Here is a 53,328-nt window from a genome sequence, read left to right as displayed (position 1 = left end):
AATACGGAACGCTTGTACTGCTTTGTCTGTTTGTCATTCTTTCAAAGATCGATGCGCTCCCTTGCGGAAAGCGGGTACAAAGGTAGAACAACTTTAAATAACACGCAAATCTTTTTATGCTTTTTTTTAACTTATTTCCATCCCTTTATAACAATACGCTGATTCTCAATATGCTAGAGACGAAAAAGATTTCGGGAACGTGCCCGGAGAAGCGGGAGAAAATACGCGAAATGACGATCACGGCATTGAAAAGACACGCAAAGGAAGGATAAAAGCGATGAACAGGGAGGCGCAAACTCATACGCATGAACCGAGCAACTCATGCGGATGACTTGAGCAACTCATGCGGATGACTTGAGCAACTCATGCGGATGAATCGAACAACTCATACGGATCAGTTTTCATCTTCATACGCGTCACTTTGAACACTCAAACTGATCGAGTTTGAATACGATGAAGAACAACGGATTGATTGATCTATATATATAATAAGGTATAATATGACCTTAATTTGCCATTTCGGATATAAACTTGATTCGAACCAAACGAATCTCATCCTCAGAATAATCCTCACCTAACTCAGACATCGCGTCCTCGATACTATCGGTAGTCGATTCTTTAAAATAGTCGTATATATCTTCTACCTGATCTTCTTCCATCACCTCATTCAAATAATAATCTATATTCAACTTCGTTCCGGAATAGACAATAGCGTCAATTTCATTAAGCAACTCATCAGGATCAAGTCCTTGGAGTTCTGCGATATCCTCAAAGTCAACTTTTCTATCAATAGCCTGAATAATAGCGACTTTCATCTTTGATTTATTCGCTACCGTACGAACTCTCAAATCTTCAGGACGCTCAATCTCATTCTCCTCACAATGTTTACGAATCAGTTCACAAAACTCTTTTCCATAGCGTTTTGCTTTTCCGGCTCCAACCCCCGGAATATTCTGCAATTCTTCGACGGTGACAGGGTAAATAGTAGCCATTGACTCCAAAGAAGGATCTTGGAAAATAACATAAGGCGGGACATCCAATTTCTTAGACATCTTCTTACGCAAGTCTTTCAGCATAGAATACAAAGTCGGATCAACTGCACAAGAGGCACCGCCATGAACAGGAGTCTCCTCTTCTTCCTCCTCAAAATCATTATCCTCGACAATCTTAAAAGAGACCGGATTCTCAAGAAACTTTTTCCCTTCGGGTGAAACTTTCAGTAATCCATAGCTTTCTACATCCTTAATTAAATAACCGGCTATCAATGCCTGACGGATAACAGCACTCCACAACTTCTCATCATCGCCCATTCCTGTTCCAAATTCTTCCAATTCCTCATGGCCATGAGCAATAATTTCAGAATTTTCCTTACCCATCAATATATTAATGATATAATCGTCCTTGAAATTCTCTTTCACTGCCAAAACCGTTTCCAGAACGGAACACAATTGTTCTTTTGCCTCTACCTTCTTTTTTGGATTCAAACAATTGTCGCAATTACCACAATTATCTTCCAAATAATCTTCTCCAAAATAATGCAACAACGTCTTTCTACGGCATATAGAAGATTCCGCATAAGCAGATGTTTCCCTTAAAAGCTGACGACCGATTTCCTGTTCAGCAATAGGTTTATTCTGCATAAACTTCTCCAGCTTCTGCAAATCCTTGCTCGAATAGAAAGTAATACAAACACCTTCACCTCCGTCACGACCCGCACGACCTGTCTCTTGGTAGTATCCTTCAAGACTCTTAGGAATATCATAATGGATAACAAAACGCACATCCGGCTTGTCAATACCCATTCCAAATGCAATAGTGGCAACAATGACATCAATATCCTCCTTCAGGAAAGCATCTTGATTCGCCGTTCGTGTAGCAGAATCCATACCTGCGTGATATGGCAGAGCCTTGATATCATTAGCCTGCAAAACAGCAGCCAGTCCTTCTACCTTTTTACGACTTAAGCAATAGATAATACCCGATTTTCCGGAATTATCCTTAATAAATTTAATGATATCCTTATCAACATCCGCCGTCTTAGAACGAACCTCGTAATACAAGTTTGGACGGTTGAAAGAAGAAACAAACTCCCGAGCATCAAGAATGTCCAAACTCTTCTTTATATCTGAACGAACTTTTGGTGTAGCAGTTGCGGTGAGAGCAATAACCGGCACAGACTTATCGCTTATTTTATTGATGGTAGGACGAATATTGCGATATTCCGGGCGGAAATCATGTCCCCACTCTGATATACAATGCGCTTCATCAATAGCATAAAAAGAAATCTTCACCGTTTTGAGGAATTCTATATTTTCATCTTTGGTAAGCGATTCCGGAGCAACGTAAAGCAGCTTTGTCTTACCATCAACAATATCTTTCTTAACTTGATCAATGGCGGTTTTGTTTAAAGAAGAATTAATGAAATGCGCGACACCATCCTCGTCACTAAAGTCGCGCATGGCATCCACCTGATTTTTCATCAGCGCAATCAACGGGGAGATAACAATAGCTATCCCCTCCATCAGAAGAGAAGGCAATTGATAGCAGAGCGATTTTCCTCCACCGGTAGGCATCAGTACAAATGTATTCTTTCCTGCTAAAAGATTGCGAATAATAGCTTCTTGATTTCCCTTAAATGTATCAAATCCAAAATATTTCTTCAGCGCTTTCGTTAGTTCACTTTTTTCTGCCATTGTACGTAAAAACATAATTAATGTGAGTCAATGTCTTCCTCCGTTCATTGAATACTAACAAAGTTATAAACAAGTTCCCAAATAAAACAATTTATTTGGGAACTTTTTTACAAAACAACCTTTTATTCTTAATAAATAAGATATAAATATCAATTTGTGGAGTTCTCCAGACGCGACAGGTTAGCTTTTGCCATTTGTTTCTCAGAATAATCGACTGTTACTTCAAAAGAGGTAACTTTCTCGGAAGGTAAGGAAAACATAGCATCCATCATGATAGTTTCTACAATGGATCGAAGCCCTCGAGCACCGAGTTTAAACTGAACAGCCTCATCCACAATATATTCAAACACTTCTGGCTGGAACGTCAATTTAATGCCATCCATATCAAATAGTTTAACATACTGATTGATAATAGAATCTTTCGGCTCTGTGAGAATACGACGCAAAACAGTCCGATCCAACGGATTCAAATAAGTGAGAATAGGCAAACGACCAATAATTTCAGGTATCAGCCCAAATGATTTCAAATCCTGAGGAGAGATATACTGCATCAGATTAGAACGGTCGACCCGATCAGCATTCTCCACCGAAGAGTATCCAATGACATGTGTATTCAGACGTTGAGCTATCTTACGCTCTATACCATCAAATGCTCCACCGCAAATAAAGAGAATGTTCTTTGTATTGACCGGAATATACTTTTGATCAGGATGTTTTCTGCCACCCTGAGGCGGAACATTGACTATAGATCCTTCAAGGAGCTTCAACAACCCCTGCTGAACTCCTTCACCGCTTACATCACGAGTGATAGACGGATTATCGCCTTTTCGTGCAATCTTATCTATCTCATCAATAAACACAATTCCACGCTCGGCAGCAGGCACATCATAATCAGCAACCTGTAGTAAACGAGTCAGTATACTTTCTATATCTTCACCAACATAACCGGCCTCTGTCAAAACTGTCGCGTCAACAATGGTAAATGGTACTTTCAACAATTTAGCAATGGTACGAGCCAACAATGTTTTACCAGTTCCGGTATTACCAACCATAATAATATTCGACTTCTCAATCTCCACATCATCATGCGAATCTTTCTGCATCAACCGTTTATAATGATTATATACCGCAACAGACAAATAGCGTTTAGCATCATCTTGCCCGACGACATACTGATCAAGGAATGCCTTAATTTCCATTGGTTTAGGGACTTCATCTAAATGGAACTGATTAGCAGCTTTATTTTTAGCTTCCGTAGCTTCGGCAACTATGGTATGAGCCTGTTCAGCACACTGATCACAGATACATCCGTTAAGTCCCGTAATCAAAAACCCAACTTCATCCTCTGTTCTCCCGCAGAAACTGCAGATACGTTTATTTCTTTTCTTCTTATCTTCCAATTTTACTATGTATATATAATTAAGTATTCTATTACTTTGATCCTTTTGCCTCCGGTTTACGCATCATTACCTGATCAATCATACCATAAGCTTTCGCTTCATCGGCTGTCATCCAATAATCGCGATCTGAATCAGCCCACACTTTATCATACGAATTATGTGAGTGGTCAGCAATAATCGTATACAACTCTTTCTTCAACTTCTGAATTTCACGAGCAGTAATCTCAATGTCAGAAGCCTGCCCCTGAGCTCCTCCCATCGGCTGATGTATCATCACACGAGAATGCTGCAAAGCAGAACGCTTACCCTCTTTCCCGGCAACCAATAACACCGCTGCCATAGAAGCTGCCATGCCGGTACAAATAGTCGCCACATCGCTGTTAATAAACTGCATTGTATCATAGATGCCTAATCCGGCATAAACCGAACCGCCCGGAGAGTTTAGATAAATAGAAATATCTTTATCGGTATCAACAGAATCCAAATACAGCAGTTGAGCCTGTAATGTGTTTGCTGTATAATCGTTTATCTCAGTACCCAGAAATATGATTCTATCCATCATCAAACGAGAGAATACATCTAACTGTGTTACATTTAACTGGCGCTCTTCCAAGATATATGGATTCAAATATCCGTTTTGTGCTTTAACAACATCATCGAGTACCATACCGCTCATACCATATTTCTGAGTGGCAAATTTTCTAAAATCGTCAATCATTGTAAAATCCTTCATTGTTAGTGATAAAAAGAGGAGGTTTATTTCTTCTTCGCTAAATAAAAATACGTGAAACTAACCACAACTTTTATACCTGAAACGAAGTATAAGAAAGAAACTTCCTCTTTTTAGCAAGTTTTAGCAGTTGGATACTGCCAAAACAGCTAATTATTGGAACAGTTTATTGAACTCGTCCAATGTAACTGTCTTCTTATCCAAAGTGACCTTTTCAATCAACTCAGCACCTAACTTATTCTCGATAACACGATTAACTAAGTTATCCACTGATTCCGGTTTCTGCATCATCTGTTTAACATAATTGTCAAGTAAATCCTCCGGAATATTTGACATACCATACTGAGCAAACTGAGCTAAAGTAGCCTGACGAGCCATTTCTTTAATCTCCCCATTTTCAACTTTAATACCAAAAGCCTCAACCAACTGGCTCTTAATCAAATGCCAAGTAAGTTCTTTGATACTCCCTTCGTAATTAGACTCAACATATTCCTCAGCTTTATCCTTATTATTCTCCAGCATAATACGTTTCAATAAAGCATCGGGGAAAGTCAGTTTACCAACCTTATTCATAGCATACTCACGGGAATCAATCATGAACTTATAATTACTATCGCCTTTCAACTGAGCCTCGATACCATCTTTAACTTTCTGACGGAAATCCTCTTCGCTCTTAACAACGTCCTTACCATAAACCTGATCAAAAAACTCCTGACTAAATTCTGCAGGAACCAGATGCTGAATCTCTTCTACCTGATAGGTGAAGTTTCCGTTATGACCGGCAACTTCTTCTTTCTTAATCTTTAATAAAGAAGAAAGTTCTGTATCGTTATTTTCGTATGCAATTGCAGGATTGAATGTCAATACATCGTTAACCTTAGCATTCTTAAAGATTGCTTTCTGCTCCTCGTTCTTAATAAACGAAGGCATCAGCATAGCACTTTCTATATTGATACCGTCTTCCTTTGCATTGCCATTCTCATCAAGTTCAACAAGCAGCCCTTTCATCATATCATTGTCGCTGTATTCGTTAACTTTCTCATATTTACCGGCACGGTCACGGAATGAGTCAACCTGTTGATTAACCATTTCGTCAGTCACTTCTATAATATAATAAGGAATCTTATCGTCCTTACCCAACTCAATTTTGAATTCCGGAGCCAAAGCAATGTCAAAAGCGAATTCAAAATTATCTGTATTCAGATCCACCGGCTTACTCTTCTCCTTATTTGGCAATGGCATGCCAAGCATTTGAATCTTATTATCTTTAATATAGGCATTCACTTTCTCCTCCATCAACTTATCAATCTCTTCAGCTAAAACCGATTTTTCAAACTGACGTTTGATTAAGCTCATAGGAACCATGCCACGACGAAAACCCGGAATATTAGCTTTCTGACGATATACCTTCAATGCCTTATCTACTTTTTCCTGACAATCTGCCTTGTCGATATTGACGGTGAGCAATGCGTCTACATCGTCAATCTTCTCAAATGAAATATTCATCCCTTTACTATTTATATTATTTTCTTATTCAAAACTATTTGGGTTGCAAAATTAGTGTTTAATCTCTCAACTACCAAATACTCAATAAAAAAATATGTTTATAATTCGCTAATCTATTTTATGTTGGCTATGATTTAGTTTAAAAAAGAAAAAATAAATTCATTTTTCACTTGCGAATCAAAAATTTATGTGTTCCTTTGTTCCGGTTAAGATGACAAAAATGTCCTTATCCACAAACAACTTTATTATTTATTTTTATTTTTATTTTTTATGAACATGTATTTAGGAAACCTTAACTACAGAGTTAAGGAAGACGATTTGGAAGAGTTATTAAGTGCTTATGGCTCAGTTACTTCTGCCAAGGTTGTCAAAGATCGTGAGACTGGCCGTTCAAAAGGATTTGGTTTCGTTGAAATGGAAGATGCTGAAGCTGCAGCTAAAGCGATAGCTGAACTTAACGGCACAGAATTCAAAGGTCGTCAGTTGGTTATTAAAGAAGCCTTACCAAAGAAAGCATAATTATTACTACTGATAAACTTACTAAAGCTCCGAAGAAATTCGGGGCTTTTTATTTTTATTATTGTGACAAAAAACGCTATAACATATAATTTCTTCCTTTAATTAAACAAATGTTGTAGATTCTTTTTTAAAACAGCGAAACGATACGTAGGAACATGGAAAGTGATACGCAGAAACAAAGAAAGAGAACCTCATAAGTTACCGTATTCATCAGAAGATTTTTTCGTTTCACTCCTGTGAGACAAGCGTTTCACTATTGTGAGACAAGTGTTTCACTCCTGTGAAACAAATGAATCATCCGTATGGTTGTATGATTCATACGATTCACTCCCATGATTCATCAGTATGGTTTTAGAAAGAGAACTTTCTGATTAAGATTCTTACAAGTCAAATAGGAGTTTGACGTTTTTTGAGAACTTTAAAGCGTCATTTTAGCAAATGAAAAATAAGAATAAAACTATCTTTGCTCAACTGCTTAATTCTAATTAGAACAATATAATATGACAACAAGACGTGATTTTTTAAAGAAAGCATTTTTAGGAACAACAGTTCTATCGTTGGGAAACACCTTTACCAATCTAAACGCAAAAAGTTACTCTCACATTATAGGCTCAAATGATAAGATTAAAATTGCTGCTATAGGAGTTCATTCTCGAGGTGCCGCGCTTGCCACTAATTTTGTCAAACAAAAAGGATGTGTCATCACGTATGTATGTGATGTTGATAAACGGGCAGCTGCACGATGTGCAGCTGCCGTTGAGAAAGTTCAAGGGAGCCGTCCCATTGAGGTTACCGACTTTAGAAAAGCTTTAGACTCAAAGGATGTTGATGCTGTAATCGTTGCCACTCCCGACCATTGGCACGCACTTGCTTCATTGATGGCTATGCAGGCCGGAAAGGAAGTTTACTCAGAGAAGCCTGCCAGTTATTGCCCTTCCGAGGGGGAAATATTGATAGAAGCCGTCAAAAAATATAACAGAGTCTATCAAATTGGTACACAAAGGCGTTCATGGCCCAATGTAATAGAAGGCATCCGGTCGGTTCAAGATGGAATTATCGGAAATGTATACTTCGGTAAAGCGTGGTATACGAATAACCGTCCTTCCATTGGCATAGGAAAAGAAACGAAAGTACCGGATTGGTTGGATTGGGATCTTTGGCAGGGACCGGCACCTCGCCGTCCGTATAAAGATAATATTGTTCATTATAATTGGCATTGGTTCTGGCATTGGGGAACAGGTGAAGCCTTGAATAATGGTACTCATATGATTGACCTTCTTTGTTGGGGAATGGGACTGGATTTCCCAACGAAAGTTAATGCTATCGGTGGACGATATTATGGTAATGATGATTGGGAGACTCCCGATACGCAAGTCATTAACTTTGACTATAATGGTAAGAAATCTTTAACATACGAAGGGCGCAGCTGTAATAGTAAAACTGTCGAAGGAAATAGTGTCGGTGTTATGTTTTACGGAGATAAAGGTAGTTTATTGATCACAGGTACCAATGGTTACTCTGTTTTTGATATGGATAATAAAATTATTAAAGAGCAATATAGTCAGATAGCCATTGATCCTCGCAATTTGATGAATCCGGCCGAAACATTAGACGCTATCCATATCAATAATTTCTTTGACGCCATCAGAAAAGGGACAAAATTACATGCCGATGTGAATATAGGACATTTAAGCTCTTTATTGATGCAATTGGGGAATATTTCAACACGTGTTGGGCATACCTTGGATATAGATCCTTTGAATGGTCATATTCTCCATGACGAAGAGGCTGATAAGTACTGGACCCGTGAATATCAGCCCACTTTTGAAATGAAACTGTAATTTGTAGTCCATCAATAATTAATTCTACAGGATACATGAAGCAACTTGAAGATAGCCGGTTAAGCAAACAAGATATAACTATAGCAATTGTAATAGTGGGGGTTATGTTTTTTATCTTCGGATTGGTCTCTTGGGTGAATTCAATCTTAATCCCTTATTTTAAAATTGCATGTGAATTGACTCATTTCCAATCTTATTTTGTCGCTTTCGCTTTTTATATTGCTTATCTCTGTTTATCAATACCTTCTGGTTTTATCATTCAAAAAATCGGATATAAACGAAGCATAATGTATGGTTTCATTGCCATGTCTGTCGGAGCCTCTCTTTTTATTCCTGCGGCACTCACTCGTGCATACGGACTGTTCCTTTCGGGATTATTTGTAATCGGTGGGGGATTGACAATGTTGCAATCGGCGGCGAATCCCTATATAACCATTTTAGGTCCGATAGAAAGCGCAGCCAAGCGGATCAGCTTTATGGGAATATGTAATAAATTAGCGGGAATACTTGCGCCTCTGATTTTTGCCGCTGTTATTCTAAAAGAAACTGATGGAGATATATTCGCTTTGCTTGATTCCGGAATGTTAGATGAAGCTTCAAAGAACGCGATGCTGGATGATCTGATAGAGCGTGTTATATTTCCATACTCGGTTTTAGCCGTAATCTTATTGTCCTTTGGTATTTTTATCCGTTATTCTGTCCTCCCTGAAATTGATCCGATTGAAAATAACAAGGAGGAGACTATTGATATTCAAAGGACATCTATTTTCCAATTCCCATATTTAATTTTAGGAGCTATTGCCATATTCGTACATGTCGGAACTCAAATCGTTGCCATTGATACAATTATCAGCTATGCCGGTTCAATGGGCATTGACTTGCTCGAAGCAAAAGTCTTTCCTTCCTATACTATGAGCTTTACCATTATAGGTTATCTGATAGGAATCTTTTTGATACCGAAATATTTATCACAGACAAGAATGTTACAAATTTGTTGTATTATAGGATTGTTTCTATCTTTCGGCGTGATATTCGCAAATCAAAATGTAACATTCTTAGGACATACGGCAAATCTTTCCATTTGGTTCTTATGTTCTTTAGGCTTACCAAACGCATTAGTCTACGCTGGAATATGGCCTCTGTCTATCCACGGATTGGGAAAATTCACCAAACTCGGTTCCACTTTATTAGTAATGGGATTATGTGGGAATGCCATCATGCCCGTATTGTATGGATACTTTGCCGATTTGATAGGCTTGCAAAAGGCCTATGGATTGCTGATACCTTGTTATCTTTACCTGATATTCTTTGCTTTGTATGGACATAAGGTTCAATCATGGTCTTTTAAAGGTATTGGAAAACTTAACAAGAAAAAGATATTGTAGAAATACTTCGATTATTGGTAAAATAATAAATCCACTTGCCAATTTCTATCAAATAACATCTCAAAATATGCAAATTAATAGAAGAAACTTCCTCAGAATAACCGGTATTACCGGACTTTGTACAATAGTGCCAAGTTATTTTATGGGACAAGAAAACACAAAAGACAAAATGTTTTCTAAAATGTTAGATAAAATATATAAAGAGACATATAAAAAGCATGCACAACTATTTAATATGTGTGGCTATGCAGCCCCTAAGATAGACGTCGTACGTATAGGCTTTATCGGAGTCGGTTCAAGAGGTGGAGAAGCCGTAGAAAGAATCAGCCATATTGATGGAGTCAAGATCATGGCAATTTGCGACGAATTAAAGGAACATGCAGAGAAAGCAAAAAAAAGGATTCAAAACGAAGAACATCCCGCTATTATCTACGCAGGCAAAGAAGATTCTTGGATGGAAGTGTGTAAACGCGAAGATATAGACCTTATTTATGTGGCAACCCCTTGGGATTTACATGCTCCAATTGGAATTTATTCAATGGAACATGATAAACATGTTGCTTTAGAAGTTCCCGCAGCTACAACTATTGAGGATTGTTGGAGATTAGTAGAGACTTCTGAAAAGACTAAGAAACACTGTGTAATGTTAGAGAATTGTTGCTATGATTTTTTCGAATTGCTAACATTGAATTTAGCACGAAATGGTTTTTTCGGAGATATTGTGCATTGTGAAGGTGCTTATATCCATGAAATTGGTAAAGATTTATTCTTCAGAGGAAAACCCGGAAGAAGTTGGCGATTAAAAGAAAACATGTCCCGTAATGGAAATCTATATCCAACACATGGATTAGGGCCGATAGCACAAGTCGTGAATATTAATCGGGGAAATCGTTTAGATTATATGGTCTCGATGTCAACTGATGATTTCCAAATGAATACTTATGCTAAAGAGCTTGCGCAGAAAGAAAATTATTTCAAGCAATTTGAAAATAAAACTTTTCGTGGAAATATGAATACTTCCATTCTTAAAACAATTTCAGGACAAACTATTATGCTTCAACACGACGTAACAACACCACGTCCCTATTCACGCTCATATTTAATTAGTGGAACCAAAGGATTCGCACAAAAATATCCATTACCTTACCGTTTATCAACTGCCGATAATTACGAAAAATGCTTTTCAGAAGAAAAAATGAAAGAGATAGAAGCACAATATAATCCGCCAATTACACAAAGGATGCAGATGATAGCCAAAGAGATTGGAGGACATGGAGGCATGGATCTATTAATGGACTGGCGTTTAATCGATTGTTTAAGAAATGGCTTACCAATGGATATGGACGTATATGATGCCGCTACATGGAGCGTAATTGCTCCGCTAAGTGAATGGTCTGTTGCCAATCATTCTGCTCCTATCAATATTCCAGACTTCACCAACGGAGCATGGAAAACAAATATTCCACATGATACTTCACTGGAAAAAGGAGGAACAACGATAGTAAAAACCCTAAAAAAAGTACAAGAATAAAAATGTCAGATGTGATTTCTATCTCGCAGAATAACATTACGCTATATACTGAATCAAGGTAGTTTCTTTTATAAACGAATAAACATATAAAAAGGCAAGCCGACAGTTTATTAAATTCATACGTATTTATCAAAGTTATTGAATAATTGCTCCACAGTAAAATTTTTTGCTTAATCAAAAATTAGAAAAGACTACATTCCCGAACAGAGGTATTTAATTTTAGCTGTAAAGGTACGAATTTAAGTCCGTTGGCTCCCCAAAAAGTGCGTAAAAACTATATTCCAATAATTTAAAAGACCTATTTGTCCAATTTAACGGGACAGTAGTATCGCTCTATATTATTTTTCTTGCAGTCTCATCCCAAAAGACTGCTCTTTTCTCTAAATAAGAACGATTAGCCATAATACATGTAATACCTTCTTGAAAAGCCATTTCGATATTGGCGCTTGGCGTCCCTCCATTTCGAATACATTGGAGCCATTCCCGCATGTGCAAATGAGTAACATCCACTTGCTTCCCATTAATAGATGTTGTAGTAAGTCCACGAGATGCATAATACTTTTCGGATGCGGAAGTCACGGCATCAATCTGCCCTGCATTTGGATTGAAAGACATCATTGGAGAAGAGGAATCGATTACCCCGGAACGAATACTTTGAGCATATCGTGAAGAATTTTGATCGGCAGTAATAATTGCATTACTACCTAATTCTAAGGATGCTTCATTGCCGAAGAATATTCTTCCTCTACTACGACTCGAAGCCAAATCTCCACTATATAAAAGGGTTAATTCCCGTTCCGGATATTCAAATATACAATGCAATACATCCGGAATCTCACGACCATCTTTCCAGTAATAAATTCCTCCGGAAGAAGTAACCGATTTAGGAATTCCAATGTGTAGAAGTTGATTAACAGCATCAAATTCATGTGTAAACAGTTGTCCAATCATTCCCATATCGTACTCAAACCATTGGGTCCAATTATAGTAACGTTCGATACTAAAAGGCACATAAGGGGTATTTCCTAACCATTGTATCCAATCTATTGTTTTTTCATCTCCCGGCCTTAAATTCCCTTCTGAATCCAAATGTCGAATCCATGCGCCATCAGCCGTATTTCGGTTAGTCGTTGTTTCAATTAATGTAATTTTTCCTAATATCTTTTTCCGAATAATTTCTTTTGCCTGTTGAAATACGACACTCTGAGTAATCTGATGCCCAAGCTGATAAACTTTTTCACTGTTTTTTACTGTATCATACAGTTCGAAAAGTTCCTCTTCACGTATCGCCGGTGATTTTTCACAATAAATATGTTTTCCTGCACGAATAGCATTAATTGCCATACGTGCATGATGATGATCAGGAGTAGCAATAACAACCGCATCTATTTCCGGATCGGCAAGCATATCTTCATAAGTTCTATATCGTTTCACTCCTAATGTCGGTGTTTTCCCCGGATGCAGACTACTGCTTGCTGTTGCCATACCTTCTTCGGCATGAAGATCAAAAACATCACAAATACCGGTAATGGCGACATTCATCCATTCTTGTTGTTGCCAGTTTTTTAATGAGTTATTCTTTTTTCGAGTTTCTATATCCGTAGGATGCATAAAACCAAGAGCATTAGCTAAAGATTTTGCCCGACTACCGAATCCAATGAATCCGATTCGGATTAAATCTCCGGGATACTTCAACTGTCCATAATCTGATTCCGGATACTCGAACGAATCCATTTCCAATTCTTTCAACATTATCTGTTTACGCTCTGCATCATAATCTTTTTTCTTCAGGATACCAAAACCCAGCAAGCCTGCGACAGGAAAACCTACCATTGCCTTCAAAATATTCCGACGCCCGGGATTTATCTTTTCCTGCTCGTCTTTTTCCGTATGTATCTTTTTATCATTATTTGTTTCCATCATTCAGATTTTTATTTTTATAAAGAAAACGATCTAACCCATAGATTCGGCTCGTTGGAAATAACGCCAATACACCTAAAGTAACAGCTTCAATCAATGTTTTGTTAACTAATAGGTAACTTCCATCGCTTAGTATTGTTGGAGTATCAATAAAAGGTATATAATTCAAATAATAAATAAAAATCAACAAAGAACCTGCAATGGAAGCTACTTGAGCGAATAATCCTGTAAGCAATCCCAAACCAATGCAAATCAATCCCCAAATATTTAGAAAATCAGTGATCGACAATACAGAAGAATTCGAAATGATCCATTGGGCGAAACCAGATAACGGTCCATTGGATTGCCTCAAAAAACCGAGTGAAGACCATTGTGGGTCTAACAACTTAACCATTCCCTCGTAAAAAATATGCCACCCTATAAGTAAACGGAGTAACACTAAAAAAAACATTTGTAGTCGATTATATTTAATCATTTATATTTCTTTATAAAAGTCCTTTTTAGCTTGTCCTAATTGTTTAATCGCATCTTCATGCTTTCCAAGGCATTGATCTAAGGTAACCCTCCAAGAAGCCATCATAAAGCCCTTTAAGCGTAAAGGATTAATTCTTTCTTTACAATATTTCACTGTGTCTTCCATATTTGTATCAACAGTCCAGTTACTACCCGTAGGAACCTGATCATATCCGTGCTTTTCCAATTCATAATAAGTTTCGAGCATAATCTTTCTTGATTCCTCTATTTTATCCAAATCGAATTCTGCGTCATAATACCAATTACTTTGCAATACAGATGTTGGCATCTTTTTATAAAACATTTCCGAATTAGCCCAAGCATAATCTGACCATACCCATGCACGTACATTCTTTTTTTCCAATTGATCAATATAAAAATAAAGATCCTGCCACCATAATTCTTTTTGCCGAATAACTAAATAATCCAAGTTTCTTTGATTATAAACATCTTCTTCGTCCATACCAATATGAAAGAAACGTGGCGTATCAAACAATTCTATTACTTCTGAAAGAAGATCTGAACACACTTCATAATATTTCTTTGTAGAAATCATTCTAGAATATTCACCCAGCCAAGCATCATGAGCAGTGGCAAAATTAAGCTTAGGTATTGGCTCCAAACCTAATTTCCTCATCTTTGTTAATTCTGCTCGTAATTTCTCTGTGCTCCACGCATTTTTTATTGCTATTTCCGGATGGCTTTCATACTGGACAGCATCCCCTAAATCAAGAATTACCATATTGAATCCTTCCTTTTTCATATCAAGAAGTATTTTGTCCCATACTACTTCATCAAACGTTAAGAAAGGATGATATTCCAAAGCCCAGGTATTTTGTTCAAGATAATTCTTTGGTTGAAAATCCTGTTTACACACATCGGGGGTTACCCCAGGGAATATGGTATGCGAATTGTCCAGCCACATATTGAAACCCAAATGGACTAAGTTTGCCCATATCATTTCTTCTTTTTTATTTGATGTCATTTTCTGCATGAAAGGATTAGCTACTACTCCTCCCGGCAACCCTGCAGCAATGCTTGCCATAGCCATCTGCTTAATAAAAGCTCTTCGTTCCATTATTATTATTTTTTTTATAATTATTCCAATAATTTTATGCGAATATTCCTAAAGTAAGTAACACTTTCGTGATCCTGTAAAAGAATATGCCCATCTTCGAATAATCCATATCCTTTTACTTCAGAAAACTTGCTTTTTGCTATTCTATCTTTAAAATCTTGACTCTTCCTATCATATTCTAATATCTTTTTCCCATTTAACCAATGCTCTACTTTTCCTCCCCGAGAAATAATTTCACTTCTATTCCACTTTCCTACCGGTTTTAACTTTTTCTTGAATGAAGGAGGATATAATTCATAAGCCGCACCTGTTGTATGATAATCGTTAGGTTGCATTCTTCCACTGCCAACCCAATCAGCATCATCAATCATTTGATATTCTATTCCATAGCCATAAGTACTCCCCTCATCGCCGGCTCTTTCATTCACATAATATTTTACTCCGGAATTAGCACCTTTATCCATTAGTTTCCATTCCCATTTCAAATCAAACTGGCCATATTTCTCAATAGTGATAATACTTCCACCATTTTCTCCAGTGCAGATAATTACCCCATCTTCTATTTTCCATCCTTTTTCTGGAAAATTTTCTCGATTTACTCCTCGCCATCCTTCAAAATCATAACCATTAAATAATGAAATCCATTCCGTCCTTTTCCCTTTGGAAACGGAGAAATCCGGATGTTCTCCCACCAAAAGGGGGAGAAATCCGGAAATTAATGTCAAAGCAAGAAATTTTCTAATCATTTATAATTCTATTTAATTATTTTGCATAAATCTTTAGGTCAAAGACAAATTCATTTTTCACTCCCAATCCGGTTGTATAATTTCTTGAAATCTCCTTAATCATACTCTTATGGAAGTAACTATTCTATCTTTTCTAATGGTGGTTGATTATGTTCAGCTCCATTATATCCAATATTTTGATTGATTACTCCAAGCGTATTTGCAAGAATAATATGATCAGGTATCGGCCAAAGTGCATGAAAAGGAGCCATATTAGCAGTATTTCCTAATTTGACAACTTTTTGTTCGTATGTTTTATTATACTTCATTACTCGATCATAATAAAAATTCTTCTGACTGAATTGATCAAGACTATACCCATCCCTATTCAGTTTCGCTAAAATATAGGAAATTCGTATCAATTCCGAATGACGAGGCTCTTCTGCAAAAAGTTCTCGTGCCCGTTCATCTAAAATAAAGTCGACAGTAACCTCTTCCGGACTAATTGGTAAAGCATTTGCCCTTTCTCTTATCATATTAATATCATCAGCTGCTTCTGCCAATTGATTCTTCCAATAATAAGCTTCCGCCCTCAAAAGATAGGTCTCTGCCAATCGAAATACATACCAGTCATAATTTCCTCCTACCGGCGTAGCCTTTGCATCCTGCTGAGGAGCATATGTGATATAGAAAGGCATTGCATAAATAGAAATAAAAGTATCAATTGGATTTGCAAAATATTTAGTATTTACCGGCTTTCCAAAGTCGACAGAATTCGGATTATTATAGAGAATCTCATCTACATCTACCCAATTTGCATCTGATCTTCTTAAATCTTGCGTATTATACCAGCGTTCTCCTTTATAACTCCATAAAGAGTATTGATAATGGTAAGTAAGCGTAACATTCGCATTTCCTCTTCCTAAAGAATCATACTCTAATCCTTCACCAATCATTCCTTGCTTTCCTTCACTATCCAGAACAGGCGGTTGAAACCATTGAGGATGGTAAATACGCATTGTATATAATCCTGGTGTTCTTGCAGCAGGAGGTGCCTCATAACGATCAACCGTAGCTAATATCGTCTCTGTATTTTCCGGTAAATTGAAATTTTGCGGGCGATGAAGATCCCAAATTAAATTTCTAAAAGACTTATCTTTATCAATACCGAATCGTTGAGTCATCAATTTATAAGGTCCATTAATTACTTTGGTTGCAGTTTCTATTGCCTTGTCAAAATTTAAATTAGCAAGATAAACCTTTGTTAATAAATGACGAGCAGCCCCTTTTGAGGGAGTCCCTGGTTCTGTTTTTTCTGGTAGCCAACTCTCTGCAAATTCCAAATCAGCTTGTAACTTATTCAAAATAGCCCATCGGCTATGAGTATAAAAATCCAGTTTGGGAGATGTAATTTCTTCACCAACAAACGGAATATCACCATAGGTATTGATCAATCTATAATACCAATAAGCTCTAAACCAAAGGGCCTCAGCAAGGATTTGATTTCGTTCTTCTTGGCTCTTCCATTCTATATCGTCAATCCGAGAAACAACGACATTAGTATTTTTTATTGCCCCGTAAACATTGGTGAAAAATGTTAGATAGGGATAATATCTGGAAGAACTTGGTGTTAAATTGTAAAAATCTAATTGTGACCATGGAGAGCCTAAATCAGAAGCTGAAAAATCAGCAGCAATATAATTGATATAACCGGTATGTTCTGCTTTAAGATCCGCTTTCATTGTAACTAAAGCTGACTCAAAACCTGCTTTATCAACATATACGTTTTCAGGAGTAAAAAAAGATTTAGGCTTTATTTTTAAAAAGTCATCACTACATGAAAATAAAATGGATATAAGAATAAATCCACCGAAAACCATTTTTATTATCTGTTTCATATCTTTCTGTTTTTATTAATTATAAAGAAATCCTAAGACCTAAAATATGAGTTCTGGGCATCGGCTCCATTAAAGATTCCGGATCCCATGCTGGCCATTTAGAAAAATAAAACAAATTATGTCCGGAATAATAGATGTCCATACTTTCTATTCCAAAACGTCCAAGGATGGATTTTGGAATAGCATAAGAAAGAGACACATCCTGTAAGCGGACAAAAGATCTTGGTTTATAGATTAACAAACCTCCGCCGAATACGTTGATACTTGTTGTTAAGCGGGCATAATCATTAATCGGATTTTCTGGTGTCCAATATGGAAATTTCCAAATATTCATCTTATCGTAAGAGTCGGAACCACTACGATGTAGTGCTTGTGGAAAAGCAGCTTTATGCCCTAACTCCGCCCTAAAAAAGAATGAAGCTGTAAAATTCTTGAGAAACTCAAAATCATTTCGAAAGCCAATCCGATAGCGAGGCTGTTTGTATCCTGTAAATTGCTTGTCGATAAGTGCTTCATATTTCCCGTTTTTATCAACATCTTCTGCCTTCCAATCACCTGGTTCCAAACGATACTTTGCAGCCTCCTCTTTTTCGTTTTCTTGCCAAATTCCTTTAATCTTGTAATCCCAAATTACATCAATAGCTTTACCTGGAAACCAATTATTTGTATAATCAGGTACTTCTCTTTTTATTGTTTTCCCGTTTTCTTCAACTTCTTCATAATCACCAAATAACTTCAATATTTTATTTCTATTCATTGAAAAAACTACATTCGAACGCCATTTAAAATTGGGACGATCAATGTTAACGGTATTCAAAGTAATTTCTAATCCTTTGTTTTGTAATTCTCCTAAATTAGAACTTATGCTTCTGTAACCTGTTATTCTGGTGAGTTGTCTATCCATCAGCAAATCATGTGTTTTCATTAAGTAAGCATCTACTGTAAGATCAATCCTGTTATCAAAGAGTCCCAAGTCAAGACCAAGATTAAAAGCCTCTGTTTTTTCCCATGACAAACTTTTATTTGCCATAGTACTTGAGTATGTTCCAACTTTAGTTTCACTTCCATTATAATATATGATTGACCCCAATTGAGCTAATGCAGAATAGGGACCTACAGCCCTATTACCATTCTTTCCCCAAGATGCCCTTAGCTTTAACTGATAAACATTCGGAATTTTAAAGAACTCTTCATCAGAGATTTTCCAAGCTAAAGCGATAGCAGGGAAAGTCGCCCTCGGATTTTTGGATCCAAAAGCCGAATATCCATCTCTACGAATAGAAGCTGTCAACAGATAACGATTCAATAACGTATAGTTAATTCTTCCCATAACAGCATCTCCCGAAGTTTCCGTATCTGTAGAACTAACAGCTGGATTTGTTCCAAATTGAAGCCCGCTATACCCTAAGTTTTCATTAGGAATAAAAGACTGGTTCGCGGCAAAGGAGTTCCATGATTTCATTCGTTCCGCACTGTATAAGAGGGTTACATCAAAAAGATGAGCACCAAATTGCTTTTTCCATGTCACAATATTATCCAACATCCAACTATATGAAGAGTAATTTGTCCTTGTCGCGTATCCTCCACTATGATCTCTTCCTCCTGTAAATGTTTGAGAAGACCAAAATCTATAATCTCTAATAAACTCATAATATGGTTGGAAAGATATTTTATAATTAAATCCGAAAGGTAACTTGATATTAGAATACATGGTCGCGAAAAGAGAATGTACTCTTCTTTCTTTATCCAAACCTGCGTAATCAATAAACGGATTTTCAATAGTTCCGTAACTTGGATACCATCTTAATGTACCATCTTCATTATACATCGAACCATAAGGGCTTAAATAATAAGCCCAATCTAATACGGCAGAAACAGCATCTTCGTTTCGATCAGAAAAGTGAGTATTGATACCTACATTTAACCAACTATTGATATTAAAATCAAAATTTAATCGAGTTCTGACAGTTGAATAATCGTCCCCCTTGATTACTCCCTTATTATTTTGGTATTCAATAGACCAAAAGTAAGACAGATTATCCGTACCTCCATTGACACTCAAATCGTATTTCTGTTTAGTTCCTGTACGGAGAACTTCATCTTGCCAGTCAATTGAATTCCCTTTGACATAATTTTCTATTTCAATAGGGAAAAAGTTTAATCGAGTTAACCACTCTTGAGTGTTGTCCGCTTGAGGATTATTGCTAGCATTCCGCCAATTTTCCAATGTAACGTTGGCCGGTAAATTATTTGGATCATCATAAAAATAAGAAGGATGTTGATTACCATCCTTAGCTCTCATGACATCTCTTCTCAGAGTAAGATATCCTTTTGCGTCATAAGGAGCAAAATGATTTGTTAAATCCGAAATTCCTAACTGAGTAGAAAAATTTATTTTCGGCTTTCCTTTTTTTCCTCTATGAGTCGTAACCATAATAACTCCGTTGGCAGCTCTTGAACCATAAATGGCTGCTGAGCTAGCGTCTTTCAAAATATCAATAGATTCAACATCTGAAGGATTAATATCACGGAAACTACCATTAAATATAGATCCATCTAAAACAATAACCGGTTCATTAGATGCCTTTAAAGAAGACTGCCCTCGTATTTCAATGCTTCCTCCACCGGCTGCAGTTGTCCCTTGAGTCGCATTAAGACCGGCAACGGATCCGGAAATCATATCAGTGATTTGAGTCATATTTTGATTTTTGAATGTATTAGCGTCTACCCGTTGAATAGACCCTGTCAAATCTGACTTCTTAGCCGTTCCATAACCGATAACAATCAATTCATCCAAAGTCTTAACATCCTCTTTTAGGATGATTTGAACATTTCCTTTATCATTAACAGAAATATCTTGATCCAAATAGCCAATATACGAAACATGCAAAATACCTCTTTCCGATATTTCCAGAGAAAAATCTCCATTCACATCAGAAATTGTTCCATTTTTAGTTGCTCCCTTTTCAAAAATATTAGCTCCAATAATAGGTTCTTTGTTGGAATCAAGAATTTTTCCTGTGACTCTCTTCCTTTTTCCATCTCCTTGTGCTGGAATTACCCGATGAATAATAATGTTCTTTTCTTTGATTTCATACGTTAAACCCTGTTGTCCTTTTAATATTTGACGTACGGCTTCTCCGATATCTTCATTTTCTACAGAGACAGAAATTCTCTTCTTCGTATCCAAGTCTGAAGATGAAAAAATAAAAGAATATCCACTCTTTTCCTTTAATTCGTCCATCGCTTGCTTGATAGTTACATTATCCATCTTCAGAATAAAATTTCCTTGAGCATTTGCCGCTTCGCACAGAAAACAGCATAGCATCCCCACATAAATGGCTTTTCTTATAGCAATCATAAATTAATTGTTTTTAGGAATTAAAAATAAAAATAAGCCGGATCTTTCAGAAAGAATACACAAATTTGTTAGTTTCATTACAGACCCCATATTCTATTTTTGTAGGATTGAAATGTCAATACCTTGAAGTTATCAGATCCCTTGGTATTTTCACTTTTCATCCTTGGAGTCTAAAGGATTTTTCTGTTCATAATTGTATTATTTTAAGGTTTAACATAAGTGTGTTATTTATATACTATAATAGTATCATTCTCAATTTTATATTTTAATCGCCATGTAATTGACAACATGTCCATGACTTCATATATATTCTGATTTTGCCGATTAAAAGAAGCATAGAAACGCTCATTTTTCAGCTCTGCATCTGCAATCTTGATCTTTACATGATAAATCCTCTTCAATTCAAGAACAATGTCTGAAAGCAATTCTTCATCAAAAAATAAAACATCATTGATCCACCCTTTCACTTCCAATGGCTTGGATGAGGAAATTTTCATCTCACCGGTTTGCTTGTTCAATGTCATTTTTTCCGATGGTATAAGATATTGAGTATCCATCTTTTTTAATTGATTATCTAAGGATACACGCCCTTCTTCTAAATCAACTACAACCTCTTCATCTTCCTGATAATTCCGGAAATTAAATTTTGTACCAAGTACGGTCACATTTAGTTCTGAAGTCTGTACACGGAAAGGAAGGTTTTTATTTGCTTTTACTGTGAAAAAAGCTTCCCCTTGGAATTTTAATTTTCTATTCTTTACCCCAAAGCCCTGCGAATAAACAACGCGAGAACCCGCATTAAGCCATACTTCGGAACCATCTGGCAGTTGAAGTTTAGTTTTCGATCCTAATGGAGCTTCTACTACAATATCCTCAAAACTCTTTTCAAGCTGTCGCTTTCCATACCAATACGACATTATGGAAACCGAGATTAAAAGAAGCATCACAGCGGCAACATACCCAAATTTCCACTGCGTACGACCTAAAGACCTTTCCTTTCGATCTGAAGATATTCGCTCTTGAAATCGCCGGAAAGCCTTTTCCGCATCATAAGTATACATATCATTAGCTGCAATGGATGAAAACCAAAGTTCCTTATCCACATCATACTCATACTTTTTATCTATATGTTCTCCCTGTTTCATATATAGATGACAGTCAAAAAGAGGAAGAGGGTAAAGAAAATGCTTTATTTTTTTATAAATTCTTTCTTAAACAGACACAAATCTTTGGAGAAATCAATAACATAACAGCTATTACTCCGACTCCGATACGTAAGAATAAAGAAAGAGAACCTCATAAGTTACCGCATTTATCAGAAGATTTTTTCGTTTCACTCCTGTGAGACAAGTGTTTCACTCCTGTGAGACAAGTGTTTCACTATTGTGAGACAAGCGTTTCACTTCTGTGAGACAAATGAATCATCCGTATGAGTTGAGTAATTCATACGGATCACTTTGACTAATCTTCTTTATGAAAATTTTAACGAACCTGACAAAAAGGGGGAAACACCGATTAAACATCCCCTAAGGGCTTATTCTACTTTCATAGGTTTCCACATAGCCCCCCTGTTATTTCATCGAACTCATCGAATTCACGTTAAATAATCACTTAATTTCTCTCTTAAAAAGGCTAATGATTTTTTTATATGATATTTGACGGTATCGACCGATATTCCTAATTCTTTGGCAATGTCTTCATTTTTCCTGTGATCGAATCGACTTTCTCTAAAAATCTTCTGAGATTCATAAGGAATAGCTTTCACCGCTTTAATAATTTCATTCTCCATTTCTTTTTCCAAGAGATACCCTAACGGATGCTGTATATCTTTTTCAAAAAGGAAATGTTTCTCCGGTATTTCATACGGGAAATTTGAAAAACGAGATTCCCACTTTACTTGCTCCGATTCTAAATAGTTAATACAACGATTACGTACAGCCCGCATAAGGTATCTTCGTAAAGAACTTTGTATATCCAATGTTTTCCGAATCTCCCATAAATGGGAAATCACATCTTCAACTATCATCTCTGCTAAAGAAGGATCCTCTACAAAATCATTTGCAACTTTACACAATATAATATAATGGTGATCATATACATAACGAAAAGCTTGCTCTTCTCCACGTTTTAATGCATGTATGATTTCTTGCTCTTTTCCTTCCATCAGCTCTCATAATTTACGTTTCAAGTAGTATCTGTGAAATATTATTTAATTCCTCTTTATACTCAATTCTATTTTCTACCGGAAGAAAGGTATTTTACACTATTAAATCTTTTTTATATTCCGGATTGTCCGATTCGATAAAGCAAATTTATAAAAGGAAGATGGTGAAGAATTCCAAATAACGCAATATACTCTTCAAAAGACGTTATTATTCCCAAAAGATACCAATCGTAAAGAAATTAGCTGCACAATATACACTCAACCCTTCTTTAGAATATCACGACACTAAAATATTATATATAAAAAAGGATGTACCCATTATAGATACATCCTTTTCTCAACTTATAATGTTTCAGTTATTTAGCATAATACAACTTAGTTGCCTGACTATCCTTTGAAGCACCATTCAACTCAATAGCTTTTTGCATAACATCTTCGCCTTCTGAGTTTTTCAACTGATCAGGATATTTCAATCTCTGAATAAACTGTCCGACTTGGATGTCTGTATCATCAGACTTAATAATGTTATACAATATAGGATATCCTGTTCGGCGATATTCTGCCCAAGCATTAGGAGAAGCCGTATAGAGTGCTAACCATTTCTGGGTAATAATCTGCTGCAGTTCTTTCTCGGTATCGCCTTCTACCCATTTAACCGGAAGATTAGTGCATACAGCCGGAGAATTATAATAATCACCGGGAGCGGCCGGATCGGTAATTACTGCCTTATAAGCATTAGCGTCGGAAGCAGATACCCCCCACTGAGCCATACTTGTTTCAATGCCTTTATAATAAAGCTCCTCTGCAGTACCCCCCATGTTCCATCCTCTCAAAGCACCCTCCGCACGAAGGAAGTAAGCTTCGGCAGCAGGTAAAATTAAACGGGGAACATTGTAGTTTCCACTCGGAGACGTGCCATCGTAAACAATCCACTTCGTTCCCATGTTTGAAACATAAGAACTTGTTGTCTGATTAGCGATAGTAATATCGGAAGACGGCATAGCGTTACGTGCACTATGGAATACTCCGGTAGAAGCTGCCGGCTGAAAGAAGATAGGCAAACGAGGATCACTCCATCCCTTCAAGTAAGAATAGATGGTAGAACTCATGCCAAACTCATTCCATACACCTGTCTGAGCATGATAGTTACGGAAATCGTTAACGCCTGTCTGCTCGAACCAAGCATCATCTGCTGTTGAAGTCATAACTCCCGCAGAATATGCAGCCTCAGCTTCCGTTTTAGCATAATCAGATTCTTTATTAACGAGGCGCATAGCTGTACGTAATCTTAAAGTATTAGCATATTTTGCCCATTTTGCCACATCACCGCCAAACATCATATCACGACCGGCATAAATAGTACTTGAAGAACTACTCAAAACAGAAGCTGCATGAGCCAAATCATCCAAGATGCTGTGATATGCAGTTCGAGCATCAACAAACGGCGCTGCCTCACCATTGCCTGCTCCATAAGGAACAGCACCTGCCCTATCGGTCAACTCAAGGAATGAAGCCGCGTAGATAATCTGCGAGATAGCATATTCTGCAGTATTCTCCGCAAAATTAGCCTGAATCGTTTTACAACATGGAGCAACGGTAGTTAAATCAACATACCAAAGATAATAATCCCAACCTGTATGATATTCATAACGGTCGGAACTGAAGTACGTAACTGTTGTCGAAAAATACTGCGCATACAAATCGGAATGTAAACCCTGATTCAACTGATAGTCGCCACCAAGCAAACCGTAGCGAGCGGCTCTACGAAGCATTCCTGCATAGTCATCGTTTGTTAGCTTGTTAAATGCCGCAGGGTTTGTATTGATCTCATCAAAATCACTTGTACAACTGTTAGCACCCAGTAAAAGCGCACCAGCTATAAATAATGTATATATCTTTTTCATATTGATCAATAATTTAGAAAGTTAAATTAAGATTGACACCTATAGATCTTGTTGACGGCAACAGACCCATTTCACTACCTTGATAAGAACCGGCACCCACTGCCTGATCTGGATCGACCGGAATAGAACGATCTTTTAATCCCGGAATCTTCAGCTTATTCTTTCCTCGATAGAAGAAAAATAAGTTATGACCTGTCAAAGCTATATGGGCTGTCTTTATATACTTAGTAAGTTCACCACTCAAAGGAATATCATAACCTATCTGAATATTACGCAGACGGAAGTTTGTTGCATCATAAGTAAAGAAACCGGCAGCACCGTAACGTCCACCTGAAACTTTCTTCCAAAAAGACTCTGATGTAATAGCTTTTGTGTTCTGAGAACCATCTTCTGTGACAGCATCAAGAACCCAACTCCCTTCACGATGTTCTGCTGTGTAATCTCCAACACCATAAAATGCTAAAACAGCATCTGTAGCAGACATAAAGACACCACCAATCTTACCATCAATCAAGAAATTCAAATTGAAACGTTTGTAATTGAAAGAGTTACTCCATCCAATCTGTACTTTAGGATTGTAGTTACCGATCTTTTCACTTGAATCTGTCAATACCGGCAAACCGTCAGCATCTACAACATATTGACCTGCTGCATTCTTCTGCCAAGTCTGTCCGTGAAGTTCACCTATCTGCTCACCAACAACTGACCACAAAGTAGAGAATTTAGCAGAACCGCCTATCTGATACTGATTAAGATTTTCGTATAATGTAACCAACTTGTTCTTATTATGGGCAATGTTAACGGTGGTTGACCATAAGAAGTCTTTAGTTTCAATAGGACGAGCATTGATAGAAAGTTCAATACCTTTATTGTCTACACGACCACAGTTGATATACCGATTTGAATAACCTGAGGACCAGGGCATATCAACAGTAATCAACTGGTTCTTAGTACGAGAATCATAGTAAGTGAAGTCAATGCCCAAGCGATTATTCAGGAACTTCCACTCGGTACCTATTTCCCAAGAAGTCGTCATCTCCGGCTTCAAGTCCGGAATCATCTTTGTATCGGAAGTGCCGACATATCCATTGTTAGAATCATAGCTATATGACTCTGTCAACATATAAGCACCAGCAGAGGCACCTACCTTTGCCCAAGATGCACGTAACTTAGAGAAACTGATCCATTCCGGCATCTTGAACAACTCACTCAGAATGCCGGTTAAACCAACTGACGGATAGAAATAGCTATAATTAGCCGGTAATGTAGAAGACCAGTCGTTACGACCGGTTACATCCAAATATAACGCCTCTTTCCAACCCAACTGAGCTGTACCGTATACAGCTTGTAACTCTGACTTACTCCAACCCCAATTGTTTGTGGGAGCAGTAGCAAAACCTAAATGAAACTTATTGGTAATAGATAATCCGTTACCGGTAATACCTATACCATTATACTTACTCTTAATATCAGTAGCGCCTAAGTTATATGTTAATTTGAAGTCTCCAAAATGATTTTCACCATTCAACAAGACATCCATATTCTGTTGCGTATCTTCAGTTCGCCAATCGCCCATGTAACCACCGGTATTAACCTGACCAGTCCAAGTACGTGTACCATGATATGCAGTACGAACATCCTTATTATAATAGTAATCGTAACTGTAACGCCCCTGAATATTCAACCAAGGGGTAATATCATACTTAACGCTGAACAAAGCCAACAAACGTTTACGAAACTGGTTTTGACGAGTATGATTCACAACCCAATAAGGATTATCGAATACGGAAGAAACTGTCCAATACTTACGAACCGGCTGACCTGTACCCTCATCAACTCCTTCGTAATCTCTCAATTCTGAGATTGACATATCACGAGGCATGATATAATCATCAATACCCAAACCGGTATCACCAATGGGAGGCATGCCATTTATCTTATACTGAGAATAAGTAATCTTCGCGTCTGTAGATAAGTTCTTGATAAAGTTTGACTGGACACGAACATCGAATGTATTCTTGTTCATAAAGTTATTAGGAATATTACCTATACTATGATTATTAGTATAAGAAGCGAATCCTTTCATGTCCTTATTACCTCCTTGGAAGCTAACAGAATTACTCAAAGTAGTTCCATTACGGAATACATCCTTGAAGTTATCGGGATAACATGCAGCCTTGGTTCCCCAGCTTTCACCGGCTCCTTCTGCGTAGACGCCACCGTTACCACGTCCATAAGTGTTTTGCATCTTCATCAGGTAAACAGGCATGTCAACTGAAGCGCTACCATTATAGGTAGCCTCAAAGTGACCTTCCTTACCAGACTTAGTTGTAATGATAATAGCACCGTTAGCCGCGTCGCTTCCATAAAGAGCTGCCGCAGACGGACCTTTTAAGACATCCATAGAAAGAATATCATCAGGATTGATATCGACAGCACCATCAGATCCCATATAGCTTTGCCACTCAGAACCCATATTACCGGTATTCGGATTCTGAATAGGAACACCATCAATGACAATCAATGCGTTAGCACCACCACCAACAGACTTAACACCACGAAGAACGATACGAGAAGCACCACCCAACTGAGAAGTGGTATTGATATCGGCACCGGCAATCTTACCTTTCAAAGCATCAAGAACATTACCGGAAGTACCTCTTGCCGCAGTAAGTTCATCACCACGGACAGATTGGGTGGAATAAGAAAGAGTACGGGTATTACGAACAATACCCATGGCTGTTACAACAACCTCACCTAATTGCTCTGTAGATTCCGCCAATGTGATATTGACCGTACTCTTACCACTTACAGCTACTTCCTGAGAGTCGTAGCCAACATACGAAATTTCGAGAATAGCATTACGTGGAACTTCCAACGTATAGTTTCCATCGAAATCAGAGATGGTACCAATCGTAGTACCTTTTACCTTAACAGCAGCACCAATAACAGGCTCACCCTTACTATCCTTAATGCTACCTTTCACCGTGATCCTACTCTGTTGGGTAATCTCAGATGAATTGTCTACAGGAAACGTGTTGATTGCTAAAGCATCCGTCACCGGGACCAACGCGAAGCAACAAATTGCTAGAAAATTTTTCTTTCTCATTTTGACAATATTATTTATGACTAACAATATTAGTTTCTCAAAAGTTCAATCCGTTTAAAAACTTGCTTTAGTTTCATGATTAGCATGGAAAATAGAAGTGTAAAAACACTAATCTTACATGATAATCTACAGATTCTTCTATAATCACAGTTACATCTCCTCTCTCTAAAAATAATTGAAGGAAAAAGAATAAAATCGTATCTCCACTCTCAAGAAAAGAAGTACAATTTTATTCTTTTTTTTCCAATTAGAAAACTTTTTTGCCAAAAAAGTTGTTTAAAACATTAAAAAAATTAATACAGCAATAATACCATTATTCTTTATGGCATCATCATTCCGTATAGTCTATCCAAACTTTCATCTTACCGGCTTCACGATTATCCCAAGCATAATATGGAATGAAATTTATCACCTTATCCTTATCATTTGCCCGAACCTTTACTACTCCCCCCAAAAGAGTATCATCGAATTCAGAAACATACTTTGTTTCCGAAGATAAAGTCAACTCATCATAATGATCCTTATTATCGGTCTCTTCCATGCAATATACCAACGGACCACGCTGAATTGCTCGCTTACCCGCATCCTGCTTTACGCGTGAATCAGCAGCCTTCACTTCTATCGGCATATCCATATTCAGCTCTATCACATCACCCTTTTTCCATTTGTTGGTCAACACAGCATAACCTTTATCTATAGTTGGAGTAACCGATTTGCCATTGACTGCCAGCGTATAATCCTTACACCAATCCGGAATACGCATACGAATATCTTCTTTAAAATCGCTATCTACCGTCAGCTTCACAGCACCATTCCAAGGGTAATTTGTCTCCATATTAAATTCTATTTCCTTTTCGCCCATCTTGAACTTCGCGTCATTACCTATATACAAATTGACATATACGGCGTTTTTTGATGTTCCATAAATATAATTACCAATAGAAGGCAGAAAACGGGAAATTTGACTCGGACAGCAAGCACACCCGTACCATGCTTGACGATGGTGGTCACCATCCGACTCCAATGGATTGACATAAAAGAAACGATCACCTTTCAGATTGATACCCGCCAAAGCTCCATTATACATCGAACGTTCAAGCACATCCACATACTTTGCGTCACCGGTCAACTCATTCATACGTGCGTTCCAAAGAACCATTCCGACAGAGGCACAAGTCTCGCAATAAGCCTCTTTATTCGGAAGATCATAGTCAACCGTAAAGCCTTCGTTATGCGATGATGACCCGATACCTCCGGTAATATACATATTTTGAAGAACCACATTATCCCAAAGACGATTCAATGCCGCCATATAGCCTGAATCCTGTTTTAAAGCAGCTACATCGGCCATTCCACAGAACAGATACATACTGCGAACAGCATGTCCGCTAATCTTCTCCTGATCACGGACAGGAATAGCATCTTGATAATACTTCTGATTCCAACCATTAGGCACATTACCATCGGAACCATAGCCATGCCCACGCTCCTCAAGCAACCAATAGGCAAAGTCTACATACTTTTTCTCTCCCGTCACCTTATATAACTTGACCAAAGCCATTTCAATCTCTTCATGCCCCGGAACCCAATGTCGCTTTTCCGGTCCGAACACCGTCATCATATAGTCGGCCATCCGTTGTGCCACATCCAGCATCTTCCGCTTACCGGTCGCTTCATAATAAGCTACGGCAGCCTCTATCATGTGTCCGGCACAGTACATCTCATGCTTATCCATATTGGTCCAGCGTTTATCCAAACCTGTCAATGTATAATAAGTATTAATATATCCATCAGGCATTTGAGCGGCAGCGAACTTGTCTATCCACTCGTCTGCTTTCTTCTCCAAAGCAGTGTCGGGATGATTAATCAAACTGTATGCCATACCTTCCACTGCTTTATAAACATCAGAGTCATCAAAGAATATTCCGGAGTGCTCTCCCGAGCGTTTTGCCGCATTTTCAAAGTTACGGATACGTCCCGTCTGATTTTCTATCTGATCGATACAAACCGGCAAAGTCACCATAATATGTTTCTCCAACCGAGGAGACCAAAAGTTATCGTGAATATGAACATTAGAGAAATCGACCTGATCCACTTTTCTGAATGTATCAACAGTCTCTGCCTCTTTTTTCGCAGAGCAAGCAGTAAAGCCCACAAAACATAACGTAGCTAATAATATCTTTTTCATTGTGTATTAAATATTGTAAGATTAAAAAACATGATACAAATGTAAACATAGATTTTGATTTCCACAAAACTTAGTTTTTAAGAATTTATATATTTAAGATAACATGAATTCGAAGAAATAACAGAGAGGCCATATAGAACCATACGAAAGTGGAATATGGCCTTATAGCATGTTTAAACAGAGTTTTTTCCTTTTTTATTAGGTTTATTAAAATGGTCATAAAGAGATGGAGGAAAAGTCATGCGGATGAACCGAGCAACTCATGCGGATGAGTCACTCAACTCATGCGGATGAATCGATCAACTCATACGCATCAATTGACTAACTTATACGTATCACTTTTATAACTCATCAAAATGGTTTCATAAAGTGATATTCATGACTTTACTTGATTTAGCTGAACACTTTCTGCTATATTAACAGAATCAGTAGACACTACCATGGAAAGCATTCTGATTCGCTGGACACTATCGGGCAACCTCTGCTGTTTTAATAGACAGCGCAAGAAAGTCGGACACGCAAGAGTCCCGGGCTTGCCCGTTTAGCAAAACCGGATAAAGGCGTGTCAAAATAGGCACACCCCAACATGTTTTGAGTTATTGTATGGTAACTTATTTATAAGCTTCCTCTTCGGCTGCGTGGATGATATCTTCGGTTGAGCTTGTGGTGAATCTTTCTCTTTCTTCCACGTCGAGTGGATTCTGTTGTTCAGGTACAGGAACCGAAGCGGTATCGTCTTTATAGATTTCGTTGGTAAGCGACTCTCTTAAAACAGGATTTTCCTGTTCGTCGCGTATATTCTTCGCCTCTATAATTTGCTCTTTCAGGTCTTTATCTATCTTCAGCTTTTCTAACGTTTCTTTTGCGGCTTTCTGTTGCGATTCTTTTTTAGAGTATCCCTGACCATGTCCGGTAATAATTCCTTCAACGGTCACTTCACTCTCGAAAGTCGGACTGTAGAGTTGATCGTGCGATTCGTTTATTAGCTGAAAATCTATGAGAAAATGATTCTTTTGGCTCCATTCAATCAGTTTCGACTTAAAGTTAACTTCTTGAGTGGATATTTTATTAAGGTCGATATACGGTCCGATGATACGATGTCCAATGAAGTATTGACAAGCCTTATATCCGCGATCCAAATAAATTGCGCCGATGATTGCTTCAAAAGCGTTTCCCGACAGGTAGCTGTTATGAGCCGATTGGTGTGTGGTGTATTTTATCAGTTTGTCTAAGCCAATCTCCTCTGCTACACGATTTAATGTTTCGCGTTGTACTATTTTTGAGCGGGTATTCGTAAGGAACCCTTCACGTTTCCCTTCAAATTTACGGTAAACGATGTCACCTACAACAGCATCAAGCACAGCATCACCAAGGAATTCCAGTCGCTCGTTGTTAACCCATCGTCCTTTGTCTTTGACCGATAAAGACTTATGTAGTAATGCTTGTTTGTAATAACTGATGTTATGTGGATAGAATCCGAGGATATGGTAAAAACGAAGATAAGACTCCTTATCCTTATGGAACAGGAGTCTTATTCTATCTATTAAACAGTTATACACGACTTATTCTGCGTATTTTTTTATGATTACACATGCGTTATGCCCACCGAATCCGAATGTATTGCTTAAAGCTGCACGAACTGTTCGGTTTTGAGCCTTATTGAACGTAAAGTTCATATTGTAATCAATGTTTTCATCATCATCACCCTCCTCATGGTTAATAGTTGGAGGTATGATGTCATTCTTTACACTCAAAGTACAAGCTATTGCCTCGATAGCACCGGCAGCGCCAAGCAGATGTCCGGTCATAGATTTTGTTGAGCTGATATTTAACTTGTATGCAGCATCGCCAAATACTTCCTTGATAGCCTTAGCCTCAGAAACATCGCCAACAGGTGTAGATGTTCCGTGAACATTGATATAATCAATGTCTTCAGGAGTCATTTCGGCATCTTCCAGAGCTGCTTTCATAACTAATTTCGCGCCTAACCCCTCAGGATGAGAAGCTGTGATATGATAAGCATCGGCAGAAGCTCCAACACCGGCAAGTTCGGCATAAATCTTTGCGCCGCGAGCTTTAGCGTGTTCTAACTCTTCAAGAATCAAACATCCGGCACCTTCACCCATGACAAAGCCATCACGTGATTTGCTGAATGGACGAGACGCATGTTCTGCTTCTTCATTACGTGTTGAGAGTGCCTTCATAGAGTTAAAGCCACCTACTCCAACAGGGAAGATAGCAGCTTCGGCACCTCCTGCAAGAATTATGTTTGCTTTTCCCAAACGGATGTAGTTGAATGCGTCCGCAATTGCATTAGATGAGGAAGCGCATGCAGATGTAGTAGTGAAGTTCGGACCACGGAAACCATACTCAATAGAGATGTATCCGCAAGCAATATCAGAAATCATCATAGGAATGAAGAACGGATTGAAACGAGGTCCGATGGTATCTTTGATTGCAGCGTATTCTTCAACTTCTTTCTCAAAAGTAGAGATACCGCCGATGCCGACGCCATAGATAACTCCAATACGATCTTTGTCTTCTTTCTCAAGATCCATTCCTGAATCCTTGATAGCCTCTTTTGCTACTACAATTGCATATTGAGTGTATAAGTCCATCTTACGCAACTCTTTCTTGTCGATAAATTCGGCTGCATCAAAGTTCTTTACTTCGCATGCAAAATGAGTTTTGAATTTGGACGAATCGAAATGAGTAATAGGTCCTGCTCCACTTTTACCTTTTAAAAGACCATCCCAATATTCAGGGACAGTATTTCCTATCGGAGTAAGTGCACCAAGACCCGTTACTACTACTCTCTTTAATTCCATTTTAAATAATCGAGATAATTATTAAGCTTCTTTATTATCGCCAGTATTTGCTTCGATGTATGAGATAGCATCACCTACAGTGGCAATCTTCTCAGCCTGATCATCAGGAATTGAAATACCAAATTCTTTTTCAAACTCCATAATCAATTCTACTGTATCCAATGAATCTGCTCCCAAATCATTAGTGAAACTAGCTTCATTGGTGACTTCTGACTCTTCTACACCTAATTTATCAACGATAATAGATTTTACTTTTGATGCAATTTCAGACATAACTTTAATTTTTTTAGTTAATAAATTGATTTATTTTTCGTTTCTTTGCGGGTGCAAAGGAATAAATATTTCTTGTCATGAGCAAATATTCGAGCAAATAAATTGCAGATTTTGCACATTTTTTTATTTTTTGTGCATTTAAACAGTTAAAATATGAAGAAGATAGCGATTCTTGCCTCAGGAGAAGGCACTAATGCAGAAAATATTATATGTTATTTTCAGCAGAGAAAAACAGCAGAAGTTGTGGTAGTATTTGCTAATAAACAGCATATTGGAGTTTTTCAACGGGGAGAGAAACTTGGCGTGGAAGTGAAATTCGTTCCAAATTCTGATTTTACGAATGGTGTTGCGCTTAAAGAATTGCAAAAATATAATGTAGATTTTATTGTTCTCGCCGGTTTCTTATATAAATTACCTGAAGAGATTCTAAACGCATATCCGGATAAAATTGTAAATATTCATCCTGCTTTACTTCCGAAGCATGGTGGAAAAGGAATGTATGGTCTGAGAGTACATGCTTCTGTTATTGCTGACGGAGATAATGAGAGCGGAATAACGATTCATTATATTGATAATAATTATGATCGGGGAACGAATATTTTCCAAGCTAAGTGTATTGTAAAGCCTGATGATACTCCCGAGAGTTTAGCCCAGAGAGTTCATAAGTTGGAATATAAGTATTTCCCAGTGGTTATTGAAGCTGTCTTGTTAGGTATACCAATCTGTCAGATTAAATAGTGATACTTATTAATTAAATTATGAATATTCTCTATTATATCTTATACGGCGTAGGATATCTTATATCACTTCTTCCTCTGACGGTGCTATATTTGTTTTCCGATTTGCTCTTTTATCTGGTCTATTATATAATAAGGTATCGTAGAAAGATTGTCCGGAAGAACTTGACTTCTGCTTTTCCCAATAAAGACGCGTTTACATTGCTTCGTATAGAAAAGAATTTTTATCATTGGTTCTGTGATTATATTGTAGAGACCATAAAATTGTTCAGCGCGTCAAAGGAATGGATGCAGAAACATATGACGTTCTCAGGAATAGATGAGATGGCTGAGCGGATGCAAAAGGAAGATAAGAATTTCTGTTTTTTATATTTAGGGCATTACTGTAATTGGGAATGGATAGCTTCTTTTGCGTATTGGGCTCCCGACTGGATGCTTTGTACGCAAATCTATCATCCGTTATATAGTAAGGTCTTTGATAAGTTGTTTCTGAAGATACGCAGTCAGTACGGAGGAGAGAACATTCCAATGAAAGAGGCATTGCGGACGATTCTTCAGCTGCGCCAGAAAAAGCAAAAGACGATCATTGGCTTTATCTCCGACCAAGCTCCGAAGTGGAGCAGCATTCATCATTTTACTGAATTCTTGAATCACGATACTCCTTTTTTTATTGGTGCGGAAAGAATTGGAAAGAAAGTGGATGCTCTGGTATATTATGCAGATGTTAAGCGAATTAGTCGTGGGTATTACCACTGTGATTATAAATTTGTGGCAGATGATATTAAAGATATCCCCGACTATCATTTGACTGATCTGTATGCGAAACTCTTGGAAAAGAGTATTCAGAGTGCTCCTTCTTTTTGGCTTTGGACACATAACCGGTGGAAACGAACAAAAGAGGAGTGGCTCCACCGGCAGGAAGAAGCTTTCTGATAGGTGACTATGGGCAAAGTTTTTTGAAATAGGTTTTCCATTTTCCTTTGTTCTCGAAACGATGGACAAGTTTGTGCTCAATGGAAATTGTTTCTTCTTCATTCCAACCGCGAAGTTGAGCGTATCGACGGATAATATAATCCATTAGATCTGATCGATGGGTGAGACGTTTCAGATTATTCAAACATTCCCGTTGGGTTAAGTGTTCTTTAAAGATGCTTCGGTTAGTATCTATTACCGTAAAGTGATAATGGTCGTTTTCTTTTCTGTATAGTATATTCGAAAGATTTAAATCGCCGTGCATCACTCCTTTCTTGTGCATCAATACAAGAAATGTGGTTAATTGATTGGCCAATTCTTTATCGAATATATCCTGATCGCGTAAAGCGTTACGTAGATCTTTATCATAACATGCTTTGGCAATGAAATAGCCTATGCTGAATAATAATCCGTCTTTTTGTTCTATGTATGCGATACTCTCGGGCGTATCAATTCCCAAGCTACTCATCTTATTAGCAAATTCGAAAGCTCGGCGAGCTTTGGTTTTTCGAATGGTAGAATATATAACGCGTTGAATAAGACCGGGAGTTTTATATCTTTTTATTATGCGTTCATTACCATTAATGAGGAATCGTTTCACCTGATTTCGTTGATTGTAAATGAATTCACCTTCTTTTTTAAAAATAACAGGTAGTTGTTCAATAAACGGGCGTTCGGATTCGTACTTCGGATTGATAACCACTTTCATGATTCAATGATATGATTTATTTTTTGAAGGATAGTATCTGTTTGAATCTTGTATAGACAAGCATAATCCTTGCGATGGCACGGCTTATTTCCAAAGATGGAACATGGGCGGCACGGCAAGTCTATTTGTACTGCATTTTCTTGTTTTTGGTTCCAGCCCATAAATCCGGCATAGGGATGTGTCGCTCCCCAAACCGAGATAACCGGTGTACCGACCAATGATGCTAAGTGCATGTTTGCCGAGTCCATGGAAACAAGTACATCCAGATAGCTCATCAGGGCAAGTTCTCCGTTCATCTTGAGTTTTCCAGCGACGGCAGTTACCTGTTCGCTGTCACCAGCCAGTATTTCCAATTGTATTTTCTCCTTTTCACCGCCTCCAAAGAGGAAAATTTGATTTTTGGGGTTTGCTGCGAGCTTGTCTATGAGTAATTTTACTGTTTCTATCGGTAGAACTTTTCCTTTGTGGGCGGCAAAAGGAGCAAAGCCAATCCAATGATTCTTTTTATCTAAATTGGCTATTGATTTGAACAGTTCAGCATCACCTTTTCCTTTATAAATTGAGTCGAACTTTATTTCGACCGGATATCCTAATGCTTTAAATACGTCGGCATAATGTTCAAAGGAGGTCCTTAATGGTTTGATAATTTTATGATTAATTCTCGTCAATGCTTTCTTTTCCGCTCTTCCTTTATCTATATGAGCAGTTTGGGTGCCACTCAATTTAAAGAAGATTCGAAGTATCATACTGCGAAGTACATCGTGTAAGTCGGCGACTGCATCAAACTGTTCTTTTTTCAGTTCGCGGAACAAGCGATATAATCCGTTGATTCCTTTATACTGGCTGAGATCGATACCACGAAATGTTACATTCTTCGGGCAATTGGTAAAAAGTGGGGAAACAAATTGTTTACTCAACACTGTAATGTTGAGATCGGGATATCTGTTCGCCACAGAATAGATCACAGGAATAGTCATGGCGACATCGCCTAAAGCGGAAAAACGGATAACGAGAAGTTTCATTTCTTGCCGTAAAGTACCGGATTAAGGGCAGGATCGTTATACATTTTCATCTGTTTGTATACTTTCATATATTTGCGTCCTGCTTCTATATCATCTAAAAGCTGATTGATGGCAGTGCCTAAATCGACTTGTTGTTCCTTTAATACATTTAATTTTTTCACGCAGGCTTCGTGATGTTCCGGAGTAGTGTATTTGCGATCGACTTGTTCTTGCATGTGATAGATTTTCAAAGCCAAAATAGACAAGCGGTCAATAGCCCATGCCGGACTTTCCGTATTGATAGTTGCATCGTTCAACACTTTTACGTCTTTATATTTATCAAGGAAGTAACTGTCAATAAGTTCCACCAAATCAGTACGATCTTGGTTCGATTTATCAATTCTACGTTTTATTTTAAGTGCTTCATCCGGATGGATGTCCGGATCACGAATGATGTCTTCAAGATGCCATTGTACGGTATCAATCCAGTTCTTCAGGTATAGATAATATTCTATACTTTTTAGTGGATACGGATTTAGAATTGGAGTATCCACGTCATCTTTTACATGATAATCAAGAATCGATTTCTCAAAAATTGGATTACTAAACTCTGCAAATTTCATGATATAATGTTTATTTTTCACAAAGGTAGGGATATAAAAGAGAAAGCCAAATATTTCGGTGAAAAAGTCAAAATATTTAGTCGATTTACTCTTACTATTAATCAAATTGATACAAAGGCGAGTTTAATGAATGATGTTTTTCATTTGAGCAAATGATACATATCACTTAGACAGATAATATGTATTACTTCTTTTGTTTATGAGATGCTTATTTTTTATAATAAAGATAAAAGCTGATTCTTATAATAATTTATTAATTATCAGTATACTACGTCCGGATACGGCCATGATTTTCAAAACTTCTTTTATTCTATCGAATTTATTTCGTCGAAAGAGACGGGGGAACTCGTCGAAAAGTCACTTGTTTCTATTTCACCCCATCTTACATTTGTATCGGAAAGGAAAACGAAGCGTTTTGTGATTACTAAAAAGAAGGACGCTTTAAAATTAGAAACAAATAAAAATAAATAAAGAAATGAAGAATCTTAAAGTTTTGTTTACATTGGCAATGCTGATGTTGGTTCAGTCGGTTTTTGCGCAAAAGACAGTTGTTAAGGGTGTTCTACTCGACTCTCTAACGAACGAGGGGGAGCCTTATGCCACCATTCGGATATTTAAGGGAAAGGATACTACTACACCGATTGCCATGTCGGTAACAGATTTGGAAGGCACGTTTAATCAACCGGTCAGCGGGAAAGGAAGTTTTATCATTTTCTTTTCTTCTGTGGGAAAAGAAAGTGTAACTCGCAACTTTGAGTTGAATGGTCAGGCAACACTCGACTTAGGAACACTCTACATGAAAGATGATATGCGTCAGTTGCAAGAGGTTGAAGTTGTGGCTCAGAAACCACTTGTTAAGATGGAGGTTGATAAAATGAGTTACGATGTGTCGAACGATGTGGACGCAAAGTCGAATACTGTTTTAGAAATGTTACGTAAAGTGCCGATGGTAACTGTAGACGGTCAGGATAACATAACAGTGAACGGAAGCAGTAGCTTTAAAGTTTATGTTGATGGGAAGCCTAATGTGATGATGAGTTCAAACCCGTCGCAGATATTTAAGAGCATGCCTGCCAATATAGTGAAGAATATTGAAGTAGTGACCAACCCGGGAGCTAAATACGATGCAGAAGGTGTGGGCGGTGTGTTAAATCTTATCCTGAACAAGCAGAATGGGATGGCTCAGCAAAGCATGGACGGATATAATGGAACAGTCAGAGCAATGATCGGAACCAGAGGCTACGTTGGTAGCGGTTATGTCAGTGCCCAGCAGGGGAAAGTTTCATTGAGTGCCAATATGTTATACAGTCATAATAAAATGAATGACATGACTGTGGATATGAATCGTATCCAACATGATGACAATGGAAAATCTATAATGGAATATGCTCAGAAGTTAAACATGAAGAATAACTTCGCCATGGGTAACATCTCATTGGGCTGGGATATTGATTCCATTAGTAATTTAGGTATTTCCGCCAGCATAACGGATTTTGATAATAGAAACGAAGATGGACTTGCCGGTACCCGAATGAGTGGAGGTATTTATGGAAATGGATTCGGCTATTCCAGTAAGGAAAACAGCAAGATGCGTAATACATCTTTCAACGGAAGCATAGACTATCAACGTTATTTGGGAAGAAAAGATAGGTCGATGACACTTAGTTATATGTATACTACAACGCCTCAGCGTACGAAGAGCTATAGTGTTTTTGATGAAGAAGGCAATACATATCTTGATTTGACCGACCGCTATTCTAATTCCAGAAACAGAACGCAGGAACATATTGGACAGATAGATTTCGTTACTCCATTAGGAAAAGGGCAGACTTTAGATTTCGGCGCGAAATATACCAGTCATACCAGTTCATCTAAGTCACTTTATTACTTGGGTACCGATCCACAATACACTTATAATGAGAAGGGAAGTATGTTTTATAAGCATAATGATGGTATTTTGGCCGGTTATGCGGAGTATGCAGGACAGTTTGGGAAAGTTGGTTTCAAGAGCGGACTTCGTTATGAGCATACTTGGCAGGATGTGAAGTACGTATTTGGAAGCGGTTCCGACTTTACAAAGAATTATGGTAATTTGGTTCCTTCCGCTAATTTGCAGTATACTATCTCACAGACAAGTAACTTAGGGTTAACTTATAATATGCGTATTTCTCGTCCAGGTATTTCATACTTGAATCCGTATGTTGATCGTACCAATCCTACCTCTCTAACTTATGGTAATCCTGATTTGGAAGTAGAGAAGGCTCATAACATCAATATGGTATATAACCTGTTCAGCAATAAGTTTATGATGAATCTTTCGTTCCGTCAAAGCTTCTGTAACAATGCGATAGAACAATATAATTTCTATCAAGATAATCTGTTGAACACTACTTATGGCAATATTGTAAAGAACCGTCAAACAGGTTTGAACAGTTATGTCAATTGGTCTTTGACTAAGAATACCAGAATATTATTTAATGGTGGAGTTAGCTATGTTGATTTGCAAAGTAAGGTACTCGATACTCGTAATCATGGTTGGCAAGCTAATGCAATGGTGGGTGTACAGCAAACATTGCCGGCAAAGATTCAATTGAGCGTGAATGCAATGTCTAATACAAAGAGCTATACACTTCAGGGGTATCGTTCCGGATTCAATATTTTGTCTGCCACTGTCAATAAGTCGTTCTGCAAAGACAAGTTGAACGTTTCTGTCATAGGTGTGACCCCGTTCTTTGGTAAGTTGAATATTAAGAATTATTCAAAAGGAAAGAATTTTGAAACCACGCAGAAAGTGAGTGTACCTGTTAATGCTGTTTTATTGAATGTGAGTTGGAGTTTTGGAAACACCAAACATCGGGCTAAGCAGATTAAGTCGAACATTTCGAATGATGACTATATAGAGCATCAGAGTGAAAGTGAACAGATTAATAACATTTCAGGCAATTGATTCAAAAAGAATTCTTAGCTTTGTAATATGACAAAGAAAGATAGAAATATATTATATATACAGATAGGGCTGATAGCAGCCCTTCTGTTATTGATGTGGCTGATAGGTTTTTCTTCAGGGATTAATTTTGAACGAGGATTTGAGTTCGTTTTTAGAACCATACAGGCACTTTATCCTTTCCTTATTGTTTACTTTGTTAATTTCTATTTACTTGCTCCGTTTCTATTTGAGAAGAAGAAATATGGTTGGTTTGTTTTAGCAAATATAGGAGTAATTCTTTTAGCAAATATTACAGTTTTCTTTGTTGATTACTCAAATATACCGAAAGAAGTTCCTCAATTCGCAATTTTATTTGGATTCTTTTTTATTTTTATTTTAGACTTTATTGTTGCTTTTGTAGCAGTTGGAATACGATCCGTTTTGAAGGTAAATGAGATGCGCCAGATGCTTCAAGAAGAGCAACAGAAGAACACGGAAGCAGAGCTTTTGTGGTTGAAGAATCAGTTGAATCCCCATTTTCTTTTTAATACGTTGAATAATATCTCCGGCCTGATACAGATTGATCCGGACGCGGCTCAGGACAGCATAGCTAAATTGAGCGATTTGCTTCGTTATACGCTTTATGAGAGCAATCAGGATTTTGTTCCTGTCGCCGGAGAAATAGAATTCATGGAGAATTATATTGATTTGATGAAGTTACGTTGTGGATCGAATACTACCGTGACAACAGACTTTGATATCCGAAATGGTTCGATTAAGATTGCCCCTCTTCTTTTTATTTCATTGATTGAGAATGCTTTCAAGCACGGGGTAAGTAATAGTAAACCATCGGTTATTAGGATGGAGATGCATACGGATGGTAATCAACTGTTTTTTCTTTGTGAGAATAGCAATTATCCCAAAGATGATAAGAACAGAAGTGGCTCAGGAATAGGTTTGGACAATTTAAAGCGTCGTTTAGAATTGTTATATAAAGGAAAATATACATTCGAGAAGATTTTAGAGGACGAGATGTATAAAGTAACAATTACCCTTAAAAATTTAACGCAATGAATATTACATGTGCAATCGTCGATGATGAGCCTTTGGCAATCAGTCTGTTGGAGAACTTTGTCCGTCGGACTCCTTTCTTAGAGTTGAAAGCCTCATATAATGATTCGGTACAGGCGATTACCGAATTAAAGGCGCATCCTGTCAATTTGTTATTTTTAGATATTCAGATGCCCGATTTAGATGGCATGGAGTTGTCGCGTATGGTTCCGTCGGAGACTCGTATTATTTTTACTACGGCATTTAAAGAATATGCGTTCGACAGCTATGAAGTTAACGCACTCGACTTTTTGCTCAAGCCTATCCGATATAATAAGTTTCTTGCTTCGGTCGAGAAAGCAAAGAATTGGTTTGAGATGCTTTCTTCGCAGAAACAAGACCTGCGCGAAAGTATTTATCTTAGAGTAGATGGAGAGTTAAAGCGGGTTGATATTGCAAACATTATTTATGTCTGTGGAATGAAAGACTATGTAATGTTTTATTTAAAAAATGAGAAACGACCATTGGTTACTCATCTGACGATGAAGGCCGTGGAGGAGATGCTTCCTTCGAATGATTTTATGCGTGTTCATCGCTCTTATATTATATCACTCAATAAAATTCGTTCTGTTGATAGAAATAATTGCATCTATATTGGAGATGAGGTGATTCATGTGACAGATGCTTATAAAGAACTCTTTGATCAGTACTTAAAGAAGAATCTGCCAAATAGTTAGCTATGTTTGGCGGAAAAGATGGAGGTTTTGGATCGAAACTTATATAGTATGAAATATCAGATTTATAATAAAGGAAATATGGAACATCTTATTAATAAGATGGGATTTCTTCCTTTTTTTAATAATGAGATTGATGATTTCTCTATCGCTGAGTTTACTCCGAAGGAACTCTGGTTCTCAGATGAAACCGATGGTCCTTGGGAATGGAAGGGACCTGTTATTATTGAAGGTGATGTAGCTTATGGAAAGTTTTATAAGAAAAAGGCCATGTATGTCAGCATGGATTGGTTTCCTGATTTTATGAATTATCGCCGTAGCTTATATAAAATAACATCTGATGAGGAAAAGATTTTAGACACTTTAAGAAAACATAAAACATTGCTTTCTAAAGAATTGAAAAGGGCTTGTGGATATGTAAAGCCGAGATTACATCGTTCGTTGACTCCAATAGAGCGCTTGGTCGAAGAAGAGACAAAGAATGTGATAAAGAAAGAAAAAATTTGTTCAACAAAAGAAAGCTTTGATGGGGCTATTACTCGATTACAGATGGGAACTTATATTATTACTGCTGATTTTGAATATAGCTATGATAGAGAAGGTAACCGATATGGATGGGGAGTAGCTCGATATTGTACTCCGGAAGATTTTTTCGGACCGGAACGGTTAATTGTCAAACGAACTCCGTTACAGTCTAAGTTACGTATGATAGAACACTTGCATAAGTTATTGCCCTATGCTTCAGATGAGGCTATTCTGAGCGTTATCGGTTAATTACTAATCAACGTTCGATGAAATAACAGAGAGGCTATGTAGAAACCTACGAAGGTAGAATACGGTCTTATAGTATGTTGATAAGGTGTTTTTCCCTTTTTGTCAGGTTCATTAAAATTGTCATAAAGAGATGGAGGAAAAGTGATCCGTATGAATTACCCAACTCATCCGGATAATTCTATTGTTTCACATAAGTGAAACAAGCGAATCACATAAGTGAAACAAGTGTATCACATAGGTGAAACAAGTGAATCACTTAAGTGAAACGAGAAATACTTCTGAAGAATATGGTAACTCATCCATATTGTTTTCCATGTTCCTACGTATCGTAGTAGCAGTTGCTATGGTTAGTTGACAAAAAAGTCATGTATCACCTCAAAAGAGTTCTTGATACACGGCTCGCATTATTTAAATTCGTCGGATTCACGTTAGTTATTTCTTCCAGAAACGAGATGTTATATCGGTAAATTCTCCATTGGTTTCTTTTTTATATAGCCTTTGATTGGTTGTTTTGCTTTTTAATGCTCCTAAGTGACGGATATACGGTCCTATTTTTATGTAATCGAAATTACTTTTATTAATGTCAGAGGAAATAATTGTTTTTCCGCTGTACCACCCGACTTTTAGTTTTGGGTGAGTTACATGAATGTATTCTGCCAGCGTGTTGATATACGAAGGGTTGCTATCTCCGCCCATCAAACAGACACAAGTAATATCTTGATTACATTTGTCAATAATAGCATCTATCTCTATAGACGTCAAGGGTGTTCCGATGTCCTCCCACAGATATTTGCTATGGCATCCCGGACAACGGCATGGACAGTTGGAGATATTAATTGAAAGGGTCACCTCATCAGGTATTTCCTGAAAGACGACCCCTGTATTTACATATTTCAACACTGTTATTTCTTTTTATTTGGTCATTTTCTCTGTACCCGCGTAGAAGCGACGATGTTCCTCTTGCTGACGAGCCTCAGAAAAGTTGCTTACTCGTTTTAAATAACCTATGATACGAGTCATATAATCCACATTTTTATTATGGCAAACAGGGCACTCATGCAGGTATCGTTTATCAATATGTCCGCAATCATTGCAAATCGTATTTGGAATGTTAAAAGTAAAGTAGTTACAGCCTTCTTTTGCCGCAACCCTTAGTAACTGACGATACTGTGGCTGTGACAGATGTTCTTCCAAATTCATGTGAAGAGCAGAGCCACCGGTTAAGTGTTCAATATACGGGCGACCGTGCATTTTAAACTTATCGATGATACTAAGGCTTTCATCTTCTACAATATAGAAATAACTGTTATAGCAATCGCGTGGTACAAAGTACCCGTCTTCCCGATCCCATTTGGCATGCTTGACACCTACGTTTTCAGCCGGAATCATTTCACAGTTGAAAAGCACATCTTTCGTTCTGTATTGTTTGTTATATTTTTCTATTTCACCAAGAATGGATTGTACAAAGTGCAAATAATCCGGGTTATCGTTGATTTTTAATCCTATAAATTCAGCAGCTTCAACTAATCCGTTTACTCCGATTGTTAAATATTGGCGCCCTAAATTGATATAACCGGCATCGAACAACGGAAGCATTCCATTTTTCTGTAATTCTTTCAAGTTCTCATTATAGGCTAATTGAACTTTATGGCACAGGTCAATGATATGATCCAAAAATTCAATGTAGTCTATATTCTTGTTCTTGGCATACTGAACGCATCGGTTTAAGTTGATGGTCAATACACTCTTTGAACCGGTTGATACACCGCCTGCGCCTAAAGTATAGCTGAACCCATTATCTTGAATTTCATTGCGTAAGCGACAACATGAGCTCAAAGAGTCGGCGTTATCGCTCATGTAAGTAAAGAAAGAATGCCCCTCCGCATACATTTCAGATGTAAAATCTCCCCATTCTTCATCCATTACATCTCCATCTTTACTTAACAGCGCCATAGTTTCAACCGGGAAAGTGAGCACGGCTTTTGTTCGCTCTTTATTGAACCATTTCATGAAACGTTTTTGTAACCATGAGAGACTTTCCCAGTCAGGCTGTGACCCATCAGGGAAATAGAAGTTGCCAAATAAACTTTGGAAGTAATATTTGTCATAATAGGCAATGTTCCAGAATACAGCTTGGTAGTTGCGGGCACCAGTTGGTTGATTAATGGAATAAACCACTTGTTCAAAGCAATCGGTAATTACTTTATCAATAGTACGGTGACGATTGGATAGATCAACCACTTTATCGGCTTCTTTATAATATTCTTTTCCGTATTCCAACCCAATGAAATAATTCATATACATCAGAAATTCCGGAGTAGCGCAAGCACCGCTTAACATGCTTGATACCATAAATACCATATTAATAAAGCCACCACAGAAAGATTTCAGATTGGTTGGAGCTGTGGAATTGCCTCCGATGGAAGAAGTTCCTCCAATCAACCATGGATACATAGTAATAGACGCGCAGTAATTTGCTAAACTTGTTTCGTCATTTTTATATATAAAATGATGTTGCAGCTTATCAATGTATTCGTCGGCCAACTCTTTTCCATACATTTTCTTAATGCGTTCGGTCAGTAAGCGGCGATTTAATCGAATGAAATTGGATTTTGGTAATTCTCCAATGAGCGTTGCAATGTTTTTATGCTCTACATTTGCGTTTGAATCATACTTTGAGCCGGTCGCAGCGTTTGCTGCTTGGCAGTAATCGGAAAGGAATTTCATTTTTTCCATCACCTCACGGTCTTCTGTATGACGTTGGCGATAAAGCATAAATGATTTGGCTACTTTATAGTGCCCTTCTTTCATCAACGCTTCCTCTACCTGATTCTGGATGTCTTCTACTTTAATTCCTTCTTTAATATCCAAGTGACTGATAATTTTAGAAAGATTACCTAAGTCAATAGGTTCTTCTACAGAGTTGAATGCTTTTATGATTGCATTCATAATTTTGTCGAGAGAGAAACGGTCAGTCGTACCGTTACGTTTTGTAATTGTAAAGTTTTTTATTTCCATGGCATCTTTATTTTGGAGAACTTTTTATTTTTTATGATTTAAATTGTTTCCTATTTTGAGCAACTTTATGTCGTAAAACATTAAATTAACTTTTTCTTTTTAAGAAATCATATATGTGGAAGCAAAGGTATATTAATTTTCTGATTATATATCAAGAAAGTAGTGAAATATTTTTCAAAAAAGAAAAGAATGAAATGTAAAAGTGAGAAGATGGATCTATAATTATATGATAATTAATAATATATATAATATTTATAACGAAGGAGAAAATATTAAATGATACTTTTGAAAACCAAAGAAATAAAGGAAATGAAAATTGTCCATGCTTGATTTCTTCCTTTATTATTTATGAGAAGTTGATTTTTGGGCATTTATTCTTATTATAGAAAATAGGAAAATGTTTTTATAATTGAATATAGATATTCTAAAAAATGGAAACTTTTTCCTTTTTGTTGAAATATTAATGTAAAATAAATTTATTCATAAATTTGATGTTTTAATTTGTATAAAGTCTCCATCATGTATTCTGTATGTGTATTCCGAAAACGTTTACTCTGCCCGTTTTTTTATAGCCTTGTTGTATTTGTTCGTATCTTATTTCTAATTCGTTGGTTTCTTCAACAATCGGACAGAGTTTATTATAAACCCAAATCGGTCATTAGAGCATTGTTATCATCTTTTTCTAATGACCGCCATTAGAAAAATGATTTCATATATCTTTGATTCATAGTTACTTGCTAACTTTACCACGACAAAATGCCATATATTATGATACGAGACTGTGATATAAAGTTCGTGAATAAGGAAATCACTCCTTTCGGTGGACTTTCCTTGTTCTTCAAGATGCTTGTGAAATGCCGTTTTGAAGAGCATCTTGCGCAAAGTGGCATCCCTGTTCAAGATTCCAACAGAGGTTACAAACCTGCACAACTCATTTTGGGGTTGTTCGCCGGTGTATGGTGTGGCGCGAACTGCTTTGGCCACCTTGACGTGGTACGTTATGATCAGGCACTCTGCAAACTGTTGGGCTGGGAGCGTGAAGCAGATCATCGTGCTTATCAGCGTTATTTCTGCAAATTCTCACAGGGCGTCAACCAACGTGTGTTTGGTGAACTGTTCAGTTGGTTCTTCTCGGAACTGTTGTTTGACAATTACACCCTGGACTTTGATTCTACGGTCATAGTCCGAGAGGGCTTTCAGGAGGGGACTGCCAAAGGATACCCCCCCAAGCGACCGGGCCGTCTGTCGCGCCATCCTCTTCTTGCCTTCGTTTCGGATGTGAAAACTATTGGCTGCGACCGGGCAACACCTCCGCAAGCACCAACTACCTTGCCTTCCTTGACGACACGTTCTCAAGGCTTCAAAACAAGCGGGTGGGATTAGTCCGTATGGACAGCGGTTTCTTTGCAAAGGACATACTTGACTATCTGGAAGCCAGGGGTAAAGTGCGACTTCTCCATAGACGATTTTGTTATGGACAACTTCTGAGGTACGGAGGCTTGCGGGAATTTCATCATTATGGCATACAATTTCCTTTCGCTTTTTAGGCATGCTATGATTAACTCCGACAAAAAGCAGTTCCTTAAGACCATACGCTATGAACTCATATCAACACCTGCGTATCTGGGCAAGACGAAAGATAAGCATATCCTTTATCTGGCCAGGTCGCTAAAAACGAGGAAATCATTTCTATCTATATGGGAAAAGATAAAGAAATTCTCACTGCCATACGACACCGAGAAATCCTAATGACCGATTTGGGGTAAAGCAACAAAAAAGGCTGAACTCCAAAAAAGGAATTCAGCCTTAACCCAAAATCTACAAACACGGGATTTGATTATTTCACCTCCCAAATATCATTTGTCATCAGCAACTCATTGAAGTTGTGATACTTCTTCTTTCCTTTTACTTCTTCTATCTGTGCATCAACAGCTTCATTATAGGTAGGAGCATCAACATCACGGATAACACCAAGCGCAACAGGGAAGTCGGGACCTTCCATCAAAGCCAACTTCAACTGCAACGTATTATCCTGACAATGAGCATCATGAATAAGAATATCTTTTTCGGTAACCCCATTCTCGCCCAGCTTCACCACCTTTAAGCCAAAGCCTTCTTGCATCAAGCCAAATTCATGACTCTCTCCAAACAGCATAGGTTTACCATGTTCCAGATAAATTGTATTCTTGGCACGGCCTTCTTTGGTATAGATGGCATCGTAAGCACCATTATTAAAGATAACACAATTCTGAAGAATCTCGCAAACAGCAGCCCCCTTATGTTGAGCCGCAGCTTTCAAAATGGCAACTGTACCCGGAGCATCTGTCGCAACGGTACGAGCAAAGAAACGACCACGAGCGCCGAAACAAAGTTCTGCCGGATGGAACGGATCTTCAACAGTGCCATAAGGAGAAGACTTACTAACAAATCCACGAGGAGAAGTCGGCGAATACTGGCCTTTTGTCAAACCATAAATACGGTTATTCAAAAGAATCATGTTAATATCAATATTACGACGGATAGCATGGATATAGTGATTACCACCGATAGCCAAACCATCGCCATCGCCTGAGACTTGCCATACTGTGATGTCAGGACGTACAACTTTAAATCCCGTAGAGATAGAAGCTGCACGACCATGAATAGTCTGCATAGCGTAAGTATTCATATAATAAGGTAAACGGCTTGAGCAACCGATTCCTGAGATTACAGCTGTATTATAAGGAGCAATACCTAACTCAGCCATTGCTTTGTGCAGTGATGCCAAAAAGAAATGGTCACCACACCCCGGACACCAACGAGGCTGTCCTTTTTTAAAATCAGTAATTGTATATTCACTCATAGTATGCGTCTTCTTTTAGATGGATAAAATTTTGTTGAATGCAGTAACCAGTTCATGAATCTGGAAAGGCTGACCTTTCACTTCATTATACTGATAAGGTACAAAACCGTCAATCTTCATACGTAAATAACCTGCAAACTGACCAAGATTCTGTTCTGCAACAACAACCTTCTTATAACGTTTCAACACCTCAGCTGTGTTCTTTGGCAACGGATTAATATACTTGAACTGTACCAAAGCAACTTTCTTCCCTTCTTTTTGCATTTCAGACATAGCTGAATACAAATGGCCGTAAGTACTGCCAAAGCCGACAATCAACAGATCGGCATCCTTATCTCCAACCACTTCCAGATCAGGAACCTGAATATGAGCGACCTTCTCTGCACGAAGATGACACATCTTATTATGATTCTCCGCGTCGGTAGAAATAGCGCCGGTATCACTATCTTTCTCCAAGCCTCCTAATATATGAGTATAACCTTCCTGACCGGGAACAGCCCAGTAACGAACAAATGTTTCAGGATTGCGCATATACGGAGTATAGTGTCCTGCCTGTTCCGGCTTAACATAAGGAGGTTCAATAGCCGGATATTTGGAGATATCGGGCAAACGCCAAGCACTTGAACCGTTACCGATAAAGCCATCCGTCAATAAAATGACCGGTGTCATGTGTTCCAACGCTATTTTACAAGCCATATAAGCAGCATCAAAACAATCCGTTGGAGAAGTAGCCGCAATCACAGGCATTGGAGACTCACCGTTGCGTCCGTAAAGAGCTTGTAAAAGGTCTGTCTGTTCTGACTTGGTGGGAAGGCCGGTAGAAGGGCCTCCGCGTTGAACATCAATAATTACCAAAGGTAACTCTGTGATAACAGCCAAATTCATTGCTTCCGACTTTAAGCATATACCCGGGCCGGAAGTAGAAGTAACAGCTAAAGCTCCACCAAAAGACGCGCCAACAGAAGAGGCGCAACCTGAAATCTCATCCTCGCACTGAACAGTTGTAATGCCTAATGATTTATGCTTAGCCAACTCGTGAAGAATATCAGTGGCAGGAGTAATGGGATAAGAACCCAAATACAGTCTTAATCCGGCACGTTCAGCAGCAGCAATCAATCCATAAGCCGTTGCTTTATTACCGCTAATATCCATATATTTACCGGGAGCTTTTGTTTTCGATTCTATTTTATAGGTATGATCGACAGATGCATGTGTGTTATGCCCATAATCATAACCGGCATAAATCACCTTGATATTAGCTTCTGCAACTTCCGGTTTCTTTGCGAATTTCTCACGAAGGAACTTAGCCGCAATCTCTAAATCGCGATTAAACAGCCAACAAACTAAACCTAAAGCAAACATGTTACGACATTTCAAGACAGACTTATTATCCATTCCCGAATCTGCCAAACAGTCTTTTACCATCTGGGTGATAGGAGCAGCAATAACATCCTGCTTAATACCCATTTCCTCAATAGGATTATCTGTCTTAAACTCGGCTTTCTTTAAATCAGCCTCTTTAAAACTGTCTGTATCAATAATGATACAAGCTGTAGATTTAGCAAATTTGTACTGCGTCTTTAAGGCTGCAGCATTCATTGCTACTAAGACATCACATTGATCACCTGGTGTGTAAACCTTTCCTGCACCTACATGAATCTGAAACCCAGACACTCCATTCAAAGAACCTTGTGGAGCGCGAATATCCGCAGGATAATCCGGGAATGTACTGATGTCATTACCAACCGTTGCCGAAACATTCGAAAAAATGTTTCCCGCAAGTTGCATACCGTCACCTGAATCGCCTGAGAAACGGACAACAACATGGTCCAATTCCTTGACAATCATTTCATCTGCCATATCAAAATATTTAAGGTTATAATGAGTTAATTATTCGTAGCAACAAAGTTCGCAAAGTTTAAAGACATTCCCAAAAGAAATTCAATTTTTATTCTTTTAATAATACGTTAAAAGAAGGAATTAACTTTTATAATCTATCAGAATGTGAAAGAAAGAAGAAAAGAAAGAGCTCTGCCAACATAAACCACGCGGCAATAGAGACTATCTCTTTATGGTTAGCAGGCTATAGCAACAAAATAACCCCTATTATATATACCAGCATATAATGATGTTTTAGGCGCAATCAATTTTATAAGAAATAAGCCAACTGATTCATTGCAAATCAGTTGGCTTATCTTTATTAGAAATATCCTAAATTAATTGAACTTATACTTTAAACCTATAAGTACGTGCCAAGTCTGACCTGTATTTACGTAATACTTATTAAAAGTATCTGTAGGATAAGCATCGCCTACCTTATTAAACGAATAAGTTGGCTGACCGGCATTGTTCTTGCCTTCATACTTCAAAGGACTAACTGTATTTGTTCCAAAACTTGTTTGGTAACAAGAGAACTTCTGAACTCCCCACTTAGAGTTTAACATATTCAACACGTTAGTGAAACTGCAACTTAACTCGAACGAATGTTTAGTTTTACCGATATTGAATGTAAAGTCCTCAGACAAACGAAGATCAAGCTTATGGACCCAAGGAGAGCGAGCAGCATTAGCTTCTGCGTATTCTCCTTTATGACTGCTCAAATACTTATCCTGCTCAACGAACTTCCAGAATGCAGAGCGATCAGCTTCAGATGTAAAGTTCAACTCCGTCTCATTCTTAGGAATATACATCAAATCCGCACTATTGCCATCACCATTCATATCATTAGAATAAATGTAGCTATATCCATTAGGAGAATATGCAGTATAAATAGCATTAATATGTAAGCCATCACCATGGAAAAACTTGAATGGTACAAAGTAGCCGACATTGAACAATAACTTATCAGGAATAACATACTGTGAACGCTGCAAGCCTGTAAATTCAGCACCACTTACAGTATAAAGCCCTGTATAAGTAGAATTTGCGGCAGAACCTGGCATACCAGTAATTTCCTTAGACTCTGTCTTGGTATAAGATAGCATCAAGTTCAAGTTCTGAGTTGGTTGTGCTTTCAAAGTAATATTAGCATTCCAGCCATACCCTTTCTTTGTATTAGTCATTACATACGCAGAAGATGATCCGTAAGTATAACTACCAACACCTTTATAGTCAATACGGTCATCAACACCACTGAATCTTGAATTTGCAACAGCTGAAGTATTGATATTCCAATCAGAAACCATTGTACCATAAATAGTCTTATTATACATAAACTCACCAGTTACAGTCAATGGGAAAGATACCGGAATCTGATAATCAACAGCAATAGAAGATTTCCAAATTTGCGGCATCTTGAAGTCCGGGTCAACAGCAGAGATATATGCATTAGATCCCAGAGATGTACTTGTTGGATCGTATGCTGTAGGTAAGCCTAAGATTCTGATCATTTCGTCTGTGTTTGTTACAATCTTACCTCCAGAAACGAGTTTACTTAAAGTTTTTCTTTGAGCTTCTGTATATACAACTTCACCATTGCTTATTTTTGAGCTATAGTCTCCTTTTAAAACGGAACCCTGGATAGTACCACTATATTGTGGCATATTAGTGAAAAATACTAATGGCAAACGGCCCATGAACAAACCGGAACCTCCACGGATGACCAAACTCTTATCACCACGTACATCCCAATTAAAACCTACACGTGGAGAAACTTGAGGATGAGTAGAAGGATATTTACCTGTATCAATAAAACGACCGCCCAAATTATAGTTTGCAATAGCTGTATTAGTAGTCAAATCCGAATCATCGAAAACCAAAGCATCCACACGAACACCATAATTCAATTTGAATTTTGGAGTAATATTCCAATCATCTTGAGCATAAAAGCCAAACTGATTATAAGTAACAACACCTGCAGGTTTAGGATTACCATCATAACCATAAGTCAAAGCGAAACTCAAAGGAAGATTACCATTCAAGAAATCCTGATAATTAGCGAAACGATAATAACCAGTACCATTACGCATATAAGAATTAGTCGCTGTCATGTACTCATAAAGAGCACCAGCAGTAACCTTATGGTTACCTACATAGTAAGTGAAGTTATCAGTAACGTTTGTAGTCTTATTTGTCACACCATTATTATAAGAAAATAATTCATGACCAAAAGACATATAAGGAATAAAATTACCGCTACTATAATCACCAGACATAATATCAACGTGAGGGAACAAAGCTGAATTTGAACCACGCTGATCATCAATGTTTGTATGAGTTACAATCAACTGGTTAGAAATTTTGTCAGTGAAACGGCTGTTCAATTCACCTGCAAATGAAGTAACATTATTTTTCTGACTGTACATATTATTAGAGAATGCAGTCGATATCTCACTTGCACGGTTATACCCACGATTACGATAGTTATCATCGCAAGA

General features: G+C 37.7%; 36 protein-coding genes and 1 pseudogene (1 of these 37 cut by a window edge). 11 read left to right on the top strand and 26 right to left on the bottom strand.

Features of this window, described 5'->3' with window-relative positions; genetic code table 11:
- Positions 1-506: 506 nt before the first annotated feature.
- The 4 genes from recQ to tig all read right to left on the bottom strand — a co-directional run bounded on the left by recQ (position 507) and on the right by tig (position 6,329).
- Entirely contained in the window at positions 507-2,693 is a 2,187-nt protein-coding gene (gene recQ, locus LO761_RS06890; RefSeq protein WP_272817549.1) for a DNA helicase RecQ, read from the bottom strand.
- A 149-nt stretch (positions 2,694-2,842) separates the two neighbouring features.
- Positions 2,843-4,093, bottom strand: coding sequence for an ATP-dependent Clp protease ATP-binding subunit ClpX (clpX, locus tag LO761_RS06885; protein ID WP_272817548.1), 1,251 nt, complete (start codon positions 4,091-4,093; stop codon positions 2,843-2,845).
- A 31-nt stretch (positions 4,094-4,124) separates the two neighbouring features.
- Positions 4,125-4,808 (bottom strand): ATP-dependent Clp endopeptidase proteolytic subunit ClpP, encoded by a 684-nt coding sequence (gene clpP / locus LO761_RS06880; RefSeq protein ID WP_272817550.1) that lies wholly within the window; start codon positions 4,806-4,808, stop codon positions 4,125-4,127.
- A gap of 168 nt (positions 4,809-4,976) precedes the next feature.
- Positions 4,977-6,329 carry a trigger factor gene (gene tig / locus LO761_RS06875; protein ID WP_272817547.1) on the bottom strand — a complete coding sequence of 451 codons (1,353 nt, stop codon included), beginning with the start codon at positions 6,327-6,329 and terminating at the stop codon, positions 4,977-4,979.
- Positions 6,330-6,599: 270 nt separating this feature from the next.
- Between tig and LO761_RS06870 the strand changes: the two genes are divergently transcribed.
- From LO761_RS06870 to LO761_RS06855, 4 genes are all read left to right on the top strand, one after another.
- Positions 6,600-6,848, top strand: a complete 249-nt coding sequence (locus tag LO761_RS06870; RefSeq protein ID WP_272817546.1) for an RNA recognition motif domain-containing protein — start codon at positions 6,600-6,602, stop codon at positions 6,846-6,848.
- Positions 6,849-7,348: 500 nt separating this feature from the next.
- Positions 7,349-8,689, top strand: a complete 1,341-nt coding sequence (locus tag LO761_RS06865) for a Gfo/Idh/MocA family protein (protein WP_272817545.1) — start codon at positions 7,349-7,351, stop codon at positions 8,687-8,689.
- A 35-nt stretch (positions 8,690-8,724) separates the two neighbouring features.
- Positions 8,725-10,074 carry a sugar MFS transporter gene (locus tag LO761_RS06860; protein ID WP_272817544.1) on the top strand — a complete coding sequence of 450 codons (1,350 nt, stop codon included), beginning with the start codon at positions 8,725-8,727 and terminating at the stop codon, positions 10,072-10,074.
- The gene (locus LO761_RS06855) at positions 10,043-11,605 is read left to right on the top strand and encodes a Gfo/Idh/MocA family protein (RefSeq protein WP_272817543.1); all 1,563 of its coding nucleotides are present in this window, start codon (positions 10,043-10,045) and stop codon (positions 11,603-11,605) included. The genes LO761_RS06860 and LO761_RS06855 overlap by 32 nt, the downstream gene beginning before the upstream one ends.
- A gap of 333 nt (positions 11,606-11,938) precedes the next feature.
- Here the strand turns inward: LO761_RS06855 and LO761_RS06850 are convergent, their stop codons facing one another.
- The 14 genes from LO761_RS06850 to LO761_RS06785 all read right to left on the bottom strand — a co-directional run bounded on the left by LO761_RS06850 (position 11,939) and on the right by LO761_RS06785 (position 33,566).
- A complete protein-coding gene (locus tag LO761_RS06850) occupies positions 11,939-13,525 on the bottom strand; it encodes a Gfo/Idh/MocA family protein (protein WP_272817542.1) in 1,587 nt (528 codons plus the stop codon).
- Positions 13,512-14,000 (bottom strand): DoxX subfamily, encoded by a 489-nt coding sequence (locus LO761_RS06845; protein WP_272817541.1) that lies wholly within the window; start codon positions 13,998-14,000, stop codon positions 13,512-13,514. Before LO761_RS06845 ends, LO761_RS06850 begins: the two co-directional genes overlap by 14 nt.
- A complete protein-coding gene (locus LO761_RS06840) occupies positions 14,001-15,116 on the bottom strand; it encodes a Tat pathway signal protein (RefSeq protein WP_272817540.1) in 1,116 nt (371 codons plus the stop codon).
- Positions 15,117-15,136: 20 nt separating this feature from the next.
- On the bottom strand, positions 15,137-15,862 hold the full coding sequence (locus tag LO761_RS06835; RefSeq protein WP_272817539.1) for a 3-keto-disaccharide hydrolase: 726 nt from the start codon (positions 15,860-15,862) through the stop codon (positions 15,137-15,139).
- Positions 15,863-15,981: 119 nt separating this feature from the next.
- Positions 15,982-17,739: a RagB/SusD family nutrient uptake outer membrane protein gene (locus LO761_RS06830; RefSeq protein ID WP_272817538.1), complete on the bottom strand. Its 1,758-nt coding sequence runs from the start codon at positions 17,737-17,739 to the stop codon at positions 15,982-15,984.
- 19 nt (positions 17,740-17,758) lie between these two features.
- On the bottom strand, positions 17,759-21,100 hold the full coding sequence (locus LO761_RS06825) for a TonB-dependent receptor (protein WP_272817537.1): 3,342 nt from the start codon (positions 21,098-21,100) through the stop codon (positions 17,759-17,761).
- A 224-nt stretch (positions 21,101-21,324) separates the two neighbouring features.
- Entirely contained in the window at positions 21,325-22,245 is a 921-nt protein-coding gene (locus LO761_RS06820) for a FecR family protein (RefSeq protein WP_272817536.1), read from the bottom strand.
- Positions 22,246-22,694: 449 nt separating this feature from the next.
- Positions 22,695-23,264, bottom strand: coding sequence for an RNA polymerase sigma-70 factor (locus LO761_RS06815; RefSeq protein WP_272817535.1), 570 nt, complete (start codon positions 23,262-23,264; stop codon positions 22,695-22,697).
- A gap of 356 nt (positions 23,265-23,620) precedes the next feature.
- Positions 23,621-25,168, bottom strand: a complete 1,548-nt coding sequence (locus LO761_RS06810; protein ID WP_272817534.1) for a SusD/RagB family nutrient-binding outer membrane lipoprotein — start codon at positions 25,166-25,168, stop codon at positions 23,621-23,623.
- Between the two features lie 13 nt (positions 25,169-25,181).
- The gene (locus LO761_RS06805; protein ID WP_272817533.1) at positions 25,182-28,277 is read right to left on the bottom strand and encodes a SusC/RagA family TonB-linked outer membrane protein; all 3,096 of its coding nucleotides are present in this window, start codon (positions 28,275-28,277) and stop codon (positions 25,182-25,184) included.
- A gap of 331 nt (positions 28,278-28,608) precedes the next feature.
- On the bottom strand, positions 28,609-30,465 hold the full coding sequence (locus LO761_RS06800) for a glycoside hydrolase family 127 protein (RefSeq protein WP_272817532.1): 1,857 nt from the start codon (positions 30,463-30,465) through the stop codon (positions 28,609-28,611).
- Positions 30,466-31,076: 611 nt separating this feature from the next.
- Entirely contained in the window at positions 31,077-32,024 is a 948-nt protein-coding gene (rnc, locus tag LO761_RS06795) for a ribonuclease III (RefSeq protein ID WP_272817531.1), read from the bottom strand.
- A 3-nt stretch (positions 32,025-32,027) separates the two neighbouring features.
- Positions 32,028-33,293: a beta-ketoacyl-ACP synthase II gene (gene fabF / locus LO761_RS06790; RefSeq protein WP_272817530.1), complete on the bottom strand. Its 1,266-nt coding sequence runs from the start codon at positions 33,291-33,293 to the stop codon at positions 32,028-32,030.
- A 21-nt stretch (positions 33,294-33,314) separates the two neighbouring features.
- Positions 33,315-33,566: an acyl carrier protein gene (locus LO761_RS06785; protein WP_272817529.1), complete on the bottom strand. Its 252-nt coding sequence runs from the start codon at positions 33,564-33,566 to the stop codon at positions 33,315-33,317.
- A gap of 153 nt (positions 33,567-33,719) precedes the next feature.
- Here LO761_RS06785 and purN point away from each other — a divergent pair, with 153 nt between their 5' ends.
- Entirely contained in the window at positions 33,720-34,304 is a 585-nt protein-coding gene (gene purN / locus LO761_RS06780; RefSeq protein WP_272817528.1) for a phosphoribosylglycinamide formyltransferase, read from the top strand.
- A gap of 20 nt (positions 34,305-34,324) precedes the next feature.
- Positions 34,325-35,236 carry a lysophospholipid acyltransferase family protein gene (locus tag LO761_RS06775; RefSeq protein WP_272817527.1) on the top strand — a complete coding sequence of 304 codons (912 nt, stop codon included), beginning with the start codon at positions 34,325-34,327 and terminating at the stop codon, positions 35,234-35,236.
- A 7-nt stretch (positions 35,237-35,243) separates the two neighbouring features.
- Here the strand turns inward: LO761_RS06775 and LO761_RS06770 are convergent, their stop codons facing one another.
- From LO761_RS06770 to LO761_RS06760, 3 genes are read right to left on the bottom strand one after another with little or no spacing between them, the layout of a single operon-like run.
- Positions 35,244-35,984 carry a lipopolysaccharide kinase InaA family protein gene (locus LO761_RS06770; protein WP_272817526.1) on the bottom strand — a complete coding sequence of 247 codons (741 nt, stop codon included), beginning with the start codon at positions 35,982-35,984 and terminating at the stop codon, positions 35,244-35,246.
- Positions 35,981-37,006: a glycosyltransferase family 9 protein gene (locus tag LO761_RS06765; protein ID WP_272817525.1), complete on the bottom strand. Its 1,026-nt coding sequence runs from the start codon at positions 37,004-37,006 to the stop codon at positions 35,981-35,983. Before LO761_RS06765 ends, LO761_RS06770 begins: the two co-directional genes overlap by 4 nt.
- Complete coding sequence (locus tag LO761_RS06760; protein ID WP_272817524.1) at positions 37,003-37,608, bottom strand: DUF4254 domain-containing protein; 606 nt, start codon at positions 37,606-37,608, stop codon at positions 37,003-37,005. The genes LO761_RS06765 and LO761_RS06760 overlap by 4 nt, the downstream gene beginning before the upstream one ends.
- Positions 37,609-38,083: 475 nt before the next feature.
- Here LO761_RS06760 and LO761_RS06755 point away from each other — a divergent pair, with 475 nt between their 5' ends.
- The 4 genes from LO761_RS06755 (at position 38,084) to LO761_RS06740 (ending at position 43,092) form a co-directional block, all read left to right on the top strand.
- Positions 38,084-40,555, top strand: coding sequence for a TonB-dependent receptor domain-containing protein (locus tag LO761_RS06755; protein WP_272817523.1), 2,472 nt, complete (start codon positions 38,084-38,086; stop codon positions 40,553-40,555).
- A gap of 27 nt (positions 40,556-40,582) precedes the next feature.
- Positions 40,583-41,608: a sensor histidine kinase gene (locus LO761_RS06750; RefSeq protein ID WP_272817522.1), complete on the top strand. Its 1,026-nt coding sequence runs from the start codon at positions 40,583-40,585 to the stop codon at positions 41,606-41,608.
- Positions 41,605-42,321: a LytR/AlgR family response regulator transcription factor gene (locus tag LO761_RS06745; RefSeq protein WP_272817521.1), complete on the top strand. Its 717-nt coding sequence runs from the start codon at positions 41,605-41,607 to the stop codon at positions 42,319-42,321. Before LO761_RS06750 ends, LO761_RS06745 begins: the two co-directional genes overlap by 4 nt.
- 78 nt (positions 42,322-42,399) lie before the next feature.
- Positions 42,400-43,092 (top strand): AlkZ-related protein, encoded by a 693-nt coding sequence (locus LO761_RS06740; protein ID WP_272817520.1) that lies wholly within the window; start codon positions 42,400-42,402, stop codon positions 43,090-43,092.
- A 432-nt stretch (positions 43,093-43,524) separates the two neighbouring features.
- Here LO761_RS06740 and nrdG read toward each other — a convergent pair whose 3' ends face one another.
- Positions 43,525-43,992, bottom strand: coding sequence for an anaerobic ribonucleoside-triphosphate reductase activating protein (nrdG, locus tag LO761_RS06735; protein ID WP_272817519.1), 468 nt, complete (start codon positions 43,990-43,992; stop codon positions 43,525-43,527).
- Between the two features lie 12 nt (positions 43,993-44,004).
- Positions 44,005-46,110 (bottom strand): anaerobic ribonucleoside-triphosphate reductase, encoded by a 2,106-nt coding sequence (nrdD, locus tag LO761_RS06730; RefSeq protein WP_272817518.1) that lies wholly within the window; start codon positions 46,108-46,110, stop codon positions 44,005-44,007.
- Positions 46,111-46,881: 771 nt separating this feature from the next.
- On the opposite strand from nrdD, the pseudogene LO761_RS12605 reads away from it, so the two are divergent.
- Positions 46,882-47,859: pseudogene (locus LO761_RS12605) on the top strand (transposase).
- 88 nt (positions 47,860-47,947) lie between these two features.
- On the opposite strand, the gene LO761_RS06715 reads toward LO761_RS12605, so the two are convergent.
- The 3 genes from LO761_RS06715 to LO761_RS06705 form a co-directional block, all read right to left on the bottom strand.
- Positions 47,948-48,952, bottom strand: coding sequence for a 2-oxoacid:ferredoxin oxidoreductase subunit beta (locus LO761_RS06715; RefSeq protein ID WP_272817515.1), 1,005 nt, complete (start codon positions 48,950-48,952; stop codon positions 47,948-47,950).
- 15 nt (positions 48,953-48,967) lie between these two features.
- A complete protein-coding gene (locus LO761_RS06710; RefSeq protein ID WP_272817514.1) occupies positions 48,968-50,812 on the bottom strand; it encodes a 2-oxoacid:acceptor oxidoreductase subunit alpha in 1,845 nt (614 codons plus the stop codon).
- 356 nt (positions 50,813-51,168) lie between these two features.
- Positions 51,169-53,328, bottom strand: partial view of a TonB-dependent receptor plug domain-containing protein gene (locus tag LO761_RS06705; protein ID WP_272817513.1) — the 3' portion only. The gene runs 1,146 nt beyond the window's last position; the window shows 2,160 of its 3,306 coding nt (coding positions 1,147-3,306); its start codon lies beyond the right edge, outside the window; the stop codon is at positions 51,169-51,171.

Source organism: Phocaeicola oris, assembly GCF_021295095.1.
In the GTDB taxonomy this organism is placed as follows: Bacteria; Bacteroidota; Bacteroidia; order Bacteroidales; family Bacteroidaceae; genus Phocaeicola; species Phocaeicola oris.
Note: the sequence above shows the minus strand (reverse complement) of the source record. Positions and strands in the feature narration are given on the sequence as shown.

What these genes read in the sequence shown, in the direction of transcription:
- LO761_RS06810 (WP_272817534.1), bottom strand. Translation starts at nt 25,168, where the DNA reads ATGAAAAAGATATATACATTATTTATAGCTGGTGCGCTTTTACTGGGT.
- LO761_RS06845 (WP_272817541.1), bottom strand. Translation starts at nt 14,000, where the DNA reads ATGATTAAATATAATCGACTACAAATGTTTTTTTTAGTGTTACTCCGT.
- LO761_RS06860 (WP_272817544.1), top strand. Translation starts at nt 8,725, where the DNA reads ATGAAGCAACTTGAAGATAGCCGGTTAAGCAAACAAGATATAACTATA.
- LO761_RS06715 (WP_272817515.1), bottom strand. Translation starts at nt 48,952, where the DNA reads ATGAGTGAATATACAATTACTGATTTTAAAAAAGGACAGCCTCGTTGG.
- LO761_RS06820 (WP_272817536.1), bottom strand. Translation starts at nt 22,245, where the DNA reads ATGAAACAGGGAGAACATATAGATAAAAAGTATGAGTATGATGTGGAT.
- recQ (WP_272817549.1), bottom strand. Translation starts at nt 2,693, where the DNA reads ATGGCAGAAAAAAGTGAACTAACGAAAGCGCTGAAGAAATATTTTGGA.
- LO761_RS06755 (WP_272817523.1), top strand. Translation starts at nt 38,084, where the DNA reads ATGAAGAATCTTAAAGTTTTGTTTACATTGGCAATGCTGATGTTGGTT.
- purN (WP_272817528.1), top strand. Translation starts at nt 33,720, where the DNA reads ATGAAGAAGATAGCGATTCTTGCCTCAGGAGAAGGCACTAATGCAGAA.
- LO761_RS06815 (WP_272817535.1), bottom strand. Translation starts at nt 23,264, where the DNA reads ATGGAAGGAAAAGAGCAAGAAATCATACATGCATTAAAACGTGGAGAA.
- LO761_RS06770 (WP_272817526.1), bottom strand. Translation starts at nt 35,984, where the DNA reads ATGAAAGTGGTTATCAATCCGAAGTACGAATCCGAACGCCCGTTTATT.
- LO761_RS06785 (WP_272817529.1), bottom strand. Translation starts at nt 33,566, where the DNA reads ATGTCTGAAATTGCATCAAAAGTAAAATCTATTATCGTTGATAAATTA.
- LO761_RS06750 (WP_272817522.1), top strand. Translation starts at nt 40,583, where the DNA reads ATGACAAAGAAAGATAGAAATATATTATATATACAGATAGGGCTGATA.
- LO761_RS06840 (WP_272817540.1), bottom strand. Translation starts at nt 15,116, where the DNA reads ATGGAACGAAGAGCTTTTATTAAGCAGATGGCTATGGCAAGCATTGCT.
- LO761_RS06760 (WP_272817524.1), bottom strand. Translation starts at nt 37,608, where the DNA reads ATGAAATTTGCAGAGTTTAGTAATCCAATTTTTGAGAAATCGATTCTT.
- LO761_RS06805 (WP_272817533.1), bottom strand. Translation starts at nt 28,277, where the DNA reads ATGAGAAAGAAAAATTTTCTAGCAATTTGTTGCTTCGCGTTGGTCCCG.
- LO761_RS06800 (WP_272817532.1), bottom strand. Translation starts at nt 30,465, where the DNA reads ATGAAAAAGATATTATTAGCTACGTTATGTTTTGTGGGCTTTACTGCT.
- LO761_RS06740 (WP_272817520.1), top strand. Translation starts at nt 42,400, where the DNA reads ATGGAACATCTTATTAATAAGATGGGATTTCTTCCTTTTTTTAATAAT.
- LO761_RS06835 (WP_272817539.1), bottom strand. Translation starts at nt 15,862, where the DNA reads ATGATTAGAAAATTTCTTGCTTTGACATTAATTTCCGGATTTCTCCCC.
- LO761_RS06830 (WP_272817538.1), bottom strand. Translation starts at nt 17,739, where the DNA reads ATGAAACAGATAATAAAAATGGTTTTCGGTGGATTTATTCTTATATCC.
- LO761_RS06710 (WP_272817514.1), bottom strand. Translation starts at nt 50,812, where the DNA reads ATGGCAGATGAAATGATTGTCAAGGAATTGGACCATGTTGTTGTCCGT.
- LO761_RS06825 (WP_272817537.1), bottom strand. Translation starts at nt 21,100, where the DNA reads ATGATTGCTATAAGAAAAGCCATTTATGTGGGGATGCTATGCTGTTTT.
- LO761_RS06870 (WP_272817546.1), top strand. Translation starts at nt 6,600, where the DNA reads ATGAACATGTATTTAGGAAACCTTAACTACAGAGTTAAGGAAGACGAT.
- LO761_RS06865 (WP_272817545.1), top strand. Translation starts at nt 7,349, where the DNA reads ATGACAACAAGACGTGATTTTTTAAAGAAAGCATTTTTAGGAACAACA.
- nrdD (WP_272817518.1), bottom strand. Translation starts at nt 46,110, where the DNA reads ATGGAAATAAAAAACTTTACAATTACAAAACGTAACGGTACGACTGAC.
- LO761_RS06850 (WP_272817542.1), bottom strand. Translation starts at nt 13,525, where the DNA reads ATGGAAACAAATAATGATAAAAAGATACATACGGAAAAAGACGAGCAG.
- fabF (WP_272817530.1), bottom strand. Translation starts at nt 33,293, where the DNA reads ATGGAATTAAAGAGAGTAGTAGTAACGGGTCTTGGTGCACTTACTCCG.
- LO761_RS06745 (WP_272817521.1), top strand. Translation starts at nt 41,605, where the DNA reads ATGAATATTACATGTGCAATCGTCGATGATGAGCCTTTGGCAATCAGT.
- LO761_RS06765 (WP_272817525.1), bottom strand. Translation starts at nt 37,006, where the DNA reads ATGAAACTTCTCGTTATCCGTTTTTCCGCTTTAGGCGATGTCGCCATG.
- LO761_RS06775 (WP_272817527.1), top strand. Translation starts at nt 34,325, where the DNA reads ATGAATATTCTCTATTATATCTTATACGGCGTAGGATATCTTATATCA.
- tig (WP_272817547.1), bottom strand. Translation starts at nt 6,329, where the DNA reads ATGAATATTTCATTTGAGAAGATTGACGATGTAGACGCATTGCTCACC.